Source organism: Glutamicibacter sp. JC586, assembly GCF_009805585.1.
Classification (GTDB): Bacteria; Actinomycetota; Actinomycetes; order Actinomycetales; family Micrococcaceae; genus Glutamicibacter.
The window spans coordinates 515707-572847 of the sequence record NZ_VHIN01000010.1 but is presented as its reverse complement, the minus strand read 5'-3'; the positions used below and the strand labels follow the sequence as shown (position 1 = coordinate 572847).

Annotated in this window: 53 protein-coding genes and 1 pseudogene (2 of these 54 cut by a window edge); 25 read left to right on the top strand and 29 right to left on the bottom strand. The window is 55.5% G+C overall.

Features of this window, described 5'->3' with window-relative positions; genetic code table 11:
* The 5 genes from FJV47_RS10620 to FJV47_RS10600 form a co-directional block, all read right to left on the bottom strand.
* Positions 1 to 615, bottom strand: partial view of an aspartate ammonia-lyase gene (locus tag FJV47_RS10620; protein WP_159612722.1) — the 5' end (the start) only. Its footprint begins 801 nt before the window's first position; only the first 615 of its 1416 coding nucleotides appear in the window; it begins with the start codon at positions 613 to 615; its stop codon lies off the left edge, out of view.
* Between the two features lie 49 nt (positions 616 to 664).
* Entirely contained in the window at positions 665 to 1660 is a 996-nt protein-coding gene (locus tag FJV47_RS10615) for an asparaginase (protein WP_200831992.1), read from the bottom strand.
* Positions 1660 to 2361, bottom strand: a complete 702-nt coding sequence (locus FJV47_RS10610) for a FadR/GntR family transcriptional regulator (RefSeq protein ID WP_159612720.1) — start codon at positions 2359 to 2361, stop codon at positions 1660 to 1662. The genes FJV47_RS10615 and FJV47_RS10610 overlap by 1 nt, the downstream gene beginning before the upstream one ends.
* Positions 2362 to 2488: 127 nt before the next feature.
* Positions 2489 to 2677: a hotdog domain-containing protein gene (locus tag FJV47_RS10605; protein ID WP_159612718.1), complete on the bottom strand. Its 189-nt coding sequence runs from the start codon at positions 2675 to 2677 to the stop codon at positions 2489 to 2491.
* 162 nt (positions 2678 to 2839) lie between these two features.
* Entirely contained in the window at positions 2840 to 3790 is a 951-nt protein-coding gene (locus tag FJV47_RS10600) for a beta-ketoacyl-ACP synthase III (RefSeq protein ID WP_159612716.1), read from the bottom strand.
* A 236-nt stretch (positions 3791 to 4026) separates the two neighbouring features.
* Between FJV47_RS10600 and FJV47_RS10595 the strand changes: the two genes are divergently transcribed.
* Positions 4027 to 4860, top strand: a complete 834-nt coding sequence (locus FJV47_RS10595; RefSeq protein WP_235026415.1) for a metallophosphoesterase — start codon at positions 4027 to 4029, stop codon at positions 4858 to 4860.
* A gap of 65 nt (positions 4861 to 4925) precedes the next feature.
* The gene (locus FJV47_RS10590) at positions 4926 to 5486 is read left to right on the top strand and encodes a histidine phosphatase family protein (protein WP_159612714.1); all 561 of its coding nucleotides are present in this window, start codon (positions 4926 to 4928) and stop codon (positions 5484 to 5486) included.
* Positions 5487 to 5593: 107 nt separating this feature from the next.
* Here the strand turns inward: FJV47_RS10590 and FJV47_RS10585 are convergent, their stop codons facing one another.
* From FJV47_RS10585 to FJV47_RS10565, 5 genes are all read right to left on the bottom strand, one after another.
* Positions 5594 to 8125 (bottom strand): hypothetical protein, encoded by a 2532-nt coding sequence (locus tag FJV47_RS10585; RefSeq protein ID WP_159612712.1) that lies wholly within the window; start codon positions 8123 to 8125, stop codon positions 5594 to 5596.
* Positions 8126 to 8363: 238 nt separating this feature from the next.
* A complete protein-coding gene (locus FJV47_RS10580; protein ID WP_159612710.1) occupies positions 8364 to 9533 on the bottom strand; it encodes an acetyl-CoA C-acyltransferase in 1170 nt (389 codons plus the stop codon).
* Positions 9530 to 10180, bottom strand: a complete 651-nt coding sequence (locus FJV47_RS10575) for a CoA transferase subunit B (protein ID WP_159612709.1) — start codon at positions 10178 to 10180, stop codon at positions 9530 to 9532. The genes FJV47_RS10580 and FJV47_RS10575 overlap by 4 nt, the downstream gene beginning before the upstream one ends.
* A 2-nt stretch (positions 10181 to 10182) precedes the next feature.
* Positions 10183 to 10887, bottom strand: a complete 705-nt coding sequence (locus FJV47_RS10570; RefSeq protein WP_159612707.1) for a CoA transferase subunit A — start codon at positions 10885 to 10887, stop codon at positions 10183 to 10185.
* A gap of 163 nt (positions 10888 to 11050) precedes the next feature.
* Positions 11051 to 11506 (bottom strand): VOC family protein, encoded by a 456-nt coding sequence (locus FJV47_RS10565; protein WP_159612705.1) that lies wholly within the window; start codon positions 11504 to 11506, stop codon positions 11051 to 11053.
* 70 nt (positions 11507 to 11576) lie between these two features.
* On the opposite strand from FJV47_RS10565, the gene FJV47_RS10560 reads away from it, so the two are divergent.
* Together FJV47_RS10560 and FJV47_RS10555 are read left to right on the top strand one after the other, a co-directional pair.
* Positions 11577 to 12365 carry an IclR family transcriptional regulator gene (locus tag FJV47_RS10560; protein WP_159612703.1) on the top strand — a complete coding sequence of 263 codons (789 nt, stop codon included), beginning with the start codon at positions 11577 to 11579 and terminating at the stop codon, positions 12363 to 12365.
* Positions 12366 to 12470: 105 nt separating this feature from the next.
* Positions 12471 to 13571 carry an alanine racemase gene (locus FJV47_RS10555; RefSeq protein WP_159612701.1) on the top strand — a complete coding sequence of 367 codons (1101 nt, stop codon included), beginning with the start codon at positions 12471 to 12473 and terminating at the stop codon, positions 13569 to 13571.
* Here the strand turns inward: FJV47_RS10555 and FJV47_RS10550 are convergent.
* Positions 13568 to 15265, bottom strand: a complete 1698-nt coding sequence (locus tag FJV47_RS10550) for a nuclease-related domain-containing DEAD/DEAH box helicase (RefSeq protein ID WP_159612699.1) — start codon at positions 15263 to 15265, stop codon at positions 13568 to 13570. The genes FJV47_RS10555 and FJV47_RS10550 overlap by 4 nt on opposite strands.
* A 152-nt stretch (positions 15266 to 15417) precedes the next feature.
* Here FJV47_RS10550 and FJV47_RS10545 point away from each other — a divergent pair, with 152 nt between their 5' ends.
* Both FJV47_RS10545 and FJV47_RS10540 read left to right on the top strand, forming a co-directional pair.
* Positions 15418 to 17106: a long-chain-fatty-acid--CoA ligase gene (locus FJV47_RS10545; RefSeq protein ID WP_159612697.1), complete on the top strand. Its 1689-nt coding sequence runs from the start codon at positions 15418 to 15420 to the stop codon at positions 17104 to 17106.
* A gap of 581 nt (positions 17107 to 17687) precedes the next feature.
* On the top strand, positions 17688 to 17969 hold the full coding sequence (locus tag FJV47_RS10540) for a helix-turn-helix transcriptional regulator (RefSeq protein WP_159612695.1): 282 nt from the start codon (positions 17688 to 17690) through the stop codon (positions 17967 to 17969).
* A gap of 145 nt (positions 17970 to 18114) precedes the next feature.
* On the opposite strand, the gene FJV47_RS10535 is transcribed toward FJV47_RS10540, so the two are convergent.
* The 5 genes from FJV47_RS10535 to FJV47_RS10515 all read right to left on the bottom strand — a co-directional run bounded on the left by FJV47_RS10535 (position 18115) and on the right by FJV47_RS10515 (position 23840).
* Positions 18115 to 19710, bottom strand: a complete 1596-nt coding sequence (locus FJV47_RS10535; RefSeq protein ID WP_159612693.1) for an ABC transporter ATP-binding protein — start codon at positions 19708 to 19710, stop codon at positions 18115 to 18117.
* Entirely contained in the window at positions 19707 to 20504 is a 798-nt protein-coding gene (locus tag FJV47_RS10530) for an ABC transporter permease (protein ID WP_159612691.1), read from the bottom strand. Before FJV47_RS10530 ends, FJV47_RS10535 begins: the two co-directional genes overlap by 4 nt.
* Positions 20501 to 21433 (bottom strand): ABC transporter permease, encoded by a 933-nt coding sequence (locus FJV47_RS10525; protein WP_159612689.1) that lies wholly within the window; start codon positions 21431 to 21433, stop codon positions 20501 to 20503. Before FJV47_RS10525 ends, FJV47_RS10530 begins: the two co-directional genes overlap by 4 nt.
* 6 nt (positions 21434 to 21439) lie before the next feature.
* Positions 21440 to 23101 (bottom strand): ABC transporter substrate-binding protein, encoded by a 1662-nt coding sequence (locus FJV47_RS10520; RefSeq protein ID WP_159612687.1) that lies wholly within the window; start codon positions 23099 to 23101, stop codon positions 21440 to 21442.
* 130 nt (positions 23102 to 23231) lie between these two features.
* Positions 23232 to 23840, bottom strand: coding sequence for an NAD(P)-dependent oxidoreductase (locus tag FJV47_RS10515; RefSeq protein WP_159612685.1), 609 nt, complete (start codon positions 23838 to 23840; stop codon positions 23232 to 23234).
* 83 nt (positions 23841 to 23923) lie between these two features.
* Between FJV47_RS10515 and FJV47_RS10510 the strand changes: the two genes are divergently transcribed.
* Positions 23924 to 24307 (top strand): helix-turn-helix domain-containing protein, encoded by a 384-nt coding sequence (locus tag FJV47_RS10510; protein WP_159612683.1) that lies wholly within the window; start codon positions 23924 to 23926, stop codon positions 24305 to 24307.
* Positions 24308 to 24420: 113 nt separating this feature from the next.
* Positions 24421 to 25517: pseudogene (locus tag FJV47_RS10505) on the top strand (acyl-CoA dehydrogenase family protein).
* Between the two features lie 7 nt (positions 25518 to 25524).
* Here FJV47_RS10505 and FJV47_RS10500 read toward each other — a convergent pair.
* Positions 25525 to 26232, bottom strand: a complete 708-nt coding sequence (locus FJV47_RS10500) for an NUDIX domain-containing protein (RefSeq protein WP_159612681.1) — start codon at positions 26230 to 26232, stop codon at positions 25525 to 25527.
* A gap of 257 nt (positions 26233 to 26489) precedes the next feature.
* Between FJV47_RS10500 and FJV47_RS10495 the strand changes: the two genes are divergently transcribed.
* The gene (locus tag FJV47_RS10495; RefSeq protein WP_159612679.1) at positions 26490 to 27269 is read left to right on the top strand and encodes a 3-hydroxybutyrate dehydrogenase; all 780 of its coding nucleotides are present in this window, start codon (positions 26490 to 26492) and stop codon (positions 27267 to 27269) included.
* 42 nt (positions 27270 to 27311) lie between these two features.
* On the opposite strand, the gene FJV47_RS10490 is transcribed toward FJV47_RS10495, so the two are convergent.
* The 6 genes from FJV47_RS10490 to FJV47_RS10465 all read right to left on the bottom strand — a co-directional run bounded on the left by FJV47_RS10490 (position 27312) and on the right by FJV47_RS10465 (position 34235).
* A complete protein-coding gene (locus tag FJV47_RS10490) occupies positions 27312 to 28520 on the bottom strand; it encodes an MFS transporter (protein WP_200831991.1) in 1209 nt (402 codons plus the stop codon).
* Between the two features lie 138 nt (positions 28521 to 28658).
* Positions 28659 to 29177: a VOC family protein gene (locus tag FJV47_RS10485; RefSeq protein ID WP_255474927.1), complete on the bottom strand. Its 519-nt coding sequence runs from the start codon at positions 29175 to 29177 to the stop codon at positions 28659 to 28661.
* A gap of 133 nt (positions 29178 to 29310) precedes the next feature.
* Positions 29311 to 30021 carry a TetR/AcrR family transcriptional regulator gene (locus FJV47_RS10480; RefSeq protein ID WP_159612673.1) on the bottom strand — a complete coding sequence of 237 codons (711 nt, stop codon included), beginning with the start codon at positions 30019 to 30021 and terminating at the stop codon, positions 29311 to 29313.
* Positions 30022 to 30150: 129 nt separating this feature from the next.
* Positions 30151 to 30960 carry a transposase family protein gene (locus FJV47_RS10475; protein WP_159612671.1) on the bottom strand — a complete coding sequence of 270 codons (810 nt, stop codon included), beginning with the start codon at positions 30958 to 30960 and terminating at the stop codon, positions 30151 to 30153.
* Between the two features lie 269 nt (positions 30961 to 31229).
* Complete coding sequence (locus FJV47_RS10470; RefSeq protein ID WP_159612670.1) at positions 31230 to 32888, bottom strand: cytochrome P450; 1659 nt, start codon at positions 32886 to 32888, stop codon at positions 31230 to 31232.
* 57 nt (positions 32889 to 32945) lie between these two features.
* Entirely contained in the window at positions 32946 to 34235 is a 1290-nt protein-coding gene (locus FJV47_RS10465; protein WP_159612668.1) for an FAD-dependent oxidoreductase, read from the bottom strand.
* Between the two features lie 256 nt (positions 34236 to 34491).
* On the opposite strand from FJV47_RS10465, the gene FJV47_RS10460 reads away from it, so the two are divergent.
* From FJV47_RS10460 to FJV47_RS10425, 8 genes are all read left to right on the top strand, one after another.
* Positions 34492 to 35961, top strand: coding sequence for an APC family permease (locus tag FJV47_RS10460; protein ID WP_159612666.1), 1470 nt, complete (start codon positions 34492 to 34494; stop codon positions 35959 to 35961).
* Between the two features lie 118 nt (positions 35962 to 36079).
* Positions 36080 to 36955: a Gfo/Idh/MocA family protein gene (locus tag FJV47_RS10455; RefSeq protein ID WP_159612664.1), complete on the top strand. Its 876-nt coding sequence runs from the start codon at positions 36080 to 36082 to the stop codon at positions 36953 to 36955.
* A 95-nt stretch (positions 36956 to 37050) separates the two neighbouring features.
* Positions 37051 to 38019, top strand: coding sequence for a cyclase family protein (locus tag FJV47_RS10450; protein ID WP_159612662.1), 969 nt, complete (start codon positions 37051 to 37053; stop codon positions 38017 to 38019).
* Entirely contained in the window at positions 38016 to 38927 is a 912-nt protein-coding gene (locus tag FJV47_RS10445; protein ID WP_159612660.1) for a hypothetical protein, read from the top strand. The genes FJV47_RS10450 and FJV47_RS10445 overlap by 4 nt, the downstream gene beginning before the upstream one ends.
* Positions 38924 to 39898: a 5-dehydro-2-deoxygluconokinase gene (gene iolC / locus FJV47_RS10440; RefSeq protein WP_159612658.1), complete on the top strand. Its 975-nt coding sequence runs from the start codon at positions 38924 to 38926 to the stop codon at positions 39896 to 39898. Before FJV47_RS10445 ends, iolC begins: the two co-directional genes overlap by 4 nt.
* Before the next feature lie 78 nt (positions 39899 to 39976).
* On the top strand, positions 39977 to 41116 hold the full coding sequence (locus FJV47_RS10435) for a Gfo/Idh/MocA family protein (protein WP_159612656.1): 1140 nt from the start codon (positions 39977 to 39979) through the stop codon (positions 41114 to 41116).
* Positions 41117 to 41175: 59 nt separating this feature from the next.
* Positions 41176 to 42117: a sugar phosphate isomerase/epimerase gene (locus FJV47_RS10430; protein ID WP_159612654.1), complete on the top strand. Its 942-nt coding sequence runs from the start codon at positions 41176 to 41178 to the stop codon at positions 42115 to 42117.
* A 76-nt stretch (positions 42118 to 42193) separates the two neighbouring features.
* A complete protein-coding gene (locus FJV47_RS10425) occupies positions 42194 to 42418 on the top strand; it encodes a hypothetical protein (RefSeq protein ID WP_159612652.1) in 225 nt (74 codons plus the stop codon).
* Positions 42419 to 42764: 346 nt separating this feature from the next.
* Here the strand turns inward: FJV47_RS10425 and FJV47_RS10420 are convergent, their stop codons facing one another.
* Positions 42765 to 43826, bottom strand: a complete 1062-nt coding sequence (locus tag FJV47_RS10420; protein WP_159612650.1) for a YeiH family protein — start codon at positions 43824 to 43826, stop codon at positions 42765 to 42767.
* A gap of 72 nt (positions 43827 to 43898) precedes the next feature.
* On the opposite strand from FJV47_RS10420, the gene FJV47_RS10415 reads away from it, so the two are divergent.
* Positions 43899 to 44819, top strand: coding sequence for a LysR family transcriptional regulator (locus FJV47_RS10415; protein WP_159612648.1), 921 nt, complete (start codon positions 43899 to 43901; stop codon positions 44817 to 44819).
* A gap of 83 nt (positions 44820 to 44902) precedes the next feature.
* Here the strand turns inward: FJV47_RS10415 and FJV47_RS10410 are convergent, their stop codons facing one another.
* A complete protein-coding gene (locus FJV47_RS10410; protein WP_159612646.1) occupies positions 44903 to 46243 on the bottom strand; it encodes an MFS transporter in 1341 nt (446 codons plus the stop codon).
* Between the two features lie 153 nt (positions 46244 to 46396).
* Between FJV47_RS10410 and FJV47_RS10405 the strand changes: the two genes are divergently transcribed.
* Genes FJV47_RS10405 through FJV47_RS10395 form a run of 3 tightly spaced genes read left to right on the top strand, consistent with a single transcriptional unit; the run spans position 46397 to position 49911 of the window.
* Positions 46397 to 47269 carry a shikimate dehydrogenase gene (locus tag FJV47_RS10405; protein WP_159612644.1) on the top strand — a complete coding sequence of 291 codons (873 nt, stop codon included), beginning with the start codon at positions 46397 to 46399 and terminating at the stop codon, positions 47267 to 47269.
* Entirely contained in the window at positions 47269 to 49122 is a 1854-nt protein-coding gene (locus FJV47_RS10400) for a bifunctional sugar phosphate isomerase/epimerase/4-hydroxyphenylpyruvate dioxygenase family protein (RefSeq protein WP_159612642.1), read from the top strand. Before FJV47_RS10405 ends, FJV47_RS10400 begins: the two co-directional genes overlap by 1 nt.
* Before the next feature lie 18 nt (positions 49123 to 49140).
* The gene (locus FJV47_RS10395) at positions 49141 to 49911 is read left to right on the top strand and encodes an IclR family transcriptional regulator C-terminal domain-containing protein (RefSeq protein WP_159612640.1); all 771 of its coding nucleotides are present in this window, start codon (positions 49141 to 49143) and stop codon (positions 49909 to 49911) included.
* Between the two features lie 8 nt (positions 49912 to 49919).
* Here FJV47_RS10395 and FJV47_RS10390 read toward each other — a convergent pair whose 3' ends face one another.
* Both FJV47_RS10390 and FJV47_RS10385 read right to left on the bottom strand, forming a co-directional pair.
* A complete protein-coding gene (locus FJV47_RS10390; protein ID WP_159612638.1) occupies positions 49920 to 51161 on the bottom strand; it encodes a PLP-dependent aminotransferase family protein in 1242 nt (413 codons plus the stop codon).
* 165 nt (positions 51162 to 51326) lie between these two features.
* A complete protein-coding gene (locus tag FJV47_RS10385) occupies positions 51327 to 51728 on the bottom strand; it encodes a helix-turn-helix domain-containing protein (RefSeq protein ID WP_159612636.1) in 402 nt (133 codons plus the stop codon).
* 380 nt (positions 51729 to 52108) lie between these two features.
* Between FJV47_RS10385 and FJV47_RS10380 the strand changes: the two genes are divergently transcribed.
* The 3 genes from FJV47_RS10380 to FJV47_RS10370 all read left to right on the top strand — a co-directional run bounded on the left by FJV47_RS10380 (position 52109) and on the right by FJV47_RS10370 (position 54338).
* Positions 52109 to 53284 (top strand): NADP-dependent malic enzyme, encoded by a 1176-nt coding sequence (locus tag FJV47_RS10380; RefSeq protein ID WP_159612634.1) that lies wholly within the window; start codon positions 52109 to 52111, stop codon positions 53282 to 53284.
* Between the two features lie 173 nt (positions 53285 to 53457).
* Positions 53458 to 53934 carry a hypothetical protein gene (locus tag FJV47_RS10375; RefSeq protein WP_159612632.1) on the top strand — a complete coding sequence of 159 codons (477 nt, stop codon included), beginning with the start codon at positions 53458 to 53460 and terminating at the stop codon, positions 53932 to 53934.
* On the top strand, positions 53910 to 54338 hold the full coding sequence (locus FJV47_RS10370) for a DUF4262 domain-containing protein (RefSeq protein ID WP_159612630.1): 429 nt from the start codon (positions 53910 to 53912) through the stop codon (positions 54336 to 54338). The genes FJV47_RS10375 and FJV47_RS10370 overlap by 25 nt, the downstream gene beginning before the upstream one ends.
* 102 nt (positions 54339 to 54440) lie before the next feature.
* Here FJV47_RS10370 and FJV47_RS10365 read toward each other — a convergent pair whose 3' ends face one another.
* Positions 54441 to 55910 carry an amino acid permease gene (locus FJV47_RS10365; RefSeq protein ID WP_235026414.1) on the bottom strand — a complete coding sequence of 490 codons (1470 nt, stop codon included), beginning with the start codon at positions 55908 to 55910 and terminating at the stop codon, positions 54441 to 54443.
* 210 nt (positions 55911 to 56120) lie between these two features.
* Between FJV47_RS10365 and FJV47_RS10360 the strand changes: the two genes are divergently transcribed.
* Positions 56121 to 56966, top strand: coding sequence for a CoA ester lyase (locus FJV47_RS10360; RefSeq protein WP_159612628.1), 846 nt, complete (start codon positions 56121 to 56123; stop codon positions 56964 to 56966).
* A 102-nt stretch (positions 56967 to 57068) separates the two neighbouring features.
* On the opposite strand, the gene FJV47_RS10355 is transcribed toward FJV47_RS10360, so the two are convergent.
* On the bottom strand, positions 57069 to 57141 hold the 3' end of the coding sequence (locus tag FJV47_RS10355; protein ID WP_159612626.1) for a sodium:alanine symporter family protein. The gene runs 1403 nt beyond the window's last position; only the last 73 of its 1476 coding nucleotides appear in the window; its start codon lies beyond the right edge, outside the window; it ends in the stop codon at positions 57069 to 57071.

Here is a 57141-nt window from a genome sequence, read left to right as displayed (position 1 = left end):
GCCCACGGTCATTGGTACCGCGTCCTGCAGCTGGGTGCGACCCATCTTGACCACGGTGCGGAATTCCTTGGCCTTGACATTGCAGGAATCTTCGAGCACCTGCATCGCGGCCAGCAGCGGCTGGGTAGCAAAGTGGGTAGCAATGTTGACCGCGGTGGGGTACGCGTCATTGGTGGACTGCGAGAGATTCACATGGTCATTTGGGTGCAGGTACTGGTATTCGCCGCGCTTGTGGCCCAGGATTTCCAGTGCCAGGTTGGCGATGACCTCGTTGGCGTTCATGTTGGTGCTGGTACCAGCGCCGCCCTGAATTGGATCCAGGATGAACTGGTCATGCAGTGAACCGTTAGCGATGGACTCGCAGGCCTGGTCGATCGCGCGTGCGCGGTCGACGTCCAGCAGTCCCAGCTCGTGGTTGGCGCGAGCCGCGGCCTGCTTCACGCGCGCCAGTGCGCGGATCAGGTGCGGGTTGCCAGCCAGGGTGGTGCCGGTGATGTTGAAGTTGTTCTTGGCGCGCAGGGTGTGCACGCCCCAGTAGGCCTCCACAGGGATGTCGAGGTCGCCAATCAGATCATGCTCGCTACGCGTTTCGCCGCTGAGCAAGGTTTCAGACATGGTGAATTATTCTCCAGAAAAAGGGTTGTGAATCGTGGATAAGAGAAATCTAAAGCGCGGTCAGTAGACCAACCGGAGCGCCGCCACCGAGCGCTGGGCTGGTGGCTAGCTCGGACAGGGCCGCCGGGGTTTGGTCGCCGAGGTACTCGGTCAGTAGCTTGACGGTGATAGGCATGCGGGCACGGTCGCCGCCATCGGCGATCTTCACCGCGAGGGAAGTGCCGTCGGCCAAGGCCACCGCCTGAATGCCTTCAAATCCGTCCTTGGCCACCGCTCCCGGGATGGCGCGCATCAGTGCGGTGACGTCGCGGCCCTCGCCGGCGACCAGTTCTGGGTAGCTAGTCATGGCGGCGGCCACTCGAGCTTCCGGGGTGCCTGACTCGGCGGCAGCCAGACGGGCGAAGCCGCGGGCCAAACCAATCAGGGAAATCAGGTAGACCGGGGTGCCGCAGCCGTCGGTGCTCACGCCACTGATCTTCTCGCCGGTCAGTTCCTCCACAGTGTCGGCCAACATCTGTAGTAGGCGCTCGTCCTGCAGGTAATTAGCGGTATCCCAACCCTTCAGCTCACTCAGGGCCACCAATGCCGCATGCTTGCCCGAGCAGTTCTGTGCCAGCTGGGTGGCGGTGCCACCGGCTGCCAGGTAGGCGTTGCGTTCGGCCACGCCGTAGGGCAGGTCGGTGGAGTTACCTAGAGCCGAGGCTTCAAGTCCGGCGGCCTTCAAAGTGGAAGTAGCAACCTGCTGGTGGATGGGTGCACCGGAATGGCTGGCCGCGGCCAGGGCAAGCTGCTGGTCATCAAGTTCAAGACCGGCGCGCAGCATGCCTACCGCGAACAGTGGTTTCAATGCGGAGCGTGGGTAGAAGACGGCTTGAGGCTCGCCGTAGCTGGCTTGCACATTTCCTTGAGCATCTAGCAACACTGCCGAACCGTAGTGAATTGACTCCACTGCATCACCGCGGGTTGCTACGACCAAAGGCTCATGCTTTGGAAGTACCGGGGCTTCCAGCGGGTTGCTTTGTGGCTGGGTTGTTGCGGGGTTCACTAATGGCTCCTGACGATTCGAGATACTGCGTGTTGTACTGCGGTGAGGTGGTTGTTCATGGCCTCTGAAGCTGCCTGTGGATCTTGGGCTTCGATGGCTTTGAAAATCGCCAGATGTTCTTCCTTATTGGGGCCTAGGCGCCCATCAACAAGGTTCACGGTCTCGGACTGACGAGCCATGGCTTCGCGGATATCGGCCACCACTTTGGTGAAGACCGAGTTGCCACTGGCTCGGGCGATCGCTGCGTGGAAGGCTGCGTCGAGCTCGACCCAGGCGACCGCGTCATCTTCCTGATTCATTTGTTCGATCAGACCGCTGAGGCGTTCGAGATCTTCTGTGGTCCGTCGTGTTGCTGCAAGGGCAGCAGCAGGAGCCTCAATGTGTGGACGGGCTTCGAGTAGGTCATCGGAAGAGAAGCTGCCCAATTTGAGCTCGCGAGTGGGACGATGAGATACAACAAAGGTGCCTCGCCCGGTTTCGGTACGGGTCAGGCCTAAAGCGGCGCAAGAGCGCAAGGCTTCACGGATCACCGAGCGGCTGACCTGGTAGTCGGCGGCGAGGGCTGCCTCGGAGCCCAGTTTGCTCCCGAGCGGGATTTCTTGGGCTTCGATGGCGAGGCGGAGGGCGTGGAATACGGCTTCGGCAGCGGAGCGACGCTCAATCGGCTGTTGTCCGGGTGTCCAGCTGTCTGACAGGTTCACGTTTACCAGTGTGGGGTGTGATCCACCCAACGTCAAGTTGAAATTTTCAGTGAACGGGAACACGCAAGTCAGTGACGTACTCCCGGCCCGCTAGGTCAATAACCAAGCAGGTACTTGTGGCGGTGGCTCACACGCCTTCATTCTTGTCGCGCATTTTGGCTGTGAAGAATCTGGCGCTTTTGCCACGACGAGTGACTCGACCGTGCGCGGTGACTGTGCTGGTTTCTATCATGACGGGTCGGAGGAAGGAGACCTTTATTTCTAGACTCCTGTAGCCAGCTCTTGAGGGTAGGGTGCTAAGCGCAGCGCAGCGCATCCAGCCGCAGAATCATGGGCGGTAGCAAAAGCCGACGTTGACTGAACTAACCGGATTGTAGTGCGACTCATCGGGTTGGGCCCCTGACCTAGAGTCAAGGCAAGACATAGGGCGGGTAGGGCCAGTTTGATGCCGAACCTACCCGCCCTATGGTTTTGCCACTTATGGGATCGTGATGATTTGACCCGCGTAAGCCAGGCCGCCACCAAAGGCGAAGAGTAGAACCTTCGAGCCTGAGGCCAGTGGCTCATCTGAGGCCATCATCTTGGACAAAGCCAATGGCATGGAAGCTGCCGAAGTATTGCCGGAGTGAACCACGTCAGTAGCGACTCGTGCGTTAGGGGCACCAATCTTCTCGGCCAGTGGCTCAATGATGCGCAGGTTAGCCTGGTGCAGGACGATAGCGTCAAGCTCTACTGGCTTCAAGCCGGCGGTTTCGATGATCTTCGAAGCGATCTTTGGAAGCTGAGTAACGGTCCAGCGGTAAACGCTCTGACCGTTCTGTGCGAACTTCATGTTGTTTTCGGTTTCAATGCGCACGGCGTCTGACAGGGATGGGACCGAGCCCCAAACCACTGGCGAGATGCCGTTGTCTTCCGAAGCGGTGATGATGAATGCGCCGGCGCCATCCGCGGTCAATACGCAGGTGGTGCGGTCGGTGAAGTCGGTGTAATCGGTCAGCATTTCCGAACCAATGACCAAGGCATTTTTGGCAGAACCGGTGGCGATAGCACCTTGGGCGAGACCAACAGCGTGTGCAAAACCTGAACAAGCTACGTTGACGTCCATGGTCGCTGGACCCTGCTCCATACCCAAAGCATTAGCAACACGGGCGGCCATATTTGGCGAACGGTCGGTAGCGGTGCAGGTTGCAACAATGATCATGTCGATATCAGCAGCGGTGATATCCGTAGCGTTGCTCAATGCCATTTCGCTGGCTTTGATGGCCATGGAGTCGACGGTTTCTACTCCGGTGCCCCAGCGGCGTTCTTCGATGCCTACGCGACGGGTGATCCACTCATCGCTAGTTTCCACCAACTTTTCCAGTTCGGTGTTAGGGACGATGCGCTCTGGCTGAAAATGGCCAAAGGCGACGACTTTGCTGCCGGTCATGGATATAGCTCCTCGGTGGATTCAAATCTGCTCTTCTAAGGGTAGTCGTTTTGTGTGCTACTCGCTGTTCATATACCCCAGAATGCATGTATGACTCGCTACATCTGTCTCATTTGGCTACTTTTGTTCGGTAATCGAGATTCGTTAGGACTTCATACCCCGTGCGCTGATTGTTCACCCGTTAGTTAGAACCCAAGAGTTCAATGGGTTCAATAGCAGGAAGACGCGGGGAGGGAATGATGAAGCCACTAACGATCGTTCATCTGAGCGATACTCATCTGCGCCCCAAGGGACAACTGTTGAACAACAGTATTGATCCGTGGCAACACATGGAACAGGCCTTGCTGGCCTCTAAGCACTTTGCTCCGGATGCTGTCGTTTTGACTGGCGATATTGCAGACCGGGGCGCGCCCATCCATCCTGTGGTGGCAGCGAAACTCAATGATTATCAGGAAGAACTTGAATGCCCCGTCATCAGCATTCCAGGTAACCACGATCCTGTCGGAAGTGTTGGACCAGAATTTAATACCCGCCGTCTTTCCACCGGACCGCGTGGCGCAAATACCGTGCATGAAGTCATGGGACTGCGCATCATCGGCCTAGATAGTGGTGGGTTTCAACTGGCTCAAGGCGAACTAGACCAGGACCAGCTGAACTGGCTGGAATCCTTGCTGAAAGTACCAGCTCCCATGGGATCAGTTGTCCTGCTACACCACCCACCAGTGGAAGCTAGCAGTAAAGAACGAGCTGGGCGAGGTCTTCAGGGCCCAATGGCGTTGGCAGCTCTGATCGCGGGTAGCGATGTCCGAGCAATTTTGTGTGGGCACTACCATCAGGCTGCCAGTAACCAGCTACTGACTACCCCGGTATTTATGGCTCCTGCTGTTTCGTACAACATGAATCCATTTGCGCCCAACGAAATTTTGGAGGAACCCGGAGCAGGGTTCGCCATCCTCCAGGTGGGTCAGAAAAGCGTGAACTGGACTGTTGCTTCAACTGAACAGTTCTTTTCCAAGTCAAAAGATATCTTGAGGCCAGCACCAATCAGCGGTCAACAAACCGCCCAATAACTGAACTACGAAGACTTTGCACCGCAGTTAAGAATCTTGTGGTGCACGCTAGAAAGAAGAAGACGATGAGTGAACAGAAAATTGTACTAGTCCGCCACGGACAGACCGAGTGGAACAAAGCCGGACGACTGCACGGACGCAGCGATCTGCCAATGAACGAAACGGGCGTACAGCAAGCCCAGCACCTGGCTCAAGAACTCGCCGTCCAGGGCACCTGGGCCGCGGTGTACTCCTCACCACTGTTCAGAGCTCTGCAGAGCGCACAAATTATTGCCAAGACCGTTGGCACCCGTGCCCTGTATGAAAGCCCAGAACTGATGGAACAAGACTTCGGAGAATGGGAAGGCAAGCTTGTCGGTCATCCAGCTGATGAGCAGCGTCAGCTGCACATTGGGTCGGGCGAAACCGAAAAGCATCTGGTGGAACGCGCGGTTAACGCACTGTTCAAAATTGGTCAACAGCACGCAGACGAAAACGTGATCGTAGTTAGCCATGGTGCGCTCATCAGTTCGGTGTTTAGTGCGCTGACCGGAGAATCCGACCCGCAGGTCGCCAATGGTACCTATCGTGAATTGGATGTTCAGTTGCTGAGCAACTACGTTTCGCGCGAACCGTTAGCTCACTAGAGCTAGTAGAAACAACACAGATCCGTGGGGTAGGTCATCCAGATGACCTACCCCACGGATCTGTGATTTGAGCGCTAGCTAGCGAACATTACTTACTATTCGTCGGCTTACCACCACGAGGAGCCGTGGACGGTAACAACTGGCTGACCGGTGCTCCAATCGATTTCGCCTTTGAGGCTGCGTTCAATTTCTCGCTCGTCGTAGTCGATATATTCTGTGTCCGCTTCCTTGTATTTGAAGGTGACATCGGTGCTTTCGAAACTATTCATTCCGTCAAGCATCACATCATCGGCCTGCTTCTTGACCGAGAAGGACTCTAAATCCTTGGCCTGTAGCTCGTAGGGGCACCCTTCATCCAGATTTGTCGGTGGGGTGACGCATGCGGTGGAGAATTTGTGTACCTCGTCCAGCACCAGCTTTCCGAGCTTGTCAGTGGCCGTGGTGGTTAGGGTAACGGCTGCTTCCATGTCATCGGGGTGGTTCGCGCGCAGTTCCTGAACATCCGTTTGTTGGTAATCGGTACTTGGTGCAGTGACGCTATAGATACCTGGGTAAACGTAGAAGTCGCCCGTGTAAGTGGAAGGGGTTTCATCGTAGAAAGACTCTCCTTCGTTGAGCTGCACCTTTGCCTTGCCAACGGTAACTTCAGAGACCTGGTCAGTACTGATCTTCACCGGAACAAGCAATGGCTCGTTCAATTCCCAGGTGTCGAGCAGTCCGAATTCCTTATCCCCGCGGTCAACTGAGAATTGTTGTTCATGCTGTTCGCCGTTGATGGAGTAGGTGGCGGTGACGGTGGCTGACGAGTCGTTTTTGGAGTCGCGCTTTACATCGACGACCTTCAGACGCTGTTCCGTATTGGCCATTGCTTCGTCGGTGAGCAACGCTCGGGAGGCATTGTCAATGCCAGGATCAACCATTTCGCCGGCCTTGGCTGCCTTGCCCTCGGCCAGCAAGGAGAGATACTGCTCTACCTGTGCTTCGGGCTTGCGCTGAGAATTCAAGTAGGCGACCGCTCCAATTCCAAGACCCACTAGAACTGCAATGCCTAGCACGCCAAATCCAGCAATTTTGGCTTTCTTCTTGGAAGTTGCTGAGGCTGGTTCAAGGGCTGGAGCAGGTGCTGCGAAGGCAGGCACTGCAGCATACGAAGTAGTGGCTACTTCGTTGGGAGGTGTTACCGGCATTGCGGTGGTTGGCGTTCCTACTGTCGGGTCCTGCGCATCAGCAGACGCTGCAGAAGCCGGCGTGGCCGGAACCTGAGACTCTCCGGAAACCCAACGATGAGTTGCTACCTTGCCACCAAGGGCCGTTAGTAGTCCGGGAGCAAATCGGTAAACCTGAAGGGGCAGTAATTCAGCAAGTATTGACACAACAGCTGCCCCGAGGGCCAGGAAAATTACGGAGTACCAGGTAATGCCGAAGGAAATGTCAGCTGACATCTCACCCATTTCACCAGCACTGATCTTGCCACCTAATGAAATGCTGGTCAGCCAAGCAAGAAGCATCCATAGAACAAGAGAGACAACCGGCAGTTGCCAGGTTCGCTGCCAATTGATGCCTGCAGTCCGCGTGCGGTGAATACCGACTCGGATGGCAACAACGATAACCAGTACAACGGTGAGAACGATAAGCCATGCGCCCTTGCCGTCCGCGAAGTCCCAGATACGGAACACCGTCGTCGGTACAGAATCGCCGGTAAATTCGGCAAGAGATGAAGCGACACCGGAAACGTTCGGTGCCAACGCTCCGAGGAATGCCAGTGCTCCAAGGTAGGAGCCCAAAGTTCCGAGCAGAGGAATCAAGAAGAAGTATATGCTCCAAGGCGTATCTTCGTCTTTGTTGATCAGAGCCACGATGATGCCAACAACTGCGAAGACGGCTACAACAGTGACGAGCAAGAATAATGCTTCCCGGAGACCCGTGATCAGAGGAGCCGCCGGGCCATACCGCAAGGGGGCTGTCGCCAAGAACTGGGTCAAGAAGATTGTCAGGAAGATCGTAAAGAACACGCTTGCGTAACGTGGGGATACCGTTGCGCTCACAAATTCCATGGCTTCCATGGAGAGTTTTCCAAAGAGCGAGATGATCAAGAAAACAAGGGCGAGGACCAGTGCGTGCAGGCCGGACGTCAGCGCTGCACTCTTCCACCCACCGTTGCGAACTGAGCGCTTCAGTTTGCGAACTACAACAAAGTTAGCGGCGCAGATTGCTAAGATACCTGTGACCGAGACCAGCGATAGAGCCAGATGCGCTTCTCCGGAGAATCCGAATCCGCCACCAGTACCTGAGATCTTCAAGCCACCGCCGAGCATTGCGCCGAAGAGCGCGATGAATGCTTTGAACGAATTGATCTGCGAAGCAAAGCTCGCATCAGAATAATCGCTGCTGGACCCTGATTCGTTGGCCATGGATGCCAAAGGAATTAGGTAGCACAGGGCAAGAACGATTCCAATAACAGCGATAGCCGCGGCTTGAATCCCAAGTAGTTGAAGGCTTGCGCGAGACTTGAGTTCCACGAGTGCGTTAATCAGCTTCTTTACCTGTGGATTTTGTCCAGTCGAGGTCTGGGGAAGCGGCGGAGGTTGAAGTGGCGTCTGTTGCGCCTTTGGTTCATCGGGTTGCTGCAAATTTTCCAATGGTACTCCTGATGTGATGCGATGATGATCAGGCAGCGTGAAAAGTTGCCGATATTAAGTCGAGCAACTTGAAAGTTTGCCTACCAATTTCATATCACAAGTAATGGACAAAATAACTTCGTCCAGAGAGTGTGACGCCAAGGGACGAGCTGAAAATACCTGTCCCGGGTGCACAAAAATGCCGGGGCCAGCGAGAAATAATGTCGCTGACCCCGGCATAGTTGTCGGGACTACCCATTTACAAGGATCGAAGCACTACCGAGGTTCCCTGTCCTCCGCCGCCACAAATACCAATGGCGCCCAGCGAACCGGCCGGTAATTCCTGTAGCTGATGTGCCAAGGTGCCGATGATGCGGGCACCGGAAGCGCCGATTGGGTGCCCTAGCGCAGTGGCTCCGCCATGCTGATTTACGATGTTCCCATCGATGCCCAACAGCTTGGTGGACTCAACGACGACAGCAGCAAAAGCCTCGTTGATTTCGACAGCCTTCAGACTCTCCGCTTTTTCGCCAGCTTTCTCAAGGGCTGCAGCGATCGCGTTGGAGGGCTGTTCATGCAAGGTGCGTCCCGGACCGGCTACAAAGGCATGCGAAACGATCTCTGCTGTTGCGCTCAGCCCCAACCGTTCGATGGCTGCATCGCTGGCCAAAACTAGTGCTGCTGCCCCGTCAGTGATCTGCGATGAGTTGCCGGCAGTGATCGTGCCATCTTTGGCGAACGAAGGACGCAAGTTTGCGAGAGATTCGGTAGTGGTGCTCTCACGGATGCCGTCGTCCTCAGCGTAGGTACTCTCGCCCTTTCGTGTAGTGACGGTGAACGGCGCAATTTCCTGTGCTGCGAAGTCACGTGAAGCTGCCGCTAGCTGGTGTGAGCGTGCGGCAATAGCGTCCTGCGCATCTCGGCTAATGGAAAGCTCGCCATTGTGTTCTTCAGTAGAAGCACCCATGGAGCGTTTTTCAGCCGCATCGGTTAGGCCGTCATAGGCGAGGGTATCGATCATTTCGATAGCGCCGTGCTTCACCCCGGCGCGAGCACGTTGGGCATGAGGTGCTAATGACATGGATTCTTGACCGATAGCTACGACGATGTCTGCTTCACCGCTATTAATTAATCGTGCACCTGCAACTACTGCTTCAGCACCCGAAAGGCAGACCGCGTTCACCGCAATAGAAGGAACGTTCAGTGGGATCCCTGCCCCCACTGCGGACTGCCGAGCAGGGTTTTGACCTGCAGCTCCCTGAAGAACCTGCCCCACGATGACCTGCTGTACTTCCTTGGGATCAACACCTGCACGCTCTAGAGCGGCCTTGGCTGCGTGGGCACCGAGCTCGGTGGCCGGAATGCTAGCAAAAACCCCGTTGAACTTCACAAATGGTGTGCGGGCGTAGCCGACGATTTTTGCGCTCATGCTTTTAGATCCTCCAGAATGGCCACGGCAAATTTTGCAGCCGTGATCTCTTTGATGCTTTCTACGTTTTCTCCCGGCGCTATTGCGCGCAAGATGAGTGAACCTTGTTCAATGTCGAATACTGCGCGGTCGGTGATGATTCGATCCACGACGCCGACACCTGTGAGTGGCAAGTCGCAGGATTCGACGATCTTACTGGTTCCGTCTTTGGCCGTATGGTCGGTTAGGACGATCACCCTAGGTGTTCCGGCTGCGAGATCCATGGCGCCACCCATCCCTTTGACGAGCTTGCCCGGGATAGTCCAATTGGCCAGGTCGCCATTGGCCGCAACCTGCAGGGCACCGAGGATCGCTGTTTGCACATGTCCGCCCCGAATCATGCCGAAGGAAGTGGCCGAATCGAAGAAGCTACCGCCGGGCAAAATAGTGACCGTCTGCTTGCCGGCATTGATCAGGTCTGCGTCTTCTTCCCCCTCATAGGGGAAGGGACCCATGCCTAGTAATCCGTTTTCGCTCTGGAGCTTCACCGATACGCCTTCTGGCAGATTGTTGGCTACCAAAGTCGGGATTCCGATGCCGAGGTTCACATATTGTCCGTCAGTCAATTCACTTGCGGCGATGGCCGCCATTTCATCACGAGTCCACATGCTTAGGCCTCCTGCTTACTACGTACGGTGCGCTGTTCAATGTCTTTGACGCCATCGGTAGCAACCAAAGTTTGAACAAAAATACCTGGGGTCTCCACTTGTGACGGGTCAAGATAGTCATCAAGAATCTCTTCGGCCTCAGCGAAGGTGTGGCGGCCAGACATGGCAGCCAGTGGGTTGAAGTTTTTTGAGGTCATTCGATACCTCAGGTTACCTTCGGCATCTGCTTGGTAAGCCTTGACCAAAGCTATATCGGCAAAGATACCTCGCTCCAAGATTGCTGGTTTGCCGTTGAAGTCCATGACTTCTTTACCTTCGGCAATAGGTGTGCCAACGCCGGTGGGTGTAAAGAATGCCGGGATACCCACTCCGCCGGCGCGCAAGCGTTCAGCCAAGGTGCCTTGCGGGCAGAACTCAACTTCTAATTCTCCGTCGAGGAACTGCTTGGCGAAGAGCTTGTTCTCACCAACATAGGAGGCAAGCACCTTTGATACCTGACGATTCTCCAAAAGGATTCCTAGACCCTTGCCATCGACGCCCATATTGTTGGACACGATGGTCAGGTTGGTGGCTTTGGAATCACGTAGTGCGGTGATCAGCCTGTTGGGAATGCCGGAGAGTCCAAAGCCACCCACTGCGATGGTCATGCCATCTTTGACGGCAGTGGCTAGTTCTGCCGCTGCGTCTTCTCGAAACTTCGTTGTCATCGATTTCTCCCTGCGTCCACTATATGGAGTGCGGTTATGTTTACTTCCAAACCTACGTAGTCACAGATGAGCATTCAATAGTGATCAAGAGATTGACTCACTATTGATCGGATGGTGATGAAAAACAAACCCAGTGTCCATAATATGGACGTAAGATACTCGTCTAAACAACGTCGAATTCGTTGCCCTCAGGATCGGCTAGGCATACGGCGAAATGATCCATCTCGGGTGAGTTCATTTCATGACGGATGACCGCTCCGAGGGAAACCAGACGCTTGGCCTCTTGCCTGACTCGTTGCTTGCGTTGTTCGAAGGGGACGCCGCGACCGCCGCCAACTAGCAGATCAACATGCAGCCTGTTCTTAATGCTCTTGGACTCAGGGACTTGCTGAAACCACCAGCGGGGACCTCGTTCTTGTGGGTCCACCAGTGACTCGGCAAGATCGCCAGCTCCTGGCGGAAGCTCTTCTTCGGGGACACCCATCTCTTGCCAGTAGGCACGCCAAGTTTGGTGCGAGGCCGGTGGTGGTTCTGGAGCGTAGTGCAGTGCTTGGGACCAGAATTCGACCATAAGTTGTGGGTCGGCGCAGTCAACGACCAATTGCCATGAAGTGTTCATGCACCACAGTATGCACTGCGATGGCGACATAATCCCGAGCAGCACCCAAAACATCGTCCATAATATGGGCATGAGTTCTTTACCAGCAGGTGCCCAAGTTGTTGGTCGGCTGGCAGCAGTCCTTCGCACCGTGAGTACCTCGATGCCTGAAGGTATAACGACCACGGATGTAGCCCGAACGACGGGACTAGCCAGACCTACCGTGCACCGGTTGCTCTCGGCATTAGTGACCGAGGGCTTCTGCGATCACGAACATCGCACCGGCAAATGGCTTTTAGGACCTGAGCTGTACTTGATGGGCGCAGTCGCGGCCGAGCGTTACGACATTAGCGTGCTTGCTCGCACGCACGTTTCTGCGCTGGCAGAAGCGACCGGAGAAAGCGCCTTTCTCTCGGCCCGGCGTTCGGATGAGACTGTTTGTTTGCTCCGGCAAGATGGCGCCTTCCCGATCCGCTCCTTTGTCCTCTACGAAGGGAAGCGTTTCCCGCTGGGGGTCGCCTCCGCGGGTCTTGCCATTCTGGCTTTTCTGCCCGAAGAAAGCATGAAACACTATCTGGCCAACAGCGCTCTGGAAGCAGAATATGGGCCCGCTCATAGCGCTAAAGAGTTGCGCAAAAAAGTGAGTGAAACCAGAAAAACTGGTTACTCCGTAAATCCGGGGCTGATTGTTGAAGGTAGCTGGGGGATGGGAGCTGCGGTCTTTGATAGCTCTGGACAACCGGCTTGGGCGCTGAGTATTACCGGTATCCACACTCGCTTTGAAAAGCAACGTAGGGAGGAAATGGGACAACTTCTGCTTCACCATGCTCATGAACTCTCGACCAAACTGGCCAAACGTACCTTGGGTGCAGGGACGTAGCGCTTAGCTTGTTGATAGGAACCTGATGTAATCTCTGTCTTCGGCGGATTCAAAAAATCAGGACCGTCACCGCGACATAGAACAAGCATTAAAGGAACGGTAGACGTGGTCTCAATCCCGGCTGGAATCAGCACGCCGCACATCATGATCGATGTAGCGCAATTGGAAAAGAACATTTCTAAGATGGCCAACCGGGTCTCCAGCCAAGGTCTGAAATTACGTCCCCACGCCAAAACCCACAAGATGCTCGAAGTGGCCTATCGCCAGCTGGACGCTGGTGCCGTCGGACTGACTGTAGCAACTGTCGGGGAAGCATTGAGCTTCGCGTTGCAGGGCGTGGCCAAGATCTTTATCGCCTACCCGCTGTGGGTTGATGAATCCCAAGCGACCCGAATTCTGGAACTGCTAAAACGCTCCAAGCTCAGTATCGGCACGGACTCGGTCGAAGCTGTCCATCAGATGTCAGTGACGCTAGGGGAGAAGGCAGCGAAGATCCGACTGATGATTGAAATTGACAGCGGTCATCATCGTAGCGGCGTAGCACCCCAAGATGCTGTCGCCATTGCCCAGGCAGCGCGTGAAGTTGGCATGAAAGTCCAAGGGGTCTTTACCTTCCCCGGCCACAGCTATGATCCTGATGGCATCGATGCGGCGGTCAATGATGAATATAAGGCGTTAGCCGAAGCAACTCGTTTGCTTCGTGAATCCGGGTTTGAAATCAAACGAATCAGCGGTGGGTCCTCGCCGACTGCAGCCCTAAGCGACAGCTCGGTGCTGACCGAAGTGCGTCCCGGTGTTTACGTTTTTGGGGACGCACAGCAGTATGAACTCGGTCGAATTACCTTTGATGAAATTGCCTTGAGCGTTGCCTCCACCGTAGTCAGCCGACATCAGGGAGAAGCAAATATCCCACGCCGAATTGTGTTGGACGCGGGAAGCAAGATCCTAGGAAGTGACCGTCCAAGTTGGGCTACCGGCTACGGGCGCATTGTTGAGTGTCCCGATGCCCGGATCATTGCTTTGTCTGAACATCACGCAACCGTGCAGTGGCCGGAAGACCTTGAACTTCCTGCGCATGGCACCCAACTGCAAGTAATTCCGAACCATGTGTGCCAGGCGGTGAACTTGGTCGATTCGGTACTCGCTGTGCACCCGGATGAAACGAATGAAGTTTGGGACGTAACCGCACGTGGGCTGAACTTCTAGTTGATGACTTCCTCGGTTGCAGCCCAATTGGTGGCACCCTGCAAGGAGATTCGTGCGTTCGTTCCGCTGGCTTCATTCACCAACTGACGGTCGCCAACCACCACTAACAGACTGCGGGCGCGGGAGAAACCGACATACAGTTGCTCGGTGGCTCGGTCCAGATCTTTGAAGCCATTTACACAAAGTATGACCACGCTACGCTCTAGTCCTTTGAAACCCAAGACGTGTCCGTAGAATTCGGCTTCTCGTGCATGGAATGCGGGCCAGTATTCAGTATCGATAGTGCCGTCATCATAGTGGTCTTGGTGGATGGGGTGCCGCCGGTTCGTGGTCAACAGGGCAATTTGATTGTTGGCCCAGCCCTCTTCTATCAACAGATCCACACAGTCTGAGGCAACGTCGACTGCATCTTCGGTTGAACATTGCACGAACCGCACTGGCAGTCCTTCGCCGCCACGTAGTTTCACATTATCGCCGATGATCTCTTTGAAGGTTCGGGCGATGCTCCGAGTATTGCGCAGATTGTCGTCAACATGAATAGGTATCAAAGGGCCGCCATCACCGATGTTTTCACCGCTCCACCGTTGATAAACGTCCTGTCGATTATCCATAAATGCATAGACCTGACCGTTGAACGGATCTTTAGTGCAGGACAACAATGCCTCCCACCACCCTGGCGCAAAATCTTGGGCCTCGTCAACGATTACCGCATCAAGTTTCTGCGACGGCGGCAACGACGGGCCAACGGCGCTCAGTAGTTGAGGCATCGTGATATCAAAGTACTCTTGACCGCTTCCATCAGGAACGCCGAGCGATCTGGCATATTCGTGGAATTCACCGGTATGCGCTGGTTTGTTTTGCCGCCACAAGTCCACCTGCGATTTCAGGTAGTGGCCCAGGCCTTTGTTGTAGCAGAAAAGTCCAACTCGCAGACCTTCCTTGGCGAGCTGACGTGTTTTCTCTAGCGCCATCCACGTCTTCCCACTGCCTGCGCCGCCGATAAAGCGTACTCGTTGCAGCGAGCGTGTCGAAGAAAGCAGAACTGCCTGCCTAGCGGTGAGCGTATCTTGCACGTCTTCATTGCTAGATACTTCGGTGAGGCTCCGTAATTCCTCGGCTTCCCCCAATGGCCCAGTGTCCCCGGTTAGATGCTTGACCATGCGTTTAGCAAATTCTGGGCTCAGGCCAGCTAATCCTCCGCCTTGTTCTTCGATGGCACGGCGAAGCAGAGGAACAATGTTATCCATTTGGGAGCGATCAATGATCAACTCTCGTGGAACACCGACCGAGCTGTAATGATTGGGCCAATCAGTGTAGGGAAAGCACACCACATCAGCTAGCCGACTGGTGATTTGGGTACCCATGAGCGGAAAGAGCACACTTTTCAGGGCATGCGCGGCGCTTTGCACTTGGGCCATCGGGCTTTGGATCCGGTGTTTTCCTTTGGTATCGGATTGGTACCAAGTGCCGTCTTCTACGGTAAGACGACCGCCCTTGACCTCGATGACAGCGATGCCAACGTGTGGCCACAACACCAAAAGGTCGATCTCGTGTTCGGCACGTTGGTTGCGCAATTGAACCGAATGAAAAAGTAGAGCATCGTCGGGCAAGGCCTGCGACAGGGCATCGAAGACCTTTTGCTCTGCAGCGGTCTTCTCGGTAAATTCTGGATCCTTCGGATAACAACGTGCCATGGGTGCCTTTCGGGGCGGTGGGCGCGGGTGCTTCTCTACCTAAAACGCAGTCTAGTTTGTGCATCAGACAATTCTGGTTCAAGGAGTCCAAGCAAGTCGGTTGTGCCCGCAAAGATCGCATGGTTACCGCTGCGTAGGGCATGATAGAAGGTATGGAGAAAAGCGCTGCACCCGCTTGGGTAGCTAATTACCAGCCCGGCGTTCCTGCCGAGATTGAACTGCCGACCGAGCCATTGAGCCGCATGTTTGAACGCTCAGTGGCTGAAGCTGGGCAAAGTCCGGCCACCGAGTTTTTCGGTCGTCGCACCAGCTACATCCAGCTCGGCGAACAGGTTGAGCAAGCCGCCGAAGGTCTGCGTCAACTCGGAGTTCGTGCCGGGGACCGAGTAGCGCTGATCCTGCCAAACTGCCCGCAGCATGTCATTGCCTTTTACGCGGTACTGCGTTTGGGCGCAGTCGTCGTTGAACACAATCCGCTGTACACCGCCCGCGAACTACGCCACCAGTTTGAAGACCACCAGGCTCGGGTTGCGATCGTGTGGGACAAGGTGGTGGGCACCGTGCAACAGTTCCCCAAGGACGTGCAGATTGACGCGGTTGTCTCGGTGAATCTGCTTGATGCGTTCCCACCGCTAAAGAAGCTGGCGCTGAACTTGCCGGTGAAGAAGCTGCGCGAGACCAAGGCTTCGCTGACCGCGAAGACTTCGGGAACCACCAGCTGGAAGGATCTGCTTTCTGGTGGAACCTTGGCCGCAGATCACCCGCATCCAGGAGTGAATGATCTGGCGGTCATTCAGTACACCTCGGGGACTACCGGCCATCCCAAAGGCGCCATGCTCACGCACTTTAATCTGTATTCCAACGCTTTGCAGGGTGAAGCATGGATGCTCGGTGCCAAGGAGCGCGAAGAGATCCTCTACGCGATCCTGCCAATGTTCCATGCCTTTGGCATGACCCTGTATCTCACCTTTGGTGTAAAGAAGCAGGGCCTGCTGGTTCTGTTCCCGAAGTTCGAAGCGGACGTGATTCTTGACGCTTGGAAGAAGTCTCCAGCTACCGTGTACTGCGCGGTACCGCCGATTTATGAGCGCACTGCACTAGCTGCCAAGGAACGTGGCATGTCGCTCAAGAGTGCCAAATACTGCATTTCCGGGGCCATGAACCTACCCGATCATGTGGTGGAACTCTGGGAGTCTATCTCTGGCGGACTATTGGTTGAGGGCTACGGCATGACCGAGTCTTCGCCGGTGGCCTTAGGCAATCCCTTCCATCCAACTCGTCGCACCGGAACTATTGGGGTTCCTTTCCCTTCAACGTTGATGAAGGTTGTCGACGTGGATGATCCGTCTAAGGAAGTGACTCAGGGTGAAGCCGGCGAGCTGCTGATCAAGGGACCGCAGGTGTTCCAGGGCTACTGGAATAACCCGGAAGAAACCGCCAAAGCTAAAACTGCCGATGGCTGGTTGCGCTCCGGTGATGTGGTCACCGTCGATGAAGCTGGCTTCACACAGGTGGTTGACCGGGCCAAGGAACTGATCATCACCGGCGGTTTTAATGTCTCACCCACCGAGGTAGAAGTAGCCCTGCGTCAGCATGCCGACGTGGTGGACGCGGCGGTATTCGGCAAGCCTCTGGCACGCGGCGGCGAGATGGTCGTTGCTGCGGTCCAGCTAGAACCCTGCGTTGAACTTAACGAAGACGGCTTGCGGGCGCATTGCCGTGAACTTTTGGCCGCCTACAAGGTGCCCAAGCGTGTGGTGGCGGTAGATGAATTGCCACGTTCTTTGCTTGGCAAGATCCTTCGCAAGCAAGTTAAGGATGAGCTGGTCGACAAGATCTAGTGATCAGAAAAATAACCGGCGCCCGTGGGCGCCGGTTATTAGTTTAAGCAGACTTCTTTGTGGCGCTCAGGCTCGGGTAGATTGCCTCAAGCGGAGCTGACTCTCGATGCAGCCATCCTGAAAATGCGCCGTACAAATGGGTTTTTGGGTTTGACCTCAAGAACCAACGTGTAAAAGAACTGGACGACTGGCTGAATGGCCTCGATTTTTTCGCACGAAATCACTATCTCGGAGAAATCGACGGGCTGTTCGAAGACGCGGCTGCGGGAAAATAATGGATGTTGGTGACTCCAGGACTCCAATAAAGCCAGTGAGGTTGGATCCTGATCTGTATGAGCTGAGATTACAAGTTCTCAAACGAAAACTCCGCTTCTATCACGGTGAGCCACTCAATCACCGCACTGTTCTAGTCAAATTGCACAAGCACATTAAGCGGACAATGCACGATGGTAACGCCACGCGAAAGCTTTCCCGAGAGGACCAAGACGAGCAAATATTGTTTGCAATCTCTTGCTACCGGATTAGGTAAGTGAGCAACTTATAAGTTGCTCACTTCAATGCGAGGGTCTATCGTTTGAAGCATGTCAAGCAATACCGAATGGCCACATTTGTCGGCCCCGGAAGCCGTGCGAGCACGTTCGAAGAGTCTGTCGCAATCTCATCGGCGGATGATCTCCGACCTCGTTGATGTCCGCATTGGACGTGGGATGACCCAGGGTGACGTTGCTGCAGTGCTTGGAGTGACACGTCAGCGTGTATCAAAAATGGAGCAGTACGATTCGAACCCACGACTAGAAAGCATTAGGAAATACGCCAATGCAGTTGGTGCTCGAATCGAATCACGGGTGTCAACTGACGGCTGAAACGAAAACCAGCAAGGTACAACTAGGGCTGGATAAACTCGCCATTACTCCAGAATGGAGCACGGGTCTGGCGTCTGCTTTACGGGTGGCTGGATCTTCCGGAGCTGTCGGGTCCGCACCGATCATGTGTACGTAAAGTGAAGCTCTAGCGCAATCGAGGCATTGCCGAGAGCAACGTTTTGGTGTATTCCTGCTGTGGGGCGCCGAAGATCTCTGTGGTGTCGCCCTGCTCGATGATTCGACCGTTATGCATGACAGCGACGTTGTCGCTCATGTGCTCAATGACGGAGAGATCATGGCTAATGAACAGATAGCTGGTCCCGGTTTCAAGCTGAATGCGATCCAGTAGGTCCAGCACGGTGGCCTGAATCGATACATCCAACGCTGAAACTGGCTCATCGAGAACCAGCACCGAGGGCTGCGGAGCTAACGCTCGAGCGATGGCCAGACGCTGGCGTTGGCCACCGGAAAGTTCTCGCGGATTACGGCCCAACAAGTTGGTCGATAATTCAACTTGTTCCAACAGCTGCTCCATCTGCCCTCGGTATTCGCTGGCGCGCTTGGATTTTCCACGGCTGAGCGCATCAGCGAGCAACTGTCCCACGGAGTAGCGAGGGTCAAAGGAACCTAATGGGTTCTGATAGATGGCGCCCATGTGTTCGCGGAGCTTGCGGCGCTGACTTTCGGAGCCCGGGGCGAAGCGCTCGCCGAGTAATTCAACAGTTCCGCTATCAGGTTTCTGCAGGCCGAGAACCATGCGTGCGGTGGTGGTTTTCCCAGAGCCGGATTCGCCCACGATGCCCAGCGTCTTGCCCTGAGGTAGCTTGAAGCTCACCGAATCTACGGCCGACTGTTTGCCGAAGCTCTTGGATAGGTCTGCAACGGCCAAAGCTAGCGGCCCAGATGCCGGTACCCCTACCGCAGAAGACGGCTGAGTTTCACCGCTGGAAGACAGCGAGGCATAACGTGGTACCCCGGAAGGAACGGCGTGCAGCAGCTTGCGAGTGTATTCGTGTTGTGGGTCATTCAGAACTTGTTCGGCCGAACCTGACTCGACAATTTCGCCTTGGCGCATCACTGCAATTTCGTCAGCCAGATGGGCTACTTGGGCAAGGTCATGGCTGATCATCAGCACACCCCGGCCTTGATCTTTCAGCGCCCGCAGTTGTGACAGTACCAGCGCCGTCAGTTGTGAATCCAGTGCGGTGGTTGCTTCATCAGCGATCACCACTTGAGGGTTCCCGGCCAAGGCTTGGGCAATGAGCGCACGCTGACGCATGCCACCGGAAAGCTCGGTGGAACGCTGTCTGGCACGAAGTTCAGGTTCTGGCATTCGCACCGATTCGAGCACTTCCAGAACGCGTTGCTTGCGTTGTTTTGCGCTCAAGTTCGTGTGCTCTTTCAGACCGTCACCGATCTCACGGCCCACCGGGCGTAGCGGGTCCAAGGCCATCAGCGCATCTTGCAGAATCATCGAGACAGAATTGCCCCGGATCTTTTGCCAAGAGCGGTCCGAAAGAGCTCGTGCATCCTGCCCACAGACGCTCAGTTCACTCGCGGTGACGCTTCCGCCAGATAGTCCTAGAAGGCTTCGTGCCGTCACCGATTTCCCGGACCCGGATTCGCCCACCAAGGCGAGTACTTTCCCGGCTTTGATGCTGAAGGAAATGTTTTTCACTGCTGGGGTTGCCCCGAAGCTCACCGACAGATCCTTGACGGTGATTAGTGTCTGTTCATTCATAGTGACTTCACCTTTCCGCCTAGGGCGCGGCCGATCAAGGTAGCGCAGACGGCCACGGCAACGATGGCTAGTCCAGGGAACAGGCTCATCCACCAGGCAAGGTGAAGGTAGGTGCGTCCGGCCGACAGCATGGCACCCCATTCCGGTGCTGGTGGGGGAGTGCCAAGACCCAGGAAGGACAGCGCAGCCGCCCAGATGACTGCTTGTCCGATGCCTAAAGTTACCAGCGCGAGCAGTGGCTTCAGCGCGTTGGGAATCAGATGATTACGTACCTTCAGCCAGGTGCTGCGCCCCAAGACGGTGGATGCTTCAAGCATCTCTGAATTCTTCAGCGTGCGGATTTGGCTGCGCACCAATCGCGCATATCCGGGTGCGGTAGACAATCCCACCGCAACGATGGCCGGGCCTACTCCGGGGCCGGTAAACGCAATGATCAGTAGCGCCATCAGTAGAGAAGGGATAGCGTAGAGCGCCTCGAGTACTCGCAGGATGATCTCATCTAGCCAGCGTGGGGAAAGAGCAGCAATGGTTCCCAAGACGATGGCCAGCCCCATCCCCAGTGCGGTAGCGGCCAGACCAATGGCCAGTGAGTCACCAGCACCGTGGATGACGCGGGTGTAGATATCTCGGCCTGATTCATCGGTACCGAAAAAATGAGCGAAGCCTGGTTTAGCAAAAGCTTCGGTCGGGTTGATGGCCAGTGGGTCACCGGGAGCTAGGAGAGAGGGTGCCAATGCCATGAGCAGCCAGATGCCAATGACCACTATTGAACAGATTTTTGTGGTGCGGCTCATCGCGGATCACCGGCTGGATTAATCATTCGTTCAATGCCTTCGGAAATGGCCATCACCACGATGTAGACCAGCGCGGAGAACAATGCGATACCGGTAACCATCGGAATATCTCTTGCGAGGACCGCGGAGAGCAGTGAACGGCCCAGTCCGGGGCGGGCAAAAATCGCCTCGACTACCACTGCTCCCGAGAGTAAAGAAGAAAACGCCCAACCGGTCAGACTCAGTGCCGGCAGAGCCGCATGACGTAATCCGTGACGCCAGAAAAGTTTGAGCCGGCTCTCCCCGCGAGCCCGAGCAGCCAGGGCGAACTGGCTGCTCATCGCTTCGGTGAGTGAATCACGCATCAGTTGGGTCAGGAAACCAGCTAGCGGTAAAGCCAGAGTCAAAATCGGCAAGACCAGGCCACGACCGGTGCCGTTATCCACCGCGGGCAGCCAGCCTAACGCGGAGGAGAAGAGCATGATCAGCACCGCGCCCAGCCAGAAATGGGGAACTGCTGCGGCGATAATCTCCAGCAGGTTGCCCACAAATGTACCTATGCGACCAGCGCGCATAGCCAAAGCAGAGAAGCACAAGGCCAAGAGCCAAGCGATGAGAAGAGCCATCAGCGAAAGCCACAAAGTATTGGGTAGCACTTCACCCATGACCTGGGTGACCGGCTGCTTCAGTGAATAACTGGTACCAAAATCAAAGGTGAGCAGCTTGCCCAGATACAAGAAGTATTGGGTGATAATGGGTTGATCCAGCGCATACTCGGCACGGGCGGCGGCCAAGGCTTGAGCCGAGGCCTGCGACCCTGGACCACCCATAATTGCTTCGGCCGGGTCGCCGGGGATCAGCCGGATGGCTATGAAGATGGCCGAAGCCACCAGCCACAACACCACCAACGCCCCGCCGACCTTGCGCCCGACCCAAGCAATCGTGTTCATCAGATGCTACTGATCCAAGAAGGTATCAAAGTAGATAGGGGAGGACACTGCGGTGGTGGCGCCGATGCCATGTACGTTCTTGCCATAGAGGAAGTGGTTCTGCTGGTCGTACAGCGGAAGCACGTAGTAACCCTCAAGTACGATCTTCTGTGCCTGCTCGTAGAGCGAAGCGCGCTGCGCATCGTCTTCGGTCTCTTCGGCCTGAACCAGTAGCTGATCGAGCTTCTTATTCTTTACCTGAGCATTATTGGCAAAGTAGCCCGATGGGGCCGGAACGGTGGAGTCGGAGTGGTACAGCACGCGCAATACCGAAGGTCCGACCTTGGTGTACGGGGCCGAAACCAGGTTGTACTCATGCTTGGCCAGTGCGCCGTACCAGCTGGACAGATCCAGCAGATCGATCTTCACTTCAAAGCCCACGGCCTTGGCCTGTGCCTGGAACTGTTCAAAGAGGGACTGTTCGGCAGGTACCGACTGGTTGGTGGAGACCGGAAAGCGCAAGGAAAGACGCTTGCCGTTCTTGGTGCGGTAGCCCTGAGCATCGCGTTCGCTCCAGCCAGCTTCATCTAGTAGTGCGTTGGCCTTGGCAGTATCGGTGCCAAATAGCGCCTCATCGGAGTAGCCCAACGGTTCTACCGAGGAGAGCAGGGAATAGCTGCGCTTGGCGGTGCCGAAGAACAAGGAATTTACCCCAGTGTTCACGTCCACTGCGCGGATAAAGGCTTCGCGCACTTTCTGATCATCAAACGGTGCATTGGAGCTGTTTAGCTCAATACGGTTGGTGGAACCGGGTCGCGGAGCATCCAGATGGCCTAGACCCGTATCGGTTGCCGAAGCGATGGTGTCTGGCTGAGCGTTGTCGATGACATCAACTTCGCCGGACTGCAAAGCCGCGTAACGGGTGGCTGCTTCTGGGATGAAACGCCAGGTGATGCCATCGAGGTAAGAGGTGGTGCTGGAGCGATTCTCATCGGCCACTGGCGCGACGTAGTCATCATTGCGCACAAGATTCACGGCCTTCTGGTGTTCCCAGCTTTTGACCTTAAACGGGCCGGTTCCTACCGGCGCGGTGCAGTTGGTGGCTTGATCACGTTCAAGGGCCTTAGGGGACTCGATAGCCGTCCAAGGCATCGACAATGATTCCAGTAGAGCGTTATCTGGGGTGGACAGCTTCAGTGTTGCGGTCAACTCGTCCGTGGCTTCAACCTTGACGACCTTGCCCACGGCGAGGTAACCGGTCGAGGAAGCAGTGTTGGGATCCTTGAGGTGTTCAATGTTTTTCTTGATTGCCTCAGCGGTTAGTTTGGTGCCGTCGGTGAACTTGATGCCGTCACGCAAGGTGATGGTGCGGGTCAATCCGTCCTTGGAGACTTCGGTTTTTTCTGCCAGCCAAGGGATGATCTTTCCTTCGGAATCCTTGGTGAACAACGATTCTAGGAACTGGCTTGCTACTAGGGCCTGGGGGTAATTGCCACCTACATGAGGATCCAAGCAGCTTGGTTCGGCATCGCCGGAAGCGTACACCATGGTGCCGCCGGTGACCGGCGTCTGGCTCTGCGCGGAGGATTCGGTGGTGCCAGTTGATGAGCAGCTGGCTAGAAGTGCGCCGATCAGTGGCAGAGCGAAGGCTCCGGCCACGATGCGAGACGAGCGCGAATTGCGTTGCATGAGAAGTGACTTACCTCGGTGAGCTAGTGGAATGACCATCCCAACTTTAGCCCTGCGCAGTGAATTCGTCAGATCGGCACCCTTTGGCACCGATCTGGCGAATCTCACTTATGGTGTGCGAAGGTATTGATTACTTTTCGCTGGCTACGGTCAGGCGACGGTTTTCGTGAGCAGGGGTTTCGATCTCATCGAGAATTGCTACGGCGAAGTCCTGGCTGGAAACGAAGTCACCGGCTGGTGAATCGGTGCCCTGGGTGTAGGTGCCGGTGCGGCGACCAGGTGCGATCTCTGGCGCTGGAGCAACAACGGTCCAGGTGATGCCGGAAACTGAGGTGAACATGTCATATACGGCGGCTCCGGTTTCTGCTTCTGCGCGGTAGGCATCTGGGAAGCCTGGGGCATCGAGCAGGCGAACACCGTTAACCTCGGTGGCGCCGGCGCCGCCGACAACGATCAAACGTGCTGGGGTGAGAGTTTCGGTGATTTCCTCAAATGCGTCCAAGTATTCCTGGTGGTCGCCGCCGGTGCGTGATGGTGGAACGGAGATGACGATGACGTCGTTGTTCTTGCCCAGGTCACGATAGGTGGTTATGTCGTTGAGTTCTGCTGCGACGGAAGTGGTGCCGGCGACGTCGGTGCCAGAGCGGGTGACCGAGGTGACCTCGTGGCCGCGGGTGAGAGCTTCGGCGACAACTTCAGTGCCAACCATGCCGGTGGCTCCGTAAACTGCGATCTTCATGGTGATTCTCCTGTTGATTGGTGGTCGTACAGCACGATGATATCCTTTAGATACCGACTACTACAACGAAACTAGGTTTCTTTATGGATAGCCATGAGACTTTCAACGTCTTCGTGCAAAACTGTCCTTCACGTGAAATTATGCAGCGCTTAGGGGATAAATGGACACCGCTGGTGCTTCTGGCCCTAGCTGACGGGCCGTTACGTTTCTCCGGGTTACGCCAGCTCATCGGCAGCGTCACCCCGAAAGTACTCACCAGCACCCTGCGCACCCTTGAACGCGACGGGCTGGTGCAACGCACCGTGTACGCGCAGGTCCCGGTCCGCGTGGACTACGAGCTCACCGACATCGGCCACAGCCTCTTGGACCCGATGGAAATACTGCGCAAGTGGTCCGAGAGTCACGCATCCAAGGTGCTCCAAGCGCGAGACGAGTTCGATGCCCGCGATGATCTGATCCGTAGCTGACCTCGTCCTTGAGTTGTCGCCCAAGTCACATAGACTGTGCTCACATAGAGCAATAACGGGCAAAGGAGCCGGTGGTGTTTGAAATAAGCGACGACCAGAAATCGCTGATCGGCATGGTCCATGATTTCGCGGAAACCAAGATCGCACCGATGGCCCAAAAATGGGATGAAGAACAGCATTTCCCCATCGACGTCCTCGCCCAGGCCGGGCAACTGGGCATGGGCGGTATTTATGCCTCGGAGGAGCACGGAGGCTCGGCGCTCACCCGCAGCGACGCGGTCCTGGACTTCGAGGAACTGGCCAATGCAGACCCCACCCTGGCCGCCTACATTTCCATCCACAACATGGTGGTGTGGATGGTCGATAGCTTCGGCAACGATGAACAGCGCGCAAAATGGCTGCCGGACTTGATCAGCATGGAACAGCTCGGCTCCTACTGCCTGACCGAACCGGGTATCGGCTCCGATGCCGCGGCCCTGAGCACCCGCGCCCGCAATGACGGCGACGAATACGTGCTCAGCGGTGTAAAGCAGTTCATCTCGGGAGCCGGAAGTTCCGGACTCTACATCGTCATGGCCCGCACCGCGGTTACGGCGCCCGAGGCATCAGCGCCTTCCTGGTTCCAGCGGATCTGCCGGGACTGAGCTTCGGCGCCAATGAGAAGAAGATGGGCTGGAAGGCGCAGCCCACGCGCCAGGTCATCATGGAAGGCGTGCGCATTCCCGCCGAAAACCTGCTGGGCGAGGAAGGCCAAGGATTCTCCATGGCCATGAAAGCCCTGAACGGCGGGCGCTTGAATATCGCCGCCTGCTCCCTGTGCGGCGGCCAGCTGGCACTGGAAAAATCGGCCGCGTACCTCAAAGAACGCCAGGTCTTCGGCGGCCCGCTGGCCAAGCAGGAAGCGCTGGTCTTCAAGCTCGCCGACATGGATATGGAACTCGAAGCAGCGCGGTCACTGCTGCGTCGAGCGGCCAGCGCATTGGATGCCAAAAGCCCCGATATGGTCCGCCTGTGCGCCATGGCCAAGAAGGTCGCCACCGATGCCGGATTCAACGTGGCCAACAGCGCCATCCAATTGCATGGAGGCTATGGGTACCTTGCGGACTTCGGCACGGAGAAGATCTTCCGTGATCTGAGAGCGCACCAGATCCTGGAAGGCACCAACGAGATCATGTCCCTGATTGTCGGGCGCAGCCTGCTCGATAACTGAGCAAGGATCAGGAACCTGGCGTGCCGATTTCGCTGGCGCGCACCGGGTGCGCGGAATGGGAATCGCGGGGGTCTGGATGCACCGCGGTGATCACCGCATCATTGGCGATAATGGCCTGCACTGTTCCCAGCTCCATGGCATCAAGCAGGGTCCGCTGGGTTGGGCGCATCATCTTCAGCTCACCTCGTTCAAGCGCCGCCAAGAGCTCCTGCGGCTTGGCCCAGTCAGAGCGCACGGCTTCGGTGGTCTGGTGCACAGGTTCCTGATCCGCAGCCAGCGCCGCGACAAAAAAGTAGGTATCGAACCGGCGCGGGAAGCCTTCGGGAGTCACCCAATTGGCCCACGGGAAGAGCTGGCCGGGGTCGAGGACCAATCCGGTTTCCTCGAACACCTCGCGCAGGGCGGCGGCCAAGATTTCACCGGCCTTCTGCTGGGCGCTGGCTTCGCCCTGATCCCACACGGAGGTACGCGCCCAGCATTCGGCGTGAGTCCTGATGATCATCGGATCCAGCTGGCCGCTGCCGGCCGTTTCGCTGTCCTTGGGATCAACCCTGCCCCCGGGATAAACCACCATGCCAGCGGCAAAATCCATGGTCGCTACGCGATGCTGGACAAAAACCTCAAAGCCTACAGCGCCTTCGCGCAGCATCAGGACACTGGCTGCGCGCCGAATTGGAACCGCAGGCGCTGGATCGTTGGTCGGTAAAGTCGTCATTGGCTGCCGATTCCTTTGAACGATGTACGGCCCTGACTTGTGAGGCAGGGGCAGGTGATCTTGTTTCAGCATATCCTCCGGAGGTTGACCGCTGTGTGCTGCCTCGGATCCTTCCTTGTGCATGAACGCACATTGACCTGCGGAATCTGCACAGTGTGAATCGTTGACCCGTGTCGGGAACTGGCCATAACTTTGCAGTAAACACCCGAGGTTCGGGTGCCTGCCGCAATGGTGCGCATGAAGGGATAACACCGGCCATGACTCAAGAATCAGAACTCCCAACGAGCACCACGGGCGGATTGCACGGCCGGCGCGCATTGGTCACCGGGGGAGCCTCGGGAATCGGTTTCGCCTGCGCCGAAGCTTTGGCCCAAGCCGGTGCCAAGGTGACAATCGCTGACCTGAACGAGGAAGCAGCCCAAATAGCGGCGAGCAAGATCGGCGGAACAGCGTGGGCAGTGGATCTTTCGGATACCGCGGCACTGGAGCAGCTCAGCATTGATACCGACATCTTGATCAACAACGCCGGCATCCAGAAAGTGGCCGCGATCCACGAATTCGAACCCGAAGCCTGGCGGCTGATCCACCGACTGATGCTGGAAGCACCCTTCCTGCTGATCCGCGCAGCCCTTCCCGGAATGCGCGAGCGCGGCTTTGGGCGGATCATCAACATCTCATCGATTCATGGCCTGCGCGCCAGCGCTTTCAAGAGCGCCTATGTTTCGGCCAAGCACGGTCTGGAAGGGTTGTCCAAGGTCACTGCGCTGGAAGGCGCGGAGCACGGGATCACCAGCAACTGCGTCAACCCGGGCTATGTCCGTACGGCCCTGGTGGAAAAGCAGATCGCAGACCAGGCCAAGCTGCATCAGATTCCGGAGTCGGAAGTGGTACAGAAAATCATGCTCACCGAGTCCGCAATCAAGAGGCTCGTCGAGCCTGATGAAGTCGCTTCCCTGGCTGCTTGGCTCAGCTCCGATAAGGCCGGCATGGTTACCGGTGCCTCCTACACCATGGACGGCGGGTGGAGCGCGCGGTAGATTCAGCGGGCGTTTCCCTGAAGCAGGACTGTGCGTACTTGCTTAGTGGGTCGCCACTGGCTCTTTCTTCGGTTCCAATATGTTGGCGGATACTAGGCAGATAACCATGCCAATGATTGGCAGGATGAAGGCGTTGTTGATTCCAAGCTGGTCGGCCAGCCAACCGATGATCGCGGGACCGGCGAGTACCGCAATATATCCAGCGCCGACGACACGGGCTAGTTCTTTGGCATTTGAGCCAGGAAGATTTCCTGTTGCGGTAAATACCTGCGGGACACAGCTAGAGAGGCCTAGCCCCGTAGCAGCCCAGCCAATGCACGCAAGCGGAAGGGCTGGAGAGCAAATGACGGCTATGAGCCCGGCGATCGACAGGGCAGAGCCATAACGGAGAATTCGCGCGGGACCGATTCGTTCCGCGAGACGGTCCATTGTGAATCGTCCAATTGTCATTGCGCTCACGAAACATGCCAAGGCCAACGCCGCACCGCTGGATGTCGCGTCCAAGTGTTCCTGGGCGTGAAGGCTGCTCCAATCCATGGCAGATCCTTCGGTCAGTAACAGCAGGAACGCCAAGCATCCGTAAGCGATGAGCTGCATCGTATGGCGTTTGCTTCGTTGAACCTTGCTTGAGGTAGTGGTTGCGCCGGTCGCAACTTGTGGAGTCGGGTCTGTCTGAATTCTCATCAGAGTTTTTGCTGAGACCACAAGCAATAGGAGCACCAGCAAGGCAACGGTAGGCAACGTGAACCGATAACTGATGTTTAGAGCAAATGCGCCGGCTCCGATCACTGAGCCTAATACGCTGCCTACGGAGAACATGCCGTGGAAAGAAGACATGATGGGCCGTTGGCACTCGCGTTCAACTTCTACGGCGGCGGCATTGGCTCCTACTTCAATGATCCCCACGCTAACTCCCAATGCCAGAGAAGCTATCGCTGCAGATGCCCAGGTCGTGCTGAAAAGTGGAGGAACGATGGTTGCCGAGAGCGCCAATGAGCCGATGGCTGCGACTTTCCCGCTCCCGAATTTGTTGGCGGCATATCCGCTGGCCTGCATTCCGAAAAATGCGCCACCGCCCAGTATGAGCAGGATAATCCCTAGTTCGGATGTACTTGCGTGCAAATTGGATTTCAAAATTGGCAGGTGAGCTGCCCACGACCCCAGAACCAGACCGAAAGCGACAAATGCCGCGAACACGGCGCGCCGACGTCGAATCAGTTCGCCTCGTGCCGGGGAATGCGAATAGTCCACTGCAATTTTAACCTTTGAAGATTGTGGAAGCCGGGTGTGGCATAACGCTTGAGAACTTGTAGGGGAGTGGTTCAGCGGACTCGGAAACCACCGGATGCCTTCAGCGGAAAGCATCAGAAGTTTTCAGTTTCGTAGGAATCAAGCCCAGCGGGGCAATGCCATTCGTGCCTGCGTCGTTGATTCGTAGGGCATTCCAGGAGACCACTGAATGAGTTCGGGCACTAACCCCCATGTAGTTCTGAAATAGGCCCACCTCAGTCCTTCCATATCCTGTTCTTCCTGGATTATGTCCGAAATTTGAGTGGTGTCTAGACGACTTGCTAATTCGTCGCTTGCCTTATCAATGTCGTCGACATGCAGGCATAGGTGCCAGCCGCCTGGATCCGCAGGTCGAGGCGCTGCATCAGGAATGGCGGCAGTTCGATTCGTGTACTCAAGCAGTTCGATATTGAATGAATCACCCAGTACCAGGTTCGCTTGTCGCAGTGTTCCTGGCTCGGGTTCCAGATCACCGGGCCAAACATATCCAAAATCATCAAACGGACCTTCCTTGATAACTTGTTCGAACCCTAGGGCATCGACAAAAAAGTCGACTGCTTCCTCAAGATCTGGGACAGACATACCGATATGGTCGAATGCTCTTTTAACTGTGATCATTTATCTCTCGATGTCTAGGGATGCAAAAGCATCTTCTGCTAACTAACGGTCGGTAGGTAGGAATGGATATAAGAATTTTTGTTAAGAATTGGACAAAGAAACTATTGGTTGGTTCTGGCGGCGAACAGCCAGGTTAGGAAGCGGTCAATCCGAGAATTTGACGGGAGATGGCCACGGCTTGATCAGCGCCTCGAGACAGGCCCTTGGCTGTCTTTGTAGGTTCGAACCATCTGGTTGAACCCTCCAGCAGTGTGTTGACCATTTTCACCTTGACCGTGACATCTTCGAGTCCGAGGTCACGAGCAACCGCAATGTACAGCGATTCGTATAGATCGACCCAATGCGCTACTTGCACGCTGAGGTCCACAGGAAGGATTTGCACTGATCGATCGATACCAACGATCAAATCCCACAGATTGCTTTCGGGCAGTTGAATCTGACGTACGAAGTGAAGCCGGATCATCGAGTCGAGAAAGGACGAAGCGTCTTTCGCCGGGCGAACTGCATCAACAAGGGCGCTGCAAAAATGATGGAAGTGCCATCGCAGGGATTCCGCGATGATTTCGTCGCGACCACCCGGGAAATGCGAATAAATTGTAGGTGCCTTGATATCAAGTTCTTTTGCCAGCGTACGCATGCTAACGGACTGCATCCCGTGTACTACACACAGCCTTAGGAATGCTTCGACAACGCGACGCTTAGCAGGAGACATGTCGTCTATACGAGCAGTATCGAACTGACTCGCGAATTCATCCAACGCAAGCTGGCGAAAAGTTGTTGCCATAGGCTCTGAAGATGTCTTTTTCTTTTTTGTCGTTGCTCCATTAGCGGTCATAATCATCATCTTATCTGTTTATCCTGCAAATTTGACTTGCTCGCAGCTCGCCCTGCTCCACTGTTAAAACTGTTGTTCTTGCCGCTCGAATGTACTGTTCAATTCGAGATTGTGAGTTTTCGACGCAATGAAGTTTATTCAATACTTGGTTCCAACCGCGTTGCCACGGAAGAATTCCAACCGAGCAACAATACTGATCACCACCGGTAGTTCATGGAACACACCCCGATAAATTTCGGAGAGAATCTTCCAGTTCTTTAGATGAGAGTTGCCACGCTCAACTGATGCACGGTGCTTCGATAGTTGCTTGTTGAACACTTTGTCATGCTCAATCAACTCACCGGTTCCTGGACGATGACCCTTCTTATGAGGGATCAAAGCACCGGTTCCCTGATACCCCAGATCAGCCAGATACGGTGACCCGTCGAGAAGTGCTTCCGCGCCGGTGTCGATAAATGCTTTGCGATCATGCGTTGGTCCTGGTACTGGTTCACTGATATGAAGTGCTTTACCATCCAGCGTAGTGATGACTTGGATATTGACGTAGTACCGCTTTTTCTTCCCCGAGTAGTGGGTCTTGATCGCTGGTTTGTGTTTACGAACCGGCACGTCAGTGCCGTCCACAATCAACGATTCGCCCTTGTTGAGAGCGGTGTGGATGTCTGGTGCTTCAAAAGCTAGGGCCTGGCTGATCAGTGGCATGAGCTTGCGGTAGATCCGGGATACCGTTGGTTGGCTGATGTCGTATTTCGTCGCGACGTAGGCTTGGCGTAGGTTGAACCTCAAGGTTTCTAGGACGAGGATCAGTTGGTCATGTCGGCTTAAGGCTGCTGGGCTGCCGCCGGCTTCCGCTGCGCTGCGGGGTCGTTGTTCGAGGATCTGCTGGATCCTGTCTTGCAGGTCTAGGAATTTGGGTAGGGGTAATCCAGTTATATACTTGTAGTCCATCGGCTTGTTCGGTTAGTTGGGTTGTTTAGACGCTTCCATTATTAACCGTTCGAGCCGATTTTTCTATGTTTATTGTGGTCAGGTGATGAATGTCATTAACTGAGGTTTTGAATTAAGTTCAATGATCTTTCCTACGCAAAAGCCGAGTCCAGTTGGAACTAATCATTCGACCTTTATTGAGGCAAAAGCTGACGAGTATGCGTTGGTGTGACCGAGGAGATTGCTTGGTGGAGAGCTTTGCGGAGCTCTCCACCAAGCAAAGCAGGTTGTTACGACAGAGTGACAGGCATCTTGTCATACGCGACTAATCGGTCCGTGATGACGCGGATTGGCTCCTGAGAAATCGTGACTTCGGTAAAACGCTCCGCGATCATTGTGAAGATGATGTCAATTTCAGCACGGGCAATCAACTGACCTGCACAACTATGGGTACCAAGACCGAAGGTAAGGTTTCGGCTCGCATCGATCGGCCGCGTGAAATCAAACTCGTGTGGGTTGTCAAAAATTTTCGGATCGCGATTCACGGCCCCGATAGGGAATTTGACCATTGAACCAGCCGGAATGGAGACGCCCGCAATTTCGATATCCTGGGTCGGGAATCGTGTCAGCAGGAGTTCGACGGGATTTAGCCGAGCGATCTCGTTGACAATCTGTTCGCGGGCTCCTGGATTGTCCCGGTACTCTCGCAGAACTTCTGGATGTTCGGCGAAGATCTCAAGTCCGGCTCCCACTAGATATGCTGGATTCGGGGCGCCTGACATGTAGAAAAGGACCATATTTTCCAGGACTTCTCGTTCGGTGATTTCACCCCGTTTGCTTGCCGCTAGGAGCTCATCTGCCAGACCGTTGCCTGGACTCTCTTCCTTTTCCTTGAGCAGCTTCGCGGTAGTGTTGAACATGTAGTCCAAGCTTTCGATGGATTTCTCGCGCGTTCCAGGGGCAGGATCAGTTGCCTGAATCAGCATTGCATTCCACAGTGCCCAGAACAGCGGCTCTACTTCGCCGTCCGGGAATCCCAGTACTTGCGCCATAGTGGTGTGAGTCGGAACAACGCCCAAATCAAAGTGTCCGTCGATTACCTGCCCTGGCTTGTACCCAGCGAGGATTTCCTCCATAGAAGTCTTTGTCGCTTCGACCCACTGCTTGATCAGCTTCGGGGTGAACCAGCGAGAAAACAATCGACGTGCCTTTGTGTGATTAGGCGGGTCAAGGGAGAGAACGGTATTTCCAAAAGCCTTCCATGGATTCTCTTGAATCCAATCTGGCTCACGGATGCTCATGCTTGGTTCCTTGACGAATTTCATCGCCTCATCGTAGCCAAGAACAACGAATGTCGTGTCGTCAGTCTGATGAACGGGACCCAGTTCGCGAGCTGCGTCGTACCAGGGATGAGGATTTTTCTGGAAGTGTTCGTTGCTCCATGGGAACAGGTCAGAAGAGTGTGAGCTTTTTTCCACTTGTACGGTTTCGCCTTCGTCATTGAGGATGGGCAGGATCTCGTTCGTGAGCCATTCTTGGGCAACCTGTGCGGGATCGAGTCCGGTCACTGCGTCATGCTTTCCGGTTGGCCCGATTTGTTCAGCTCCTAGGTCGACCAAGATCGTAGATACTGTTGCTACCGCGTTGTTGTAGTTTTCGTAGGTGCGATCTCCCAATCCGAAAGCGGCGAACTTGAGCCCGCTTAGATCTGGGCGTTCAGCCGACAGCGCGTCGTAGAAAGGCTCTGTCGTTGCCGGCAGCCCGCCCTCGCCGTAGGTGGAGGTAACAAAAATGGTGACTTCTGCGTTGGAAACGTCTGCAACACTGATCTCGGGCAATTCGCTTAAGTTGCTCGTGTAGCCCGTGGAGGAAAGTGCCGCGGCGATCTCATCTCCCACCATTTCTGCGTTTCCGGATTCTGTTCCATACCAAACGTTGACTTGAGTCATCGGTGTTTCCTTTTGTGATTAGGTGTTGGTTGATTAGTGCGGTGGAGCAAGGAGTTATTAGCTGCGCGTCTGTGCGACTACGTCGCTCATTTTGGACCATGATGTGAACTTTTGCCTGATGCGACCGGGCCTTGCCCTAGTTACTTCAGCTTCATCAATGGCTTTCCAATCAGAAAATGAAACCGGAGTTTGAGCCAGAAATGGTGCAACGCCGGCCAAACCCGTGAGTTCGGATTGTTTTCCCACCTTTGCGGCGACCAGTTGCGCAGTCTGTTTTGCAAGCACTCGGTTCTCGGCGAGGTTTCCTAACCGACCGGTAGCGCACCCACCGGTGCGAAATACATTGTCGGCAGGAACTTCGCCAAAACCGATATGACGCTCTTCGAAGCCAATCGCTGAAATGACAGCCGATGCCCGAAAGGACGTTTTGGGAGACTCGGCGGGCGGATGAGCGTCAGATGTTTCATTTTGCGTTCTGACAATTATTTGATTGTCATAGGCATTGTCTTCCTGGAGATCGATTTCGCACAGTTTCTGGTTGAAGAAAACTTCGACGCGAAGAGGTTGAGGGCGCGTTGGCGCTGACGACGTGTCAGTCTCTTCTGTCGAGCGTCTTCCATCCAGATAGACCTCAACACCGGGAACGGAACACAGCTCCTTGAACATCGACGGGTCCCAACGAACTTGTTCGTAGGGGCTTCGGGAGAGCAACGTGATGCGAGTGATTTTCGAAGGCGCCAACGCTTCACGAGCCGCGTCATCGACATCCGATCCGTCAAAACCTTCATCCGACTTGGCGAGTAATCTCGCTACATCCATTGCGACATTTCCTGAGCCGATGATGAGAACAGAGTCGCCTAACTCCACAGCTTCCTTTGTGCGCAAGTCACTGTCTGGATCGGCGTTGAGGTAGCGAAGCAACTGGCCGGCACCCCAAACCTTGGCACCAGGGTGAACCGGCACGGGAAGTGCGCGTTCAGAGGGAAGCCCTGTCGCTATGACTACAAAATCAAAGTTTTCCTGGAGGACTTCAAAAGGGAGATCTTGTCCGATTCGAACGTTGCCTACGAATTCGACTTGATCCGATCCGAATAACCGCTCAAACTGCCGAGTCACGTTTTTCATTCCTTGATGGTCAGGCGCCACTCCGTAACGTAAAAGTCCGTATGGTGTAGGCCTGGCGTCGAAGAGAGTAATGCGTACTTCGGGGATACATTTGAGCATCGTGAGTGCGGCGAAACATCCGGTTGGACCGGAGCCAACTATCGCAACATGGGCTGAAATTTTTTCATCATGTTGTCCACTGTTCGGCATGAAGCCTGACAAATAATTTGTAGATATGGACATAAGATCTCCTAATGAAACTACAGATACTGCGTGCATCTATGTAGACCATGATTCTTGATTACCACAACGCTACCTAACGTTCGTTAGGATGTCTAGGGTGAATTTTTCGGAGTTCGTAAACGTCTTGTAAACAAAAACAAACAACCTCTTCCCTAACTTACGGTCGTTAGGTAGTGTGGTGGCAATCGCACCGGTGCTGCGCATCACACGACCGGCCAGTGCGGTTCGTTCCCTCCCTCTCTCCAAGGAACCCACCATGACTAAAACATCCAAGGATGTAGGGGCGTTGCCTTCGCAACTCCCGTCATCAAATACTCGATTGTCAGGAAATCTAGGTGCAACGTCGCTAGTTCTGAGCGTCCTCGCCTTTTCCGCTCCTATTGTGACCGTTTCGGGCTATATTGCTTTCGCAATTGGCTTTGTTGGCGAAACGGCGCCTCTGGCCTGGGTGGTTGCAACTATCGGTCTTGCGATCTTTTCGGTTGGCTACACCACCATGACCAAGCACATCAAACGCCCAGGAGCTTTCTACGCCTACATTTCGCTGGGGCTCGGAAAGACGCTTGGACTTGGCGGAGCATATCTAGCAACAGTCTCGTACATGCTGATTACGGTTGGCATCTATACATTTACCGGGACAATGGTTTCTTCTGCTGTGGAAGCCTTGGGCGGACCAACTATCCCGTGGTACGTGTGCACTGCAGCCAGTTGGATTGTCATCACCATCCTTGGCCACTTCCAAATTGAGCTCTCCGCCAAGGTGCTGGGCACCGTCATGGTCTTGGAGATCATCTTGGTAGCAATATTCAACGTCGTCGTTCTCAGCAAGGGCGGTGAAAGTGGGCTGTCAGTCGAGCCCCTGAACCCGGCCAAGTTCTTGAATGCCGGTACGGGCATGGCATTGTTGTTTGCTTTCGGAAACTTCGTCGGATTTGAAGCAACTGCCCTGTATCGGGACGAAGTGCGAAATCCAGGAAAGACGATTCCTCGGGCGACGTATTTGGCCGTTTTCCTTATCGGCGGGTTCTATGCGATTTCTGCGTACTCAATGATTACCGCGTACGGATCAAACGCCGTCTCGCATGCGGTTGATGACCCAACCACCATGTTTGATTCGGCAATGGCAACCTACGTCAGCAGCAGCTTGGCCACCGTGACGCTGGTTCTGGTGGCAACTTCAGCGCTGGCCTCGGTGCTGTCTACACACAATGTGGTTGCACGTTATCTTCAGAACCTCGGCGCAGATCATGCTCTTCCGAACTTCTTGACTGCTGTGCACCCGGTTCACAAGTCCCCGTACAGGGCTTCGGTAACAAACTCTGTTCTGGTTGGTGTACTTCTCATTCTTGGTGGGCTCATCATTCACGACGAGGACTTGGTTATCGGAACCGGTAGTGGCCTGGGAACGGCCGGGGTTCTGTCCCTGATGGCCTTGGTGAGTTTTGCAGTGTTCCGATACTTCGCTATTGCTGGCCGTCCAGCTGGTGAATCAGTGTGGCGGGTGAAAACTGCGCCTCTGATCTCCGCATTCATTCTTTGTGCAGTCGTCGTGTTTGCGCTTGTTCGATTCGATCTTCTCGTCGGCGGAGAGCCTGGAGAGCGGCTTTGGCTCCTGCTGATCCCGATCCTCTTCATCACCGCGGGCTGTCTGGTTGCGATTCGGATGAAGCGTCTGCATCCAAATTTGTATCGCTGCCTTGGGCGTGCAGAAGGTGACCGATCCTAGCGGAGCTTTCCGGCTCGGAAATCTGAAGTGGGCTGAAACGTTCATTGAATTCATTGCATTGCGGAAGACATTGACTGTCTCCGCAGTGAACAGAAACAACAAAAGAAAGTAGGACAAGATGTCTACAGTAAAAATTGGACTCGTTGGGGCCGGCCCGTGGGCAAAGATTTTTCATGCGCCGATGATCACCGGAGGCCCGGAAGCGGAGCTTGCGGCTGTCTGGGCCCGTCGACAAGAAGCAGCCCAGGAAATCGTTGATGAATTCGGAGGCGTAGTCGCCGGCTCCTTCGAAGACTTGGTCGAGTCCGTAGATGCAATTGTCTTCGCCGTTCCGCCATTCATCCAGGCGGAGCTGGCGGCAAAGGCCGCTCCGGCCGGCAAGCCAATGTTGTTGGAAAAACCGCTTGGGGTGGATCTCGAGCAGGCCGAGAAACTAGCGAGCACTCTGAATGAAGCCAACGTAGCTACGCAGGTCATGTTCACTAACCGGTTCAGCCCGCGCATCCGTGAATTCTTGGCTGATGCGCGGAAACAGACGCCGATTGGTGCTGTTGGAAGCTACATTAACCAGGCAGCACTTCCAGGTGGCACTTTTGCAACTCCTTGGCGAATTGAAAAAGGCGGCCTCCTCGATCTTGGGCCGCACGTACTGGATACTCTGGACGCGGCAGTTGGGCCTATTACCCAAGTTCGCGGTGAGGGCGACCCGCAGCGCTGGTACATCTTGACGGCAACTCATGAGAACGGGGTTTTGAGCCAGGCCGCGTTGTCGCTCACTAGCCCCGTCGTCGCTGACGTAGCCGGAGTCAAGGTGTATACCGAAGACGGCGAACTCGAATGCGAATTCGTGGGCAAAGACGGCGACCCTGAGACGCCTCACGTTATTCGCCGAGAATTCGCTGAAGTCGTAAAGTCTGGCAAATCTCATGAGATCGACGTGAATCGAGCCCTCTATATCCAGAGATTGCTTGAACAAGCAAAGACCGCCAACTAAGTAAATCGGATTGCCTGGCGTCATAGGCGGTATCCGAAGATTTACGAAATTGGACGCGGGCCCTTGATGGCCACTCAAATTTGAAAGGTGGATACATGTCTCAGAACGTCATTGCCACTACTATCAACGAACTGCTTGGCCCGAACGCACCGAAGAATTGGGGCAAGTGGGGCGAGCAAGATGAGGTCGGCAGCCTCAATTACTTGGATGCAGCCCAAATTCTGAAAGGAATTGCATCAGTCCAGTCCGGTGAGGTCCATACGCTTCAGGTGCCCATCGGTGACCCCGACCTTCCTGACCCGGTGTGGCCCGGCCGCGAACCCGCGGTACGCACCCCAGTCATGGACGAAGGTTATTTCGTTAGGGGCGAAGAAGAAGAACCGTCCGATGGCCATCATTGGGCGGACGACAAGATCGAAATGTTCACGCAGGGGTCGACGCAGTACGACGCGCTAGCTCACTACTGGTACGACGGCAAGGTCTGGAATGGTTATCCGGCGGAAAGCACTGTGGGTGAATTGAGCAAGGCATCGGTACTGCCCATTGCTGAACGCGGTGTCGTTGGCCGAGGTGTTCTGATCGACGTGGCGCGTGCCCGCGGAAAAGATGCGCTTCAACGCGGCGAAACAATCACTCTGCAAGATCTTCTGGACGTAGCCAAGCTTCAAAATATCGAAATTTCCAAGCGCGACGTCTTGCTGATTAGAACCGGCTGGATTGGTTCGTACTATCGGACCCGGAGCTCCGAGTTCTTTGACGATTGGAACGAACCAGGACTGATCTACAGCCCAGAACTAGTGGATTGGTTCCAAGAAATGGAAATCCCGAACTTGGTTACTGACACCATTGCGAACGAATTGAGCTTCTACCCCGGGGGACTCCAGCTTCCGCTGCATTGTGCTTTGATGCGCAATCTCGGGGTCGCCTTCACTGAACTGTGCCAATTGGATTCGTTGGCTGATGCCTGTGCAGCAGACAATCGGTGGAACTTTCTCTACACCGCTGCACCCCTCAAGATTGTTGGCGCAAGCGGCGCCCCAGTTAATCCGGTGGTGATCCGATGAGTGCTCATATCGAAGAAACAAGCCGTGAAACAACGGGCGATACTGTCCCGCGTGGCCCAATCGATGCGTTCCGTGATGAGTACGGGATGTTCAGCATGGTCGCAGTAGATCAGAGAGGCTCGCTACGCCACATGCTGAGTGAAGGCCGGCAGGGTGCTGCAATTGCGGACGATGAATTGTCCAGTTTCAAGACGGACTTGGCCCTGGCTATCGGGGATCAGGCAAGCGGCCTATTGCTTGACCAAGATTACGGGCTTGAAGCAGCGCGAAATGCACAGTGCCCGGTAATCCTGGCCGCCGATATCTTGAGCTCCAGCCAGCCTGGTGGTCCCGTGGACATCGCTCAACTTGATGATTCCGTGACCCTCGAAACTGTTCAAGCTTTTGGAGCGAAGGCTTTGAAGTTTCTGTTGCCCTGGCAGCCCAACCGCAGAGTCGAGGCTGTCGAGCTTGCTCATGCCTTCATGGAGCGGTGCCGCGAGTTTGGAATTCCAGGAGTGCTCGAGGGCGTCGTCCGGCCACGCGAAGGGCATCTGGAATCGGCCGAAGGCTTCTCGGAAGCGCTCGTCATGGCCGCATCGGACCTCTCCAAGGTGCAACCAGACCTATACAAGACCGAGGTCCTCTACAACGGCAAACAAGATCGAGCACTGGCAGAAGCAACAGCCAAATCAATCACTCGCGAACTTGATTGCCCTTGGGTTGTTCTGTCCTCCGGCGTTCCTGCCGAAGAATTTCCTGAAGCAGTTTTGGCGGCAGTGACGGGTGGAGCAAGCGGGTTTCTGGCTGGTCGGGCTGTTTGGAGCGGAGCAACGAGAGTGGCTGACCCTGGCGATTACCTGCGGTCACACGCGCCAAAAAACTTGCAAGCAATAGCAGAGCGAATTCGAAAGACAGAAAAACGATGAACAACAGGTTGGACCCAAAAACCGATGTCGTGGTGATAGGTCGAGTTTGCATCGACCTTTATCCGGAACAATTCGGAGTCGGGCTTGAAGAAATCACCAGCTTCAGCAAGTCGATTGGAGGCAGCGCAACGAACGTTGCCGTAGCTGCAGCACAGCTCGGCAATTCCGTACGACTGATCAGTCGAGTCGGTGACGACCCATTCGGGGAATATGCCAAAAATGAAATTGCCCGCCTTGGTGTAGACAACACGGGGATAACAGCCGTAGCCGGAATGAAATCGGTGCTGACTTTTTGCGAAGTCTTCCCGCCGGATAATTTCCCTCTGTATATCTATCGCGAGCCCACTGCTCCGGATATGTACATTAATGGTGACGAACTGCCGTTGGACCTCATTGCGGAAAGCCCCATTTTCTGGGCAACCGCCACGGGCTTGTCTAAGGAACCGACGCAGTCTGCCCACATCAAGGCCTGGGAAAAACGCGGGCGTAGGCCCAACACCATCTTGGACCTGGATTATCGTCCGATGTTCTGGAAAGACGAGGACCAAGCTCATCAGGCTGTTTCCAAGGCGCTGGACCATGTCACGGTGACAGTTGGAAACCTCGAAGAGTGCCGAGTTGCAGTAGGTGAAACTGACCCGGACCGAGCAGCAGAGGCCTTGCTGGATCGTGGCGTGGAATTGGCGATCGTCAAGATGGGCCCCGATGGCGTAATGGCAAGAACCCGTACGCAACGTGTTGAGTCCAAGCCGATTCCAGTGGATGTAATCAACGGCTTGGGAGCAGGCGACGCATTCGGAGGTGCATTGTGCCATGCGTTGCTCAGGGGGATGTCGTTGCAGGAAACACTGGACCTCGCTAATGCCGCAGGCGCTTTGGTCGCAACGCGACCGCAATGCTCATTGGCAATGCCGAGCTGGGACGAGCTTCATGAGTTTTCCGTCCAGGCAAATGGCATTCCAGCCAACTGATGATCGACTTCGCAGGATTGCCGGGTGTGTCCCATCTGATCTGCATAAAACAGAAATAAACGAGTAAAAGGAAAAACTATGAATGAGATTCGAGTTGCAATTATCGGCGGTGGCGGCTTCATGGGGTATGCCCACAGCCTTGGATGGGCATTGGCTCCCATCACTGCAGATGCAGGCGCAGTCGTTCGGAAGGCCGTACTTGTTGAAGCCGATGAAGAACGGGCAAAGTCGGCAGCGCAGCGGCTAAATTGGGAAGAGTGGTCGGATGACTGGCGTGCTGTTATCGCCAGGGACGACATTGATGTTGTCGATATTGTGACTCCTCCGGGATCGCATGCAGAAATCGCTGTGGCAGCTCTGCAGGCCGGGAAGCATGTGTTCGTCGAGAAGCCCATCAGCAATACGCTTCAGGATGCCGAGATCATGCAGGCAGCTGCAGAAAGGAGCTCGTCGGTGAGCCAAGTGGGCTTCAACTATCGCCATGCAGCTGCAATTACCTTGATCAAGAACATGCTTGACGACGGGACCCTAGGCCACCCGTTGCAATTCCGTGCTCACTACACGCAAGATGTCGGAGCGCTCGGACGTGTCTTGAGCGGGTGGCGCGCCAAGAAGTCTGCCGGTGGATCTGGCGTCACAGGCGATATCGGTTCTCACATCATCGATTTGGCTTCGTATCTTGTTGGAGACATTGAATCGGTTAACGCAATTGTCGGCGCAAAGAATCCGAAAAATAACACTGCCTGGCTTTCGGACGAAGAAAGGAAAGACGGAGACCATCTCGATGACGCGGCTTTGTGGATGACCAAATTTGAAAACGGTGCAATTGGTTCATTCGCGGCGACGGTGTACGCCTCGGGGCGCAAGAACCGGCTATTTTTTGAACTTGAATGCACAGGAGGCACCGTTGAATTTGACTGGAACCACACTGACGAAATCAAGCTCAGCTTGGTCAGTGATGACCCAGACAAGCAAGGCTTCAGGACTATCACCTTGAACGAAAATCACCAGGATTACTGGTACCCATTGGGCGGTATGGGAACGGGTTATGCAGATGATGCATCCCTGCAGCTTCAAAAGTTCGTACGTGCCATCGTCGAAGGACGGCCGGGTACGCCAGGGTTCGCGGAAGCGACACGTACTCAGCGCGTAATTGAAGCAGTAATGCAATCTGCTGATAACCACCAGTGGGTAGCGGTAGACGAGGTGACGGCATGAGCTTGGACTTGAGATGGAGCACTGACATTGTCACTTTTTTCAATCCTGAATATTGGGGTATGCCCGCTGCGCAGGCCTACGGCGCGTGGGAAAGAAAAGTTGACGAGGACCCTCATCGGTTCTTTGACAGGATGTTGGACGGCGCTGCCGAAGCACAGCTTAGCGGCATCGAATTAGCGCCAGCACCCGGTGGTTGGGTTAATGCGTTGCGTGCTTATGGGACCGCTTCTGCTTTCAAGAAGGAGCTAGACCGGCGCGGCCTCGTACTTTCATCAAGCTATGTGTTGCCGATAGCGCTCAAGGCAGTCGTGGACGCCCCAGACGCCAAGACCAGGGCCGTTGCCCTGAACCGGCTTCATGAGGAGACGGCGCAACATGCCGAATTTCTTCGTGAGGTGGGATGCCAAACGTTGATTACGAGCACCGTGCCAAGGGCAGAGTTCTCAGAAACGGCTGGAATCGAAGCATCGGCCGATTCATTCGAGAAGCCTACCGATCCTGACCTTATGGGATCCATCGCTGACGTGCTGGAAGGCGCCGGGAAAATTGCTTCCGAGAGCGGAGTACATCTCGCGATTCACACAGACGCCTATTCGCTGGCGTCACGAGTCGAGGATATAGACACCCTGATGAGCATTACGGATCCGAATTTGGTCAAGCTGTGCATTGATGCGGGGCATATCGCTCTTGACGGAAGCGACGCGGTGAGCGTGGTTCGCAAGCACGCTCTACGTGCGCCGATACTTCATTGGAAAGATTGTGCAGCACATTTGCCCCCGCACAAATTGAGCGGAACACCGATGGAACGACATGACGTGATGATCAAATCGTTCCGAGTTATGGGTGAAAAGGGAATCGTTGATTGGCGCGAATGGACCAGGACTCTGCAAGAACAGCGGTGGTCTGGCTGGGGTGTCGCTGAAATCGATATGTCTGTTGATCCGATTCGCGAAATTCGTGAAGGCATCGAATACTACGATTCTGAACTCTCCCAGATTTGATCACTAATGTTCCGGTCTCTTAAGGCAGTTCGGTAATTTCTTAGTGCCTGAGGAGCAAGGGCTGAGAGGCGTCACCATGGCTTACGAAGATGTAGTCATCAATACTCTAATACGTGCTTTGGATCCCCAAGGCGTGCATGCTGCAGACGAGCAAAGTCTGTCAGCCTTGGGGAAAAGCTGGCAAAATGACGAAGAAGTCGTCAATAGAGAAGACCGTGTAGATTGCGAATTCCTTGCCACTCCTGCGGAAAGGATCTTGTCGTTCTTCAAGAGACAATATCGCGGAATAGCGTCTGACTAAACGACAACGGAACCAGAGGATTAGTGGTAAAGGTTCACAGCGGACCTGCCTGATGCACCATTGTGATCCTGGGTCTATCGTGCATAGCAAAGGGACTTGTCTAGGATTCAGGGCTTAGGATGATCGGGTTCTGAATTCAGGCAAGTTCCTTTGCCTCGTATTCGGGGACTTCAAGAGGCAAGGTCGTGTCTCTCCCAGAAGACGACCCGCAATCCGTGATGAAGAGTCTTACAAGACAATTTGGCTTGATATTTACCAATAGAACTAGCGCGTCAATATTTGCATGTGGCCATGCTTCGTTTCGTGGAACGTCCCGCGTGGCCCGCGTGTTCCGCTGGTTACACAATCAGGTTGGCGGGAAAAGCACGGTTCCGCTGGCTGCCACCGTGATGATGATGAGCGTTGCGATCAGGCCTAGAAGCAGCGCCTTGATCCCGGTAGTGAAGATGCTGCGTAGGTTCACGCCGAGCCCGAGTGCGAACATCGAAGCCGATAGGAGCAGCGTCTGCACCATCGAGGCGCTGTCGAGCAATGCCCCGGGCAGGTCGAGGGTGGTGCGCAGGAGCATCGTTGCCAGGAATCCGAGGATGAACAGCGGCACCAAGGGCGGATTCTTATCGCCATGGACGCTGTGCTGGCGACGCATATACAGTCCCACACCGGCAACGACCGGGGCCAGCAAGAGGACTCGCGCCAGTTTTACGGTGACGGCAACAGCCAGCGCCGCGGCGGATACCGATCCGGCACCGGCCACGACCTGGGCTACCTCGTGGGTGGACGCCCCGACGAGCATCCCGATGCCTCGATCGTCCAGGCCCAAGAGCAGGCCAAGTGCCGGCATCGCAGGAATCATCAGTGTTCCAAAAAGCACCACAAGCCCTACCGCCGTGGCTACCTGATGCTCCTTGGCTTTGATGGTTCCTTCCGCGCCAGCCACCGCGGCCGCACCGCAAATGGAAAAACCGATGGCGATCAACAGCCGTTGTTCAAGATCCAGGCCCATCAGCTTGCCGATCCATGCGGTGAGCAAGAACGTGATGGTGACCGAGGCGAGAACCACCAGCAGCACTCCGGGGCCCAGGGCGAGAATGGATCCCAGGGACAGCTGGAATCCCAAGAGGACGATGCCCATCCGCAAGAGCTTCTTCGCTGAAATCCCCACCCCGGCATCAAGGACGTGGGGCACCGGCGCGAGGTTGCGCCACAGGGCACCGAGCACGATGGCTATCAGCAGTGCGCTCACCGAGCTGAGGTAATGGCTGATCAGCATGCATAGCGCACCGACCACCAGGCAGAGCAGGATTCCAGGGGCTGGTCCTGCTAGTAGCCGGCGGGTTGCGGTGATTCTGGCGGAGGCGTGGGTATCAGCAGCGGAGTGTGCGCTGGTCGAGCCGGGGACGGGGTTCATGCCTACTATTCTTCGCCGGAGGCCGGTCCTGCGGTATTCATCTTCTGGCCATCACAGGCATATGATCATGATATGGATAGCGATGTGCCGGTACGGCAGAGCATGGCCCATTGGCTGCAACTCTCCTCATTGGAGTTGCTGGTGGGCATTGCGGACCATAGGAGCCTGAGCGCCGGCGCTCGGGCGGTCGGCATGGCGCAGTCCAACGCCTCCAGGGCGCTGAAAACTCTTGAACGCCGGTTGGGATATGCGCTGGTGGCCAGGAAAACCAGCGGGTCCACCCTGACCGCAGAAGGCGTGCTCACCGTCCAATGGGCGCGTGAAGCGCTCGCCGGGCTCAATGCCTTTGCCGCCGGGGTGCGTTCCCTGGCCGAGCATGGCCAGACGGAACTGGAATTCGCAGCCAGCATGACCGTGGCCGAGTACCTGGCCCCCTCGTGGATCGGCCAGCTGCATGAGCAATTGCCCAGCGTCACCCCGCGGATGAGGATCATGAATTCCCACGACGTGATCCAAGCGGTTGAACTGGAGCAGCTGGGCTTCGGCTTTGTCGAAACACCCCATCTGCCCTCCGCGCTTCAAAGCCGTGAAGTCTTCCGCGACGAAATGCTGATCGTGGTGGCTCCTTCCCACGCTTGGGCTGCCCGGAAACATCCGGTAACTCTCGAAGAGCTGCAAGAGACAGCACTGATTGAACGCGAGGAAGGTTCAGGCACCAGGGCGTTCCTGGATTCGCTGGCAACAGCCGAACGTGCCAAGCCGATTGCGGAATTCAACAGCAATGCCACGATCGGCCAGCTGGTGGCCGGCGGCATGGGGCCTGCGGTGCTGAGCCAGCTGGCAGTCGAAAGCCAGATCAAGCAGGGAACCCTGGTGGAAGTTCCGTTTGCCGGACCGGCCTTGATGCGCAAATTATGTGCCATTTGGCGCAAGGAACGCGCCTTGAATCCCAATGAGCGCACCCTGTTGGAGATCGCCATCAGCGCTCGCTGAACACGCCCCTTAACGGCATCATCCCGGATCGAGCATGGCCGCACTGCGCGGAGCCACGTCCGATCCGGGACGCCAGGCGGAGCCTAGGAAGCAACCTTTTCTATGGTGTGGCCCAGCTGCTTGGTGGGAACCCGATAGGTCTCGCGTGCAGTCAACGCCGAGAGCGAGGAAATGACGGCGATCGCCGCGGTGAACAGGCTGATCTGGACCCAGCCATTGGCTTCAAGCCCGCCCAGGGCGGCGACGATGGACGGCGCGAAGCCTGCCATCAAGAAGCCCAGCTGGGTGCCGATAGCCAGCCCGGAGAAGCGCACTTGGGAGGAGAACATCTCTGCGTAGAAGCTCGGCCAGACGGCGTTCGCTGCCGCATAGGCGCAGGAGAAGACCAGCACCGAGAGGGTGAACTGCAACAGCGCGTTGCTCGACTCCATGGACCGCAGGTAGAAGGGCATAATGGCCGCCGAGGCCAGCGCGCCGTAAATGAAGACCGGCTTGCGACCAATCTTGTCCGCGAGCATGCCGAACAGTGGCTGAGTGATCAGGGCGCCGATGTTACCGGCGACCACCAGCCAGAGGGTGATCGACTCGTCCATATTGCCGATGGTCTTGCCATAAGAAATGGCCAGGGTTCCGTACACGGTGGAGACCGCTGCAATGAAAGCGCACAGGACAACGCGCAGCACGTCCTTCCAGTGGAAGCGCAGTAGGACCGCCAGTGGGAGTTTGGCGATTTCGTTGTTCTTCTTGGCTTCTTCGAATTCTGGAGTCTCGTGCAATGAGCGGCGGATGAAGAAGGTCACCACTACGACGATGGCCGAAAGCCAGAACGGAATGCGCCAGCCGATGCCGAACTTGATCTCATCGGGCAGAGCGACCACGGGAATGAAGATCAGGGCAGCAAGAATCTGACCACCCTGGGTTCCTGTGAGCGTCCATGAAGTGAAGAAGCTACGACGGTGATCAGGCGCGTGTTCCAAAGACATCGATGAGGCACCAGCCTGCTCGCCGGCAGCTGATAGGCCCTGGCAGAGCCGAGCGAAAACCAAAAGGATTGGGGCTAGCCAGCCGACCTGATCAAAGGTTGGCAAGCAACCGATCAAGAAGGTGGATGCGCCCATCAGAATCAGGGTGAACATCAAGACTTTTTGTCGTCCGATACGGTCGCCAAAGTGGCCGACAAAGATCGCGCCAATTGGGCGGGCAATATAAGCAAAGCCGAAGGTGGCCAGCGACATAACCGCAGCGTTGGTGTCCTTGTCGGGGAAGAAAATATGCGGGAAGATCAGCGCAGCGGCGGAGCCGAAAATAAAGAAGTCATAGTATTCAACAGCGCTTCCCATGAAGCTGGCGACAGCAGCTTTGACCGGGGTGCGACCCTTAGTTCCGGTATCGGGGGATGCGGGCGTGCCATCGGGAGATTGCATCTCAGGTACTCCTCGTCGAGTGTTTGCGAGCTAGAGCTCAAAAACAAGTGTTCGCTATGCGTACACTTGTTCGGAATGTGTTCATCGTATTACAGTAGATGTAAATCACATCTCAGGCAATACCTGAAGTCATCAAAAAGAGTTGCGGGAAAAATGAGTACACGTGCACAGTCTTACCTGGTTGGTCTAATCGGAGATGGCGTCATGCCATCGCTTACCCCACCAATGCACGAACGGGCCGCACAGGTTCATGGCTTGCAATACCTATATCGACCCATTGACCTGACCGAACTGAATCTTCCGGCCAGCTGTATTGGTGATTTGCTCAAGGCCGGAGCCACACTGGGTTTTAATGCCTTCAACGTAACCCATCCTTGCAAACAACTGGTCTTGGACCACCTTGATGACATCTCAGAAACCGCCAAGGCCATCGGAGCAGTCAACACGGTAGTCATCACGGATGGGAAATTCCATGGTCACAACACCGATGCTTCGGGATTCTCCCGTGCGCTAGAAACTGGTCTGCCCGGAGCAAATAAGCAGCGGGTCTTGCAATTGGGCGCCGGCGGTGCCGGGGCCGCTGTGGCCTATGCACTGCTAGATACCGGAACCGAAGAGCTGCACATCGTTGACCTTGATGAAGATCGAGTGAACCACCGAGTTGAAGAGCTACGCAAAAACTTCCCTCAGGCCAAAGTCCATGCAGCCAGACTGCAAGAGGTGCCACAGCTTCTTGCCACCGTAGATGGGCTGTTGAATGCCACGCCTATTGGAATGCACCATCATCCGGGACTGCCTCTGGATATCGCTGCCTTAGAATCCCGTCACTGGGTGGCCGACTGCATTTACCGCCCGGTGGATACCGAACTGATTGTGGCTGCACGGAACCGTGGCTGCCAAGTACTCGACGGTGGGCACATGGCCGTCGGACAAGCCGTCGACGCCTTTGAAATCATCACCGGGATCAAACCAGACGCGCAGCAGGTGCGCGACCACCTATTGGAAATGTTGGAGAAGGGACTGTAATGCGTACGTCCATCGCCACCGTGTGCCTCTCAGGAACACTGGAAGAAAAACTGTTGGCCTGCGCCAAAGCGGGTTTCGACGGCATTGAAATCTTTGAACAAGATCTTCTGGTCAGCCCCATGTCGCCAGAAGAAGTGAAAGCTATGGCCGATCGTCTGGGACTGACTTTAGACCTGTTCCAACCCTTCAGAGATTTTGAAGGTGTCAGCGAGGAGCAACTGGCAGCCAACTTGCACCGAGCCGAAGCCAAGTTCCAGCTGATGAACCGACTGGGCATGGACTTGATGCTGCTCTGCTCCAACGTTGCCACCGCAACCGGCAATGATGATCAAGTCTTCGTTCAGCAGATTCGCCGACTCTCGGATCTGGCCAGCAAATACAACGTCCGCATTGCCTACGAAGCCCTAGCCTGGGGAAAATACGTAGACACCTACCAGCACTCATGGGAAATCGTGAAGCAGGTTGACCGTGAGAACGTGGGGCTGTGCATCGATAGCTTCCACATTCTTTCGCGTGGAGATGATCCACGAGAGATCGCGACGATCCCCGGCGACAAGATCTTCTTCGTTCAGCTCGCTGACGCTCCCGTACTTTCCATGGACATCCTTTCTTGGTCTCGTCACTACAGACTGTTCCCGGGCCAAGGTGGCTTTGCTCTGAACGAGTTCATGGCTGAATTGGTGCGCTCAGGATATGACGGCATCATCTCCCTGGAAATCTTCAATGATGTTTTCCGTCAATCCAACGTGGAGCGAACCGCCATCGACGGGCTGCGGTCTTTACACTGGTTGGCGTCTCAGACGGCTCAACTACTGCGCAGCAATGGTGAAAAGTACGCGTTGGATCTCGAAGAATTGCCCGGTATTCAAGACGCGACCGGATTCGACTTTGCTGAAATCCGCACCGAAGATCCTGAACTGGTCGGCGGGATGCTGGCACAACTAGGGTTCAGCTTCCGCGGGCAGCACCGCCGCAAACCAGTACAACTGTGGACCTCGGGGGACGCGCGCATCATCATCAATTCGCAACGAAGCCGAGGCGTTGAAGCCTCCGTTTCTGGCTTTGGCGTGTTGGTGCCAGATCCTGCCGCCAGCGGTGAACGCGGAGCCAGCCTGCTGGCGACCAAAGTTCCACGCCTGCGCACCTACAACGAGCAAGAACTCCCCGGATTTGTTGCGCCAGACAGCACCGAAATCTTCTTCAGCTCTGCAGAAAACACCCAAAACTGGATCGGAGAGTTTGAGGAGGCAGGAATGCCAACCTCGACTGCGGATGATGGGCCAATCTTTAGCATTGACCACATCAACCTCGCCCAGCCATGGCAATGCTTTGATGAATCTGTCCTGTTTTACAGCAGCGTCATCAATCTCAAAGCACAACCAGGCACTGAGGTCCCCAGCCCTATGGGTCTGGTTCGTTCGCAGGTACTCTCCACCACAGGCAACAGTGTTCGATTGGCACTGAATATCGTTCCGCAGGGACTGGAAAGCGCTATTGAACGTAACCATGAATATCCAGAACATATCGCCCTAAGCACCGATGACATTATTGGTGTGGCCAAACAAGCACGGGTTCGCGGAATGGAGTTCTTGCAGGTTCCGGCTAATTACTACGAGGATCTGGCGGCGCGCTTCGATCTGGACCCTCAGCTACTGGAAACCCTCAAGGAGCTGCACCTGCTCTATGATCGTGACGAGGCCGGCGAGTTCCTGCATTTCTACACCAAGACCATCGGCAACATGTTCTTGGAGGTAGTTGAACGCCGTTCTAGCTACGATGGGTACGGAGCTCCAAACGCTCCGGTGCGACTAGCTGCTCAATTTGAGAGCAACCGCTGGAGCAAAAACCTATAAACCTGGGGAGAAGAACGAGTGGCAGAGCGGCCAGATTATTTTGTTAAGTCTGCAGATAAGACTTTGGCCGTGCTGCTCGCGTTCTCCGCAGGCAACACCGAATTGACAGTATCGCAGGTTGCCACGGCCACCGACCAGACTCGGGCTTCCGCCCGTCGCTTCTTGCTGACACTCACCGACCTCGGATACCTGCAAGCGGTGGGCAACGCGTTTAGGATGACGCCGCGCGTACTGGACATTGGTGCTGCGTACTTGTCTGGACTCACCCTGCCGCAGGCTGCGGTAAGTCATCTTCAGGCTCTGGCCCGGGACCTGGAAGAAACCGCATCACTGTGTGTTCTTGAAGGTCAAGATGTCCTTTATGTTGAACGTGTGACCGCTCCGCGACTTCACGCACTGAATGTCTCCATCGGCAATCGACTACCTGCCTGGGTGACCTCGATGGGTCGAGTACTGATCGCTCATCTAGAACCCGCCGAGCAGGAGGCGTTCCTTGAACGTGTAGATCTGCATCCGTACACCGAACACACCCTTGCGGACCTTGAGGCTCTGAAAAAAGAACTGGCCACTGTGCGCGAACAAGAGTGGTCGCTCGTTAATCAGGAGCTCGACGAGGGCTTGCGTGGCCTTGCGGTTCCAGTCTTCCGCGGTGGAAAACTCTTAGGTGCGCTGAATATTTCGGTGCAGACCAGCCGAAATAACCCGCAGTACATTCAAGATGAACTGTTGCCTCGCCTACGCCGGGCCGCCCAAGATATCGCAGATGACTTTGGCGGCCGGCTCGGCTAGGACCTTGCTTAGCTAGCGTTAGCCTCGATGGCCGTAGCTAGCAACGCTGACAAGCGCTGAACACCTTCAGCGATGGTGGCCTCGTCAACTGCGCAGAACGCCAGGCGCAACTTATTATCGGCCTGACCGCTGGGGCTGAACGCCGCCCCAGGTATGAAGATGACTCCGGCCTTCACACCCAACTGCAGTAACTCATAGGTGTCGATCCCTTGTGGAAGAGTCAACCAGATGAAAAATCCTCCTTCAGGACGGGTGTAACTCACCTCGACGGGAAGATGCTTCTCCAACGCGTCGAGCATGGCATCGCGCCGTGAACGGTAGAGATCGTTGTACTTGGTGATCTGAGACTTCCAGTCATGCTCTTGAAGATAAGCACTGATAATCATCTGATTGAGCGTCGGCGGGCACAGTGCCACGGCTTCTCCAGCAAGGTAGAAGCGACGGAATAGATGGGTGGGAACAGCCGCCCAACCGATGCGCAGACCCGGAGCAAAAATCTTGGAGAAAGAGCCCATGTAGATCACGTTCTCTGGATCTAGGCTACGCAGCGTTGGGGCTGCTTCGCCCTCATAACGCAACATGCCATACGGGTTATCTTCGAGGATCAGGATGCCTTCTTCACGGCAGATCTTCACGATTTCTTCGCGCCGCTCAGTAGCCAGTGTGATGCCTGAAGGGTTATTAAAGTTCGGAATGGTGTACAGGAATTTAATGCGTTCCCCGGCTGCGCGAAGCTGTGTAATACGAGCTTGTAGGGCCTCGGGAATCAGCCCGTGATCATCGGTGCTGACCTCGCGCGCCTTGACCTGGTAAGCCTCAAAAGTGTTCAGCGCGCCCACGTACGTTGGGTCCTCGCACAGAACGGTATCGCCGGGATCGCAGAAGACCTTGCACGCCATATCTTGGGCCGACTGTGAGCCGTTGGTGACGACGACGTCTTCAAGTTTGACGTTGGTGATGCCTTCAGCGGCCATGACGTCAAGGATCTGAGTGCGAAGCTGTTCGGTGCCTAAACCGGAACCGTACTGCAGTGCCTCGGGGCCTTGTTCGGTGATGATGCGCTGGGAAATTGCGCCGATCTTCTCCAGTGGGAGCAATTGCAAGTAAGGGTTGCCGCCGGCCAATGAAACTAGAGACGGATCTAAGGAAAGTTCAAAAACATCGCGCACCGCAGACTGTTTGATCCCTGCCGCACGTTCGGAGAGAAGTCCTTCGTGGGCGGTACTTAGTGACTGGGGTGCGGTGCTCATGGTCCTCCTTGGCCAAAGCTCCAGCTAGGGCGGGAGCATGTTCTTCGCAAACGGGAGCCGCGCGAAGCCTTGTTTTCAAATAGAATACTTTGGTATTCCAGCAGGAAATCAAGTGGTTGGCAAGAGTTAGGGCAACATGTGCCAAATGCCCTTAACCTAAGACCGTTAATTCGCCGATTTCTTCTCGGACTCGCTGCGAGAATCTAGCCAGGCCTGGATGGAGCTCGGGCGAATGCGGCGATGGGTGCCGCGGTATTCAACTTCGATAATTCCTGCGTCAGCGAGCTTGCGAAGGTAGCTATTGGAAATGCCAGCCATCTGGGCCGCCTGCGAAGTATTAAGCAGTAATTCTGGTGTGCCGATACTGACCGACTCACCATCAGCAAAGCGCGAAAGTACTTCGATCAGCGCCTGATGAGCTTCCTTTGGCAGTTGTAGTGCGGTGCCGTTGACGAACACGGTGGTGTCATTTGATTCATCAAGTGCGCGGCGTAAACGTGCGGTGGTCTTTTCGTCGAGCGACTCGAAAGTACGCACCCTGCCTAGAGCTGAAGTCGGTGATGCCATGATTCTCATTTTGCCCGATGAATGCCCTGGGCGCACGCGATGACGGGCAGAGGTGGATATTGCTACGGCAGGTCATATTACTGCTGAGCGACAAGAGGGGGTTGAATTGCGACAAACGGTTCCCGTATGGTGGAAATTGTAGGTCTAAAGAAAGTACTGACCAGCCATCTTCCGGCACACCATGACGGAAACTTCAGCCTCACCCGGCGGAGCCCAGCATGGGAACTGTGTACATGGAAGCCTGACACCCTCCTTAATTGCGTTGGGTCACGCTCCGTTGCGGTCGGATGAATGGTCATGCGCGTTCCTACGCTACGCCACAAGCTTTGTGGGTACTGCGTTTTCGTCGTTCAAAACTTTCTTGAAAGCAGAGTAAATCAATGTCGATTGAATCCACCAAAGACCTCTCCACCATCACCGACGTCGAAGTATTTGACGCCCACATCGGCGGCAAGCTTAGCATCCAGTCGCAGATGCCACTGAAGACCAAGCGCGACTTGTCCATTGCCTACACTCCCGGTGTAGCCAAGGTTTCCCAAGCAATCGCTGATGACCCAACCAAGCACTCAACCCACACCTGGGCTTCGCGACTTGTGGCCGTGATCTCGGACGGTACCGCGGTGCTGGGCTTGGGCAACATTGGAGCAGCAGCGTCGCTGCCGGTGATGGAAGGCAAGAGTGCACTGTTTAAGGAATTCGCACAGTTGGATTCCATCCCGTTGGTTCTGGACACCACCGATGTTGATGAAATCGTTGAAACAGTGATTCGTCTGCGCCCAAGTTTTGGTGCGGTAAACCTCGAAGACATCGCAGCACCACGGTGCTTTGAAATCGAGAAGCGACTCATTGAAGCGCTGGATATCCCCGTCATGCACGACGATCAGCATGGAACGGCCGTTGTCGTCCTGGCAGCGTTGATCGGTGCAGCACGACAGACCAAGCGAGACATCAGCTCGCTGAAGGTTGTTGTGGTTGGAGCTGGCTCGGCAGGCGTGGCCGTGACAAACCTTCTGCTGAAGGCTGGGGTTGATGATGTGATCGTGTTGGATTCGCGGGGAACCATCCACCGTGAGCGAGATGACTTGAACCCGATCAAGGCTGAGCTTGCAGGGCGAACCAACCGTGAAGATGTGATGGGCGGATTGGCCGAGGCTCTGGATGGTGCCGACGTTGTGGTTGGCCTGTCCTCGTCGAAGTTTGATGAGGCAGCCTTGGCCAAGATGAACAAGGACGCAATTATCTTTGCGCTGTCGAACCCCACTCCGGAGATCATGCCCGAGGAAGCGAAGAAGTACGCTGCGGTTGTTGCTACCGGTCGCAGTGACTTCCCGAACCAGATCAACAACGTTCTGGCATTCCCCGGCATTTTCCGTGGTGCGTTGGACTCGGGGGCAAAGAAGATCACCGAGGAAATGAAGGTCGCTGCGGCTCATGCCATCGCGGACCTCGTCGGTGATGATCTTGCTGAAGACTACATCGTGCCTTCGGCTTTGGATGAGCGCGTGATGCCCGCGGTAGCTGCGGCCGTAGCTGCAGAAGCTGCATCGGCGAAGTAACCGAAAGCTAACCACAGGGCGTTTAGCCACAGGCGCTGCCTGCAATCAAAACTGATTGCAGGCAGCGCCTTTTTGTTGTCCACAATTAGCCAGGTTCTTGAGTCTTGATGGATGATTCCGGCGGATGCTCAGTAATAACACGTCGCCCACCACAGCACCTAAGGAGGAACACGATGGACGGTATCAGCAACTTACGATCATCGGTCCTTGGTTCTCTGTCCGCATCAGATGAAGAAAAAGGCGGTTGTCTGGCGGAAATAATCATGCAAGGTTACTGCGTGATGACCCATCGTTCTCCCAACTCGTTGCGCATCATGGTTGTGGCGTTGGGGCTGGGCTACTTCGATCATCCTGAATTTTCCATCCTCGCCAACGATGAGAATGAAGACGAAGCCTGCGGCCTGTTGCGGTACTTGGCCGAGCAGGTCCTGCATGAAGGTAAGGAGTTTGCTCAAGGTGCCTACTCAACGACGTTCTATCCAGAAATCATCTTCACCAAGGAAGATTTCGACATGAACCTCGCTGAATTCGACGACGACTTCTCTACAGCATTTCTCTACTGGTTGCGTTGCTCGTTGCCAACTAGTCAGCCGGCTGAGAAACGAAGCGCGAGGGGAGCAACACCATGTGCGACATCTGCAACGGAATGAGCGTTGAAGACGCTGATGCGAGAACGGATCAATGCATCCGCGACTACGGACGGCAAGTTCTGTTTATTGAACCGGACAGATTCAGTCAACCTTACGCGTACACCATCGGATTGAGCTTGGTAGGGCACCCTGAATTTTTGGTCCGTGGGTTGGACTACGCCCATAGCGTTTACATGCTCAACGGACTTTCCGCAGCAGTGCTGGAAAACAATGAAGTTTTTGCTCACGGACATAACTGCCAATGGAACAGGCAGACGTTGCTGTACTTCGCAAAAATCACTCAGGGGATTAAGCACGAAGCGCCTTGGGCCTACAGCCGCTACGGTCCGAGCATGGGACTGCTTGAGGTGCTCTTTGTCGGAAGAGATCTTCCTTTTGACGCGATTTCTGCCCGTAATAACTGAGAGTGCCAGTAACTGATACAGAACAAAGAAAAGCCGTGATCATCCGCATGCATGGTGGATGATCACGGCTTGTTCTGGATCCGTTATTGATCCAAAGTAGCGCTACTTGGAAGCGAGGTAGGCAGCAGCCTCACGCTTCTCTTCAGCAACACGAGCCTCGTGCGCTTGACGCAACTTGGCGTGCTGAGGATTGTTGCGAAGCAAAAGGTAGCCAATGCCGATGATGATGAACCAGATTGGCGTTGCCAGCAGGCCGACCAAGGTATCTGCATCGCGGGTGAAAGCCCACAGCAAGAAGACGAAGAAGGCCATGACCACGTAAGGCATGAACAGGCCACCGGGCATCTTGAAGACTGACTTGTCGTGTGCCTCTGGGCGACGCTTGCGGTACACCAAGTAGCTAACCAGAATGATCGTCCAAACGAACATGAAGCACAGCGAGGAGATCGTAGTGACCACCGAGAAGCCTGCGGACTTATCCAGGCCGAAGACCAACAGCACGATGGAGCTGAGCAGGATGACACCGGAGAGGAACAACGCGTTGCGTGGAACCTGACGCTTAGTGAGCTTGGCAAAGATTTTCGGAGCATCACCATCGGTGGCAAGGCCGAAGACCATGCGCGAGGTCGAGTAAATACCCGAGTTAGCCGACGACGTTGCCGAGGTCAGCACGACCGCGTTGACCAGGTGCGCGGCGGCACCCAAGCCTGCTAGCGAGAAGAGCATCACGAATGGCGACTCGTCAGCGGTGAACCGGTCCCAAGGAACAACGGACATCAAGATGACCAGGGAACCTACGTAGAAGAGCAGGATACGCACAGGAATAGCGTTGATGGCCTTTGGCAGGTTGTGCTCTGGGTTCTTGGTTTCAGCGGCCGCGGTACCAACAAGCTCAATACCAACAAACGCGAAGACAGCGATCTGGAAGCCCATGACGAAGCCCATGAGGCCACCGCCGAAGAATCCGCCCTCCCCGTTGAAGAGGTTCAGGAAGGAAGCCTGGGCACCATCGTGTTCAAAGCCGGTAACGATCATGATCAGACCAACAATGATCAGCACGACAATCGCGATGATCTTGATCAGTGCAAACCAGAATTCGGTTTCGCCGAAGCCCCTGACTGAAGGCAAATTCAGCAGAATCAGCAAGACAATGACAGCCAATGCTGGAATCCACAGCGGGATGGTCGGCAGCCAGTAGGTCACGTAGACCGAGGCAATGACAATGACGTCAGCGACGCCGGTAACGATCCAGCAGAACCAGTAGGTCCAGCCGGTGAAGAAGGCAGCCCATGGGCCGAGGATATCTCCGGCGAAGTCGGAGAAGTTACGGTATTCGGTGCGGCTCAGGAGCAGTTCGCCCATGGCGCGCATGACGAAGTACAGCATGAAGCCGATGACCATGTAAACCAGGATGACCGATGGGCCAGCAACAGAGATGGTTTTTCCGGAGCCCATGAACAGGCCGGTGCCGATCGCACCGCCAATGGCAAGGAGCTGAATGTGTCGGTTGGACAACGCTCGTTTAAGCTCGGGGCCGGTCTCTGCGGGTCGATTAGTTTCTATATTTGCCACGCAGGGTCCTTTATCGTGCGGCTTCGATTGGAAGCACTTATGTATTTGTGGTGACAGGTTCGCGTGGAACCACAAAAAACGACATTACCGGAAAAGAACCCACTGGTTGTAATTACCCTCACATCAGAAGTGTGGTGGTCGACTCATTTGAGGCAAATAGTGTACATGCCTAGTGGAAGCGGATAGGCGCAAGTGAGTAGTCTGGGGAGTATGGCAATTCGAAATCGTCGAGCAGCGGCTCTTCCTGCAAAACTGTCCCGTTCCTGGCTCTTGGTGAATGCCGCTAAAGAGGAGGACTTCGCTCCGGCTCTTGCGAGTGAAGCGGACTCAGTCATCTTCGATATGGAAGCCGCCGTTCCCGATGACAAGAAACTTCAAGCCCGCGACAATGTTGTCCGCGCGCTGTCCAATGGCATGACCGCATGGGTGCGTGTTAATGGCATTGACACCGACTTCTGGGCTGATGACCTTGCCGCCCTTTCTGAGGCACCCGGCCTGCGCGGGATCATGCTGGCCATGACCGAACAGCCAGAACAAGTGACCTACAGTGCTATGCGCTTGCGCGCAGGTACCCCAGTTCTAGCTTTGATTGAAACTGCTCTGGGCATCGAGAACGCTACTTCCATCGCATCGGCGCCAGGCACCTTCCGTCTGGCCTTCGGTGTAAATGACTTCCGTAAAGACACCGGTGTCTCCGATGACCCAATGGCTCTGGCATACGCCCGCGGCAAGCTGGTTATCGCCTCGCGTGTTGGCAAACTGCCAGGCGCTATCGACGGTCCACCACCGGCAGGTTCCGATGCGGTGAAGGTTACCGAGGAAACTCGCGTCACCGCATCCATGGGTATGACCGGTAAGCTCTCGCTCTCGCGCGACCACGTGGATGGCATCAACGCTGCCCTCGCACCGAGCGAAGATGAGCTCTCATGGGCCATGGAACTGCTCGAAGCTCACGCTGCTGGCGCTTCGGTCGGTGACGGCTCCTACCTGCCGCGTTTGGCTCGCGCTCAGAAGATCGCGGACCTCGCTGACTCCTACGGTCTGTGGAACGCATAACGCGTAGCTACTAACCGCGCTCGACGCACCAAAAAGCTCATCCCGGCCGGCCCTCATTGAGGATCTGGTCGGGATGAGCTTTATTTGTTCGTGGCTAAATGCTTAGCGTTGGTGAGAAGAACCGACGATATCGCCGGACTTCCACTGCGCCCAACCATCGCGGCCCTCCATGAAG

Coding starts and splice junctions, on each gene's coding strand:
- FJV47_RS10605 (WP_159612718.1), bottom strand. CDS start 2,677: ATGCGCTGCGCTGCGCTTAGCACCCTACCCTCAAGAGCTGGCTACAGG.
- FJV47_RS10600 (WP_159612716.1), bottom strand. CDS start 3,790: ATGACCGGCAGCAAAGTCGTCGCCTTTGGCCATTTTCAGCCAGAGCGC.
- FJV47_RS10595 (WP_235026415.1), top strand. CDS start 4,027: ATGATGAAGCCACTAACGATCGTTCATCTGAGCGATACTCATCTGCGC.
- FJV47_RS10590 (WP_159612714.1), top strand. CDS start 4,926: ATGAGTGAACAGAAAATTGTACTAGTCCGCCACGGACAGACCGAGTGG.
- FJV47_RS10580 (WP_159612710.1), bottom strand. CDS start 9,533: ATGAGCGCAAAAATCGTCGGCTACGCCCGCACACCATTTGTGAAGTTC.
- FJV47_RS10575 (WP_159612709.1), bottom strand. CDS start 10,180: ATGTGGACTCGTGATGAAATGGCGGCCATCGCCGCAAGTGAATTGACT.
- FJV47_RS10570 (WP_159612707.1), bottom strand. CDS start 10,887: ATGACAACGAAGTTTCGAGAAGACGCAGCGGCAGAACTAGCCACTGCC.
- FJV47_RS10565 (WP_159612705.1), bottom strand. CDS start 11,506: ATGAACACTTCATGGCAATTGGTCGTTGACTGCGCCGACCCACAACTT.
- FJV47_RS10560 (WP_159612703.1), top strand. CDS start 11,577: ATGAGTTCTTTACCAGCAGGTGCCCAAGTTGTTGGTCGGCTGGCAGCA.
- FJV47_RS10550 (WP_159612699.1), bottom strand. CDS start 15,265: ATGGCACGTTGTTATCCGAAGGATCCAGAATTTACCGAGAAGACCGCT.
- FJV47_RS10545 (WP_159612697.1), top strand. CDS start 15,418: ATGGAGAAAAGCGCTGCACCCGCTTGGGTAGCTAATTACCAGCCCGGC.
- FJV47_RS10540 (WP_159612695.1), top strand. CDS start 17,688: ATGTCAAGCAATACCGAATGGCCACATTTGTCGGCCCCGGAAGCCGTG.
- FJV47_RS10535 (WP_159612693.1), bottom strand. CDS start 19,710: ATGAATGAACAGACACTAATCACCGTCAAGGATCTGTCGGTGAGCTTC.
- FJV47_RS10530 (WP_159612691.1), bottom strand. CDS start 20,504: ATGAGCCGCACCACAAAAATCTGTTCAATAGTGGTCATTGGCATCTGG.
- FJV47_RS10525 (WP_159612689.1), bottom strand. CDS start 21,433: ATGAACACGATTGCTTGGGTCGGGCGCAAGGTCGGCGGGGCGTTGGTG.
- FJV47_RS10520 (WP_159612687.1), bottom strand. CDS start 23,101: ATGCAACGCAATTCGCGCTCGTCTCGCATCGTGGCCGGAGCCTTCGCT.
- FJV47_RS10515 (WP_159612685.1), bottom strand. CDS start 23,840: ATGAAGATCGCAGTTTACGGAGCCACCGGCATGGTTGGCACTGAAGTT.
- FJV47_RS10510 (WP_159612683.1), top strand. CDS start 23,924: ATGGATAGCCATGAGACTTTCAACGTCTTCGTGCAAAACTGTCCTTCA.
- FJV47_RS10500 (WP_159612681.1), bottom strand. CDS start 26,232: ATGACGACTTTACCGACCAACGATCCAGCGCCTGCGGTTCCAATTCGG.
- FJV47_RS10495 (WP_159612679.1), top strand. CDS start 26,490: ATGACTCAAGAATCAGAACTCCCAACGAGCACCACGGGCGGATTGCAC.
- FJV47_RS10485 (WP_255474927.1), bottom strand. CDS start 29,177: ATGATCACAGTTAAAAGAGCATTCGACCATATCGGTATGTCTGTCCCA.
- FJV47_RS10480 (WP_159612673.1), bottom strand. CDS start 30,021: ATGATGATTATGACCGCTAATGGAGCAACGACAAAAAAGAAAAAGACA.
- FJV47_RS10475 (WP_159612671.1), bottom strand. CDS start 30,960: ATGGACTACAAGTATATAACTGGATTACCCCTACCCAAATTCCTAGAC.
- FJV47_RS10470 (WP_159612670.1), bottom strand. CDS start 32,888: ATGACTCAAGTCAACGTTTGGTATGGAACAGAATCCGGAAACGCAGAA.
- FJV47_RS10465 (WP_159612668.1), bottom strand. CDS start 34,235: ATGTCCATATCTACAAATTATTTGTCAGGCTTCATGCCGAACAGTGGA.
- FJV47_RS10460 (WP_159612666.1), top strand. CDS start 34,492: ATGACTAAAACATCCAAGGATGTAGGGGCGTTGCCTTCGCAACTCCCG.
- FJV47_RS10455 (WP_159612664.1), top strand. CDS start 36,080: ATGTCTACAGTAAAAATTGGACTCGTTGGGGCCGGCCCGTGGGCAAAG.
- FJV47_RS10450 (WP_159612662.1), top strand. CDS start 37,051: ATGTCTCAGAACGTCATTGCCACTACTATCAACGAACTGCTTGGCCCG.
- FJV47_RS10445 (WP_159612660.1), top strand. CDS start 38,016: ATGAGTGCTCATATCGAAGAAACAAGCCGTGAAACAACGGGCGATACT.
- iolC (WP_159612658.1), top strand. CDS start 38,924: ATGAACAACAGGTTGGACCCAAAAACCGATGTCGTGGTGATAGGTCGA.
- FJV47_RS10435 (WP_159612656.1), top strand. CDS start 39,977: ATGAATGAGATTCGAGTTGCAATTATCGGCGGTGGCGGCTTCATGGGG.
- FJV47_RS10430 (WP_159612654.1), top strand. CDS start 41,176: ATGCCCGCTGCGCAGGCCTACGGCGCGTGGGAAAGAAAAGTTGACGAG.
- FJV47_RS10425 (WP_159612652.1), top strand. CDS start 42,194: ATGGCTTACGAAGATGTAGTCATCAATACTCTAATACGTGCTTTGGAT.
- FJV47_RS10420 (WP_159612650.1), bottom strand. CDS start 43,826: ATGAACCCCGTCCCCGGCTCGACCAGCGCACACTCCGCTGCTGATACC.
- FJV47_RS10415 (WP_159612648.1), top strand. CDS start 43,899: ATGGATAGCGATGTGCCGGTACGGCAGAGCATGGCCCATTGGCTGCAA.
- FJV47_RS10410 (WP_159612646.1), bottom strand. CDS start 46,243: ATGCAATCTCCCGATGGCACGCCCGCATCCCCCGATACCGGAACTAAG.
- FJV47_RS10405 (WP_159612644.1), top strand. CDS start 46,397: ATGAGTACACGTGCACAGTCTTACCTGGTTGGTCTAATCGGAGATGGC.
- FJV47_RS10400 (WP_159612642.1), top strand. CDS start 47,269: ATGCGTACGTCCATCGCCACCGTGTGCCTCTCAGGAACACTGGAAGAA.
- FJV47_RS10390 (WP_159612638.1), bottom strand. CDS start 51,161: ATGAGCACCGCACCCCAGTCACTAAGTACCGCCCACGAAGGACTTCTC.
- FJV47_RS10385 (WP_159612636.1), bottom strand. CDS start 51,728: ATGGCATCACCGACTTCAGCTCTAGGCAGGGTGCGTACTTTCGAGTCG.
- FJV47_RS10380 (WP_159612634.1), top strand. CDS start 52,109: ATGTCGATTGAATCCACCAAAGACCTCTCCACCATCACCGACGTCGAA.
- FJV47_RS10375 (WP_159612632.1), top strand. CDS start 53,458: ATGGACGGTATCAGCAACTTACGATCATCGGTCCTTGGTTCTCTGTCC.
- FJV47_RS10370 (WP_159612630.1), top strand. CDS start 53,910: ATGTGCGACATCTGCAACGGAATGAGCGTTGAAGACGCTGATGCGAGA.
- FJV47_RS10360 (WP_159612628.1), top strand. CDS start 56,121: ATGGCAATTCGAAATCGTCGAGCAGCGGCTCTTCCTGCAAAACTGTCC.